The organism is Alcaligenes sp. DN25, assembly GCF_023674485.1.
Lineage (GTDB): Bacteria > Pseudomonadota > Gammaproteobacteria > Burkholderiales > Burkholderiaceae_B > Alcaligenes > Alcaligenes phenolicus.
On record NZ_CP098408.1, the window covers coordinates 3,364,049 to 3,421,719 of the forward strand.

53 protein-coding genes and 1 tRNA gene (2 of these 54 running past the window's edge) are annotated in these 57,671 nt (G+C 53.0%); 22 read left to right on the top strand and 32 right to left on the bottom strand.

Annotation, left to right across the window (positions count from 1 at the left end; genetic code table 11):
• Together NBV64_RS15600 and NBV64_RS15605 are read right to left on the bottom strand one after the other, a co-directional pair.
• Positions 1-639, bottom strand: the 5' portion of a protein-coding gene (locus NBV64_RS15600; RefSeq protein WP_250756098.1) for an amidohydrolase family protein. It extends 585 nt beyond the left edge of the window; the window shows 639 of its 1,224 coding nt (coding positions 1-639); its start codon is at positions 637-639; its stop codon lies beyond the left edge, outside the window.
• Positions 640-1,017: 378 nt separating this feature from the next.
• On the bottom strand, positions 1,018-1,635 hold the full coding sequence (locus NBV64_RS15605; protein WP_009460710.1) for a LysE family translocator: 618 nt from the start codon (positions 1,633-1,635) through the stop codon (positions 1,018-1,020).
• A 362-nt stretch (positions 1,636-1,997) separates the two neighbouring features.
• On the opposite strand from NBV64_RS15605, the gene NBV64_RS15610 reads away from it, so the two are divergent.
• From NBV64_RS15610 to NBV64_RS15645, 8 genes are all read left to right on the top strand, one after another.
• Positions 1,998-2,855, top strand: a complete 858-nt coding sequence (locus tag NBV64_RS15610; protein WP_250756099.1) for a LysR substrate-binding domain-containing protein — start codon at positions 1,998-2,000, stop codon at positions 2,853-2,855.
• Positions 2,856-3,012: 157 nt separating this feature from the next.
• Positions 3,013-3,336: an ArsR/SmtB family transcription factor gene (locus NBV64_RS15615; RefSeq protein WP_083054599.1), complete on the top strand. Its 324-nt coding sequence runs from the start codon at positions 3,013-3,015 to the stop codon at positions 3,334-3,336.
• Between the two features lie 89 nt (positions 3,337-3,425).
• On the top strand, positions 3,426-4,715 hold the full coding sequence (locus NBV64_RS15620; RefSeq protein WP_250756100.1) for an arsenic transporter: 1,290 nt from the start codon (positions 3,426-3,428) through the stop codon (positions 4,713-4,715).
• A gap of 22 nt (positions 4,716-4,737) precedes the next feature.
• Positions 4,738-5,169 carry an arsenate reductase (glutaredoxin) gene (gene arsC / locus NBV64_RS15625; RefSeq protein WP_250756101.1) on the top strand — a complete coding sequence of 144 codons (432 nt, stop codon included), beginning with the start codon at positions 4,738-4,740 and terminating at the stop codon, positions 5,167-5,169.
• Positions 5,156-5,872 (top strand): arsenical resistance protein ArsH, encoded by a 717-nt coding sequence (gene arsH / locus NBV64_RS15630; RefSeq protein ID WP_274984785.1) that lies wholly within the window; start codon positions 5,156-5,158, stop codon positions 5,870-5,872. The genes arsC and arsH overlap by 14 nt, the downstream gene beginning before the upstream one ends.
• 146 nt (positions 5,873-6,018) lie before the next feature.
• The gene (locus tag NBV64_RS15635; RefSeq protein ID WP_250756102.1) at positions 6,019-6,687 is read left to right on the top strand and encodes a response regulator transcription factor; all 669 of its coding nucleotides are present in this window, start codon (positions 6,019-6,021) and stop codon (positions 6,685-6,687) included.
• A complete protein-coding gene (locus tag NBV64_RS15640; RefSeq protein ID WP_250756103.1) occupies positions 6,684-8,075 on the top strand; it encodes an ATP-binding protein in 1,392 nt (463 codons plus the stop codon). Before NBV64_RS15635 ends, NBV64_RS15640 begins: the two co-directional genes overlap by 4 nt.
• 96 nt (positions 8,076-8,171) lie before the next feature.
• Complete coding sequence (locus NBV64_RS15645; protein WP_060186678.1) at positions 8,172-8,579, top strand: YgiW/YdeI family stress tolerance OB fold protein; 408 nt, start codon at positions 8,172-8,174, stop codon at positions 8,577-8,579.
• 85 nt (positions 8,580-8,664) lie between these two features.
• Here the strand turns inward: NBV64_RS15645 and NBV64_RS15650 are convergent, their stop codons facing one another.
• Genes NBV64_RS15650 through NBV64_RS15665 form a run of 4 tightly spaced genes read right to left on the bottom strand, consistent with a single transcriptional unit; the run spans position 8,665 to position 11,713 of the window.
• A complete protein-coding gene (locus NBV64_RS15650) occupies positions 8,665-8,862 on the bottom strand; it encodes a hypothetical protein (protein WP_203145455.1) in 198 nt (65 codons plus the stop codon).
• A 9-nt stretch (positions 8,863-8,871) separates the two neighbouring features.
• The gene (locus NBV64_RS15655) at positions 8,872-10,176 is read right to left on the bottom strand and encodes an aminotransferase class I/II-fold pyridoxal phosphate-dependent enzyme (RefSeq protein WP_250756104.1); all 1,305 of its coding nucleotides are present in this window, start codon (positions 10,174-10,176) and stop codon (positions 8,872-8,874) included.
• Entirely contained in the window at positions 10,109-11,323 is a 1,215-nt protein-coding gene (locus NBV64_RS15660; RefSeq protein WP_250756105.1) for an MFS transporter, read from the bottom strand. The genes NBV64_RS15655 and NBV64_RS15660 overlap by 68 nt, the downstream gene beginning before the upstream one ends.
• A gap of 39 nt (positions 11,324-11,362) precedes the next feature.
• Entirely contained in the window at positions 11,363-11,713 is a 351-nt protein-coding gene (locus NBV64_RS15665; RefSeq protein WP_250756106.1) for a hypothetical protein, read from the bottom strand.
• Between the two features lie 253 nt (positions 11,714-11,966).
• Between NBV64_RS15665 and NBV64_RS15670 the strand changes: the two genes are divergently transcribed.
• The 3 genes from NBV64_RS15670 (at position 11,967) to NBV64_RS15680 (ending at position 15,460) form a co-directional block, all read left to right on the top strand.
• Complete coding sequence (locus NBV64_RS15670) at positions 11,967-12,950, top strand: GlxA family transcriptional regulator (protein WP_250756107.1); 984 nt, start codon at positions 11,967-11,969, stop codon at positions 12,948-12,950.
• Positions 12,951-13,491: 541 nt separating this feature from the next.
• A protein-coding gene (locus NBV64_RS15675) for an IS3 family transposase (RefSeq protein ID WP_131111629.1) occupies positions 13,492-14,579 on the top strand; the annotation gives its coding sequence in 2 pieces (ribosomal slippage) (positions 13,492-13,753 and positions 13,753-14,579; 1,089 coding nt in all).
• 485 nt (positions 14,580-15,064) lie between these two features.
• Positions 15,065-15,460, top strand: a complete 396-nt coding sequence (locus NBV64_RS15680; RefSeq protein ID WP_250756108.1) for a hypothetical protein — start codon at positions 15,065-15,067, stop codon at positions 15,458-15,460.
• 78 nt (positions 15,461-15,538) lie between these two features.
• On the opposite strand, the gene NBV64_RS15685 is transcribed toward NBV64_RS15680, so the two are convergent.
• The 5 genes from NBV64_RS15685 to NBV64_RS15705 form a co-directional block, all read right to left on the bottom strand.
• Positions 15,539-16,693 carry a YagK/YfjJ domain-containing protein gene (locus NBV64_RS15685; RefSeq protein ID WP_250756109.1) on the bottom strand — a complete coding sequence of 385 codons (1,155 nt, stop codon included), beginning with the start codon at positions 16,691-16,693 and terminating at the stop codon, positions 15,539-15,541.
• Between the two features lie 283 nt (positions 16,694-16,976).
• Complete coding sequence (locus NBV64_RS15690; RefSeq protein WP_250756110.1) at positions 16,977-17,204, bottom strand: helix-turn-helix transcriptional regulator; 228 nt, start codon at positions 17,202-17,204, stop codon at positions 16,977-16,979.
• A 558-nt stretch (positions 17,205-17,762) separates the two neighbouring features.
• Positions 17,763-18,668, bottom strand: coding sequence for a recombination directionality factor (locus NBV64_RS15695; RefSeq protein ID WP_250756111.1), 906 nt, complete (start codon positions 18,666-18,668; stop codon positions 17,763-17,765).
• Positions 18,669-18,752: 84 nt separating this feature from the next.
• Entirely contained in the window at positions 18,753-19,757 is a 1,005-nt protein-coding gene (locus tag NBV64_RS15700) for a YqaJ viral recombinase family nuclease (RefSeq protein ID WP_250756112.1), read from the bottom strand.
• A 137-nt stretch (positions 19,758-19,894) separates the two neighbouring features.
• On the bottom strand, positions 19,895-20,707 hold the full coding sequence (locus NBV64_RS15705) for an FkbM family methyltransferase (protein WP_250756113.1): 813 nt from the start codon (positions 20,705-20,707) through the stop codon (positions 19,895-19,897).
• Positions 20,708-20,859: 152 nt separating this feature from the next.
• Between NBV64_RS15705 and NBV64_RS15710 the strand changes: the two genes are divergently transcribed.
• Positions 20,860-21,114 carry a helix-turn-helix domain-containing protein gene (locus NBV64_RS15710; RefSeq protein ID WP_250756114.1) on the top strand — a complete coding sequence of 85 codons (255 nt, stop codon included), beginning with the start codon at positions 20,860-20,862 and terminating at the stop codon, positions 21,112-21,114.
• Positions 21,115-21,194: 80 nt separating this feature from the next.
• Here the strand turns inward: NBV64_RS15710 and NBV64_RS15715 are convergent, their stop codons facing one another.
• Complete coding sequence (locus NBV64_RS15715) at positions 21,195-22,154, bottom strand: DUF932 domain-containing protein (protein ID WP_250756115.1); 960 nt, start codon at positions 22,152-22,154, stop codon at positions 21,195-21,197.
• Between the two features lie 746 nt (positions 22,155-22,900).
• Here NBV64_RS15715 and NBV64_RS15720 point away from each other — a divergent pair.
• The 3 genes from NBV64_RS15720 to NBV64_RS15730 are packed head-to-tail and all read left to right on the top strand — an operon-like array spanning position 22,901 to position 26,123.
• Positions 22,901-23,737, top strand: coding sequence for a vWA domain-containing protein (locus NBV64_RS15720; RefSeq protein WP_250756116.1), 837 nt, complete (start codon positions 22,901-22,903; stop codon positions 23,735-23,737).
• A 5-nt stretch (positions 23,738-23,742) separates the two neighbouring features.
• Complete coding sequence (locus NBV64_RS15725) at positions 23,743-24,465, top strand: PP2C family serine/threonine-protein phosphatase (protein ID WP_250756117.1); 723 nt, start codon at positions 23,743-23,745, stop codon at positions 24,463-24,465.
• A 5-nt stretch (positions 24,466-24,470) separates the two neighbouring features.
• Positions 24,471-26,123: a serine/threonine-protein kinase gene (locus NBV64_RS15730; protein ID WP_250756118.1), complete on the top strand. Its 1,653-nt coding sequence runs from the start codon at positions 24,471-24,473 to the stop codon at positions 26,121-26,123.
• A 460-nt stretch (positions 26,124-26,583) separates the two neighbouring features.
• On the opposite strand, the gene NBV64_RS15735 is transcribed toward NBV64_RS15730, so the two are convergent.
• From NBV64_RS15735 to NBV64_RS15750, 4 genes are read right to left on the bottom strand one after another with little or no spacing between them, the layout of a single operon-like run.
• Entirely contained in the window at positions 26,584-29,631 is a 3,048-nt protein-coding gene (locus NBV64_RS15735; RefSeq protein WP_250756119.1) for an AAA family ATPase, read from the bottom strand.
• Positions 29,628-30,191 carry an ABC-three component system middle component 1 gene (locus NBV64_RS15740; protein WP_250756120.1) on the bottom strand — a complete coding sequence of 188 codons (564 nt, stop codon included), beginning with the start codon at positions 30,189-30,191 and terminating at the stop codon, positions 29,628-29,630. The genes NBV64_RS15735 and NBV64_RS15740 overlap by 4 nt, the downstream gene beginning before the upstream one ends.
• On the bottom strand, positions 30,184-31,938 hold the full coding sequence (locus tag NBV64_RS15745; RefSeq protein ID WP_250756121.1) for an ABC-three component system protein: 1,755 nt from the start codon (positions 31,936-31,938) through the stop codon (positions 30,184-30,186). The genes NBV64_RS15740 and NBV64_RS15745 overlap by 8 nt, the downstream gene beginning before the upstream one ends.
• Entirely contained in the window at positions 31,935-33,386 is a 1,452-nt protein-coding gene (locus NBV64_RS15750; protein WP_250756122.1) for a metallophosphoesterase family protein, read from the bottom strand. The genes NBV64_RS15745 and NBV64_RS15750 overlap by 4 nt, the downstream gene beginning before the upstream one ends.
• Before the next feature lie 95 nt (positions 33,387-33,481).
• Between NBV64_RS15750 and NBV64_RS15755 the strand changes: the two genes are divergently transcribed.
• Positions 33,482-33,793 (top strand): transposase, encoded by a 312-nt coding sequence (locus NBV64_RS15755; protein ID WP_274984804.1) that lies wholly within the window; start codon positions 33,482-33,484, stop codon positions 33,791-33,793.
• Positions 33,794-34,321: 528 nt separating this feature from the next.
• Here the strand turns inward: NBV64_RS15755 and NBV64_RS15760 are convergent.
• From NBV64_RS15760 to tyrS, 7 genes are all read right to left on the bottom strand, one after another.
• Positions 34,322-35,539: a tyrosine-type recombinase/integrase gene (locus NBV64_RS15760; RefSeq protein WP_250756123.1), complete on the bottom strand. Its 1,218-nt coding sequence runs from the start codon at positions 35,537-35,539 to the stop codon at positions 34,322-34,324.
• Between the two features lie 181 nt (positions 35,540-35,720).
• Positions 35,721-35,811, bottom strand: a tRNA-Ser gene (locus tag NBV64_RS15765).
• A 140-nt stretch (positions 35,812-35,951) separates the two neighbouring features.
• Positions 35,952-37,100, bottom strand: a complete 1,149-nt coding sequence (gene ribD, locus NBV64_RS15770; RefSeq protein WP_009460683.1) for a bifunctional diaminohydroxyphosphoribosylaminopyrimidine deaminase/5-amino-6-(5-phosphoribosylamino)uracil reductase RibD — start codon at positions 37,098-37,100, stop codon at positions 35,952-35,954.
• A 4-nt stretch (positions 37,101-37,104) separates the two neighbouring features.
• Positions 37,105-37,566 carry a transcriptional regulator NrdR gene (gene nrdR / locus NBV64_RS15775; RefSeq protein WP_003801815.1) on the bottom strand — a complete coding sequence of 154 codons (462 nt, stop codon included), beginning with the start codon at positions 37,564-37,566 and terminating at the stop codon, positions 37,105-37,107.
• A 36-nt stretch (positions 37,567-37,602) separates the two neighbouring features.
• The gene (gene glyA, locus NBV64_RS15780; RefSeq protein WP_009460681.1) at positions 37,603-38,853 is read right to left on the bottom strand and encodes a serine hydroxymethyltransferase; all 1,251 of its coding nucleotides are present in this window, start codon (positions 38,851-38,853) and stop codon (positions 37,603-37,605) included.
• A 183-nt stretch (positions 38,854-39,036) separates the two neighbouring features.
• Positions 39,037-39,672 carry a YbhB/YbcL family Raf kinase inhibitor-like protein gene (locus tag NBV64_RS15785; protein ID WP_009460679.1) on the bottom strand — a complete coding sequence of 212 codons (636 nt, stop codon included), beginning with the start codon at positions 39,670-39,672 and terminating at the stop codon, positions 39,037-39,039.
• Positions 39,673-39,691: 19 nt separating this feature from the next.
• Positions 39,692-40,918 carry a tyrosine--tRNA ligase gene (gene tyrS / locus NBV64_RS15790; RefSeq protein ID WP_250756124.1) on the bottom strand — a complete coding sequence of 409 codons (1,227 nt, stop codon included), beginning with the start codon at positions 40,916-40,918 and terminating at the stop codon, positions 39,692-39,694.
• Between the two features lie 242 nt (positions 40,919-41,160).
• Between tyrS and NBV64_RS15795 the strand changes: the two genes are divergently transcribed.
• Together NBV64_RS15795 and NBV64_RS15800 are read left to right on the top strand one after the other, a co-directional pair.
• A complete protein-coding gene (locus NBV64_RS15795; RefSeq protein ID WP_009460675.1) occupies positions 41,161-42,528 on the top strand; it encodes a M23 family metallopeptidase in 1,368 nt (455 codons plus the stop codon).
• A 3-nt stretch (positions 42,529-42,531) separates the two neighbouring features.
• Positions 42,532-43,629, top strand: a complete 1,098-nt coding sequence (locus NBV64_RS15800; protein WP_250756125.1) for an anhydro-N-acetylmuramic acid kinase — start codon at positions 42,532-42,534, stop codon at positions 43,627-43,629.
• 388 nt (positions 43,630-44,017) lie between these two features.
• Here the strand turns inward: NBV64_RS15800 and erpA are convergent, their stop codons facing one another.
• The 7 genes from erpA to pmbA form a co-directional block, all read right to left on the bottom strand.
• A complete protein-coding gene (erpA, locus tag NBV64_RS15805) occupies positions 44,018-44,386 on the bottom strand; it encodes an iron-sulfur cluster insertion protein ErpA (protein ID WP_003801826.1) in 369 nt (122 codons plus the stop codon).
• Positions 44,387-44,466: 80 nt separating this feature from the next.
• Entirely contained in the window at positions 44,467-45,204 is a 738-nt protein-coding gene (locus tag NBV64_RS15810) for a DUF6776 family protein (RefSeq protein WP_143241235.1), read from the bottom strand.
• 35 nt (positions 45,205-45,239) lie between these two features.
• Positions 45,240-46,304 carry an N-acetyl-gamma-glutamyl-phosphate reductase gene (gene argC / locus NBV64_RS15815; RefSeq protein WP_026484384.1) on the bottom strand — a complete coding sequence of 355 codons (1,065 nt, stop codon included), beginning with the start codon at positions 46,302-46,304 and terminating at the stop codon, positions 45,240-45,242.
• 159 nt (positions 46,305-46,463) lie between these two features.
• Positions 46,464-46,856: a 30S ribosomal protein S9 gene (gene rpsI, locus NBV64_RS15820; protein ID WP_009460666.1), complete on the bottom strand. Its 393-nt coding sequence runs from the start codon at positions 46,854-46,856 to the stop codon at positions 46,464-46,466.
• Positions 46,857-46,865: 9 nt separating this feature from the next.
• A complete protein-coding gene (gene rplM / locus NBV64_RS15825) occupies positions 46,866-47,294 on the bottom strand; it encodes a 50S ribosomal protein L13 (protein ID WP_003801836.1) in 429 nt (142 codons plus the stop codon).
• 330 nt (positions 47,295-47,624) lie between these two features.
• Positions 47,625-48,728 carry a TRAP transporter substrate-binding protein gene (locus tag NBV64_RS15830; RefSeq protein ID WP_009460663.1) on the bottom strand — a complete coding sequence of 368 codons (1,104 nt, stop codon included), beginning with the start codon at positions 48,726-48,728 and terminating at the stop codon, positions 47,625-47,627.
• Between the two features lie 280 nt (positions 48,729-49,008).
• The gene (gene pmbA / locus NBV64_RS15835) at positions 49,009-50,376 is read right to left on the bottom strand and encodes a metalloprotease PmbA (RefSeq protein WP_009460662.1); all 1,368 of its coding nucleotides are present in this window, start codon (positions 50,374-50,376) and stop codon (positions 49,009-49,011) included.
• Positions 50,377-50,443: 67 nt separating this feature from the next.
• On the opposite strand from pmbA, the gene yjgA reads away from it, so the two are divergent.
• Positions 50,444-50,998 (top strand): ribosome biogenesis factor YjgA, encoded by a 555-nt coding sequence (gene yjgA / locus NBV64_RS15840; RefSeq protein WP_009460660.1) that lies wholly within the window; start codon positions 50,444-50,446, stop codon positions 50,996-50,998.
• On the top strand, positions 50,995-51,663 hold the full coding sequence (locus NBV64_RS15845) for an alpha/beta hydrolase (protein WP_022983590.1): 669 nt from the start codon (positions 50,995-50,997) through the stop codon (positions 51,661-51,663). The genes yjgA and NBV64_RS15845 overlap by 4 nt, the downstream gene beginning before the upstream one ends.
• A 59-nt stretch (positions 51,664-51,722) precedes the next feature.
• On the opposite strand, the gene NBV64_RS15850 is transcribed toward NBV64_RS15845, so the two are convergent.
• Together NBV64_RS15850 and NBV64_RS15855 are read right to left on the bottom strand one after the other, a co-directional pair.
• Positions 51,723-53,801, bottom strand: coding sequence for a CocE/NonD family hydrolase (locus NBV64_RS15850; protein ID WP_250756126.1), 2,079 nt, complete (start codon positions 53,799-53,801; stop codon positions 51,723-51,725).
• 187 nt (positions 53,802-53,988) lie between these two features.
• A complete protein-coding gene (locus tag NBV64_RS15855) occupies positions 53,989-56,460 on the bottom strand; it encodes a bifunctional acetate--CoA ligase family protein/GNAT family N-acetyltransferase (RefSeq protein WP_035270494.1) in 2,472 nt (823 codons plus the stop codon).
• A 392-nt stretch (positions 56,461-56,852) separates the two neighbouring features.
• Between NBV64_RS15855 and NBV64_RS15860 the strand changes: the two genes are divergently transcribed.
• Both NBV64_RS15860 and mgtA read left to right on the top strand, forming a co-directional pair.
• On the top strand, positions 56,853-57,071 hold the full coding sequence (locus tag NBV64_RS15860) for a hypothetical protein (RefSeq protein WP_250756127.1): 219 nt from the start codon (positions 56,853-56,855) through the stop codon (positions 57,069-57,071).
• Positions 57,072-57,205: 134 nt separating this feature from the next.
• Positions 57,206-57,671 carry the 5' portion of a magnesium-translocating P-type ATPase gene (gene mgtA / locus NBV64_RS15865; protein ID WP_250756128.1) on the top strand. 2,237 nt of this gene lie beyond the right edge of the window, so only the first 466 of its 2,703 coding nucleotides appear in the window; it begins with the start codon at positions 57,206-57,208; its stop codon lies off the right edge, out of view.

A 57,671-nucleotide genomic window follows, 5' to 3' on the forward strand; every position in this document is an offset into this window, starting at 1 on the left:
CCGGTACATATCATTGTGCAAGATCGCGACCAGACCAATCTCTTCAATGGTCTTGAACAAATACTCCAGCGACTCGGAATACAGCGATACCTTGCTGCCATCGCCCGCATCAGGCGGTAGCGGCACAGAGGGGGCCTTGGTTTGTTCTACCGTTTCACCAGCCAGCTTGCTGGACACCAGCTCCTTGTGAATGGTGAACTCTCCCACCCCGGCAAACACGCCTGGAAAACTGAGCACCGCACGCTTGATATGTTGCGAGGCATATACGTCCATGGGATTGAAGGCCGTAATCATGACATCCAGCTTTTCCTGATACTGGGGCGGCAAGCGCTCGTACTCGCGCGCAAACATGGCATCCACAAAAGAGTAGTAATACAAGTCTGCTTTGGGGCCTATGTAGTAGTTCGGGCCATACATCTGATTGCCAGACTGTGCCTGGTACTGTTCAAACCCATCCCAGCGTTGCTGCAAAGGAATCGGCATGATGGTGGAGCGCACAATTTGCTGGCGATTGGCGCTCATATAGCGCTCTGCATATTCCTTTAAGGAAATACCTTGCATGGCGTAATTGGAAGCGTGGAAATGCACGTCTGCATACAGCTGGCTGGTATCCAGCCGGGGCTCCGGGCTTTGAGCCATAACACCGCTCTGAACCGCTGCGAATAAAGCCAGGCCAGACGCAGCCAGCGCTTTTGCGTTTATATGATGGCAAGTCATTCTTGTCTCCCTCTCTACAAGTAGTGTGCGAAACCTGAAACGGCAACGTAACAACCATACCCAGAGCGCCGTCAATAAATGACAGAAGATAACAGATATTCTTTTAAAGAATTTAATTCATATTTTTTTCCATAATTTTATATTTTTATTATTAATAGCCATACAAATATAATTCAAAATCAAATTAAAAATAAAATACTCAATTAAATTCTGAATTTAATTCAAACCAATTTATTAATCACTTCAATAATCAGGCAGTACAAATCGCCTGTGCACAGCACCTGCTCCCGCATGGCCGCCCTAAGACACCGAGTTGGCAAATAGCAGCGAAGCGCCCAAGCTGAACAAGGCCACGCCTATCACCCTGTCCAGCAATCTTTGCCGGGCCAGCATGGCTGCCCGCAAGCGCTTGTTTGAGAACACCAGCGCCACAATGCTGAACCAGACCCAATGGGCAAAAGACATGAAAAATCCATAAGCGAAATTCAGCCAGAACGATGCATCCGGCTGCACCAGCTGCGTAAAGGTGGCCACCACAAACAACATGGTTTTGGGATTCAAGGCATTGGTCAAAAACCCCATGCCAAAAGCTTGCCAGGCGCTGGGCATATTTCCTGCCTCGCCGTCCGTATTCAAAACAGTGCGATTACGGAAAGACTGATAGCCCAGGTACATCAAGTACGCTGCCCCCACCACTTTCATCACCAGAAACAAGGTGGGAGACTGAGTAATCAGAATCGCAACGCCCAGCACCGTGTAGACCACGTGCACCTGCACCCCGGCAGCAATACCCAGAGCCGAAATCAGGCCAATCTTGCGGCCAAAGGAATAGCCATTACGAGTGACCATGGCAAAGTCGGGGCCTGGGCTGATCACGGCCAGGATAGTGATAGTGGCAACGGCCAACAGTTCATGCATTTTTAACAAGCCTAAGTTTGATGAAATCGGTGTGACAAGCTAGGTCAAAGGCAGCCAAACCGCAGAGCCAGTCCTACACTCTAGGAATGAGATCGTTCCTTCGCGAACGATCTACCAGTCTGCAAAGACCGCTCCAGTTGGAATGTGAAAACCCTTCCTGGTGAGCTATGTATTCATCCAATTTATATAGTTTTTGCGATTCTCAACGGGACCAATCCAGATTTTCAAAACCCAAGAAAAACCCTCCCAAACTTCTATCGTTTTCTTGTTTTAATATTCGCTCTCAGGATTTCATTATTGATAATCCTGTGCTAATTTAAAAACGATAATTCCTGCGCTATTTCTGTGAGTTTTCATCGACCATGCAAATCCCCAATCTCACGGCCTTCCGCTACTTCGACACGGCCGCCAAGGCAGGCAGCTTTGTGCAGGCAGCCCAGCTGCTGCATGTCACTCACGGCGCGGTCAGTCGCCAGATTCGGGCGCTGGAAGAATCTTTGGGGGTAGAACTGTTTGAACGGCGCAATCGAGCTGTATTTCTGACACAGGCAGGCCGCCAGCTTTTGCATGTGACCGCGCCCATGTTCGAGCGCTTGGAAGACGTGGTGTATCAGTTGCAGCAGACCCAGCGTGAACATGCGCTGGTCGTTTCCTGCGAGCCAACCATTGCAATGAAATGGTTGATACCCCGACTGGGGGATTTCCACACTCTGCACCCCAATATCACCGTGCATCTGATTACAGCCGGGGGACCAGTGAACTTTGCTCAAATGGGAGTGGATCTGGCCATACGCCGTGACGACTTTCATTGGGCAGACTCGGTCTGCGGCCTGAAGTTGTGCGAAGAAATGATAGGGCCGGTCTGCCAGCCCCACTATCCCCACACCCAGGACACGGCCAAACAGGTGCTGATACAAAGCAGCTCCCGTCCGCAAGCTTGGGCCACCTGGGCGCGACTTAGCGGCCAAGTCATACGCTCTGCCAACAAGCTGGAACTAGAGCATTTTTATTTATGTATCCAGGCCGCCTTGTCCGGACAAGGCATGAGTATTGTGTCGCATCTGATGGTGCAAGATGAACTGCAAAGCGGTCAGCTCATTGCCCCGCAAGGATTCATTGCGGACGGCTCGGCGTACTACCTGCTCTCTCCCCAGGCTCTGGATCAAAACCCGCGTGCGGAAGTATTTGCCGACTGGTTAAGTGAGCAGTTGGCGGCTTAAGCCTTGCGCTGGCGGCAAACAGAAAAATGGGCCATACGCGCTATACCAGAACATCATCGTGACTTTGTCTTTCAAATAGATAAGCAGTCTGCAAAAGTACTGCGCTTGGAAATCAATAATTTATTCAACAATTCTTGAATTGTTGTATTATTACCCCATGGAAGAATCTCAAGTTATCCGCTCCCTGGCCGCTTTGGCCCACGAAGCCCGCCTACGGGTTTTCCGCGCACTCGTTGTTGCCGGGCCCACCGGACTGACACCCGGCTCTCTGGCTGAGCAGCTAGGCATTGCCCCCAACGCCCTGTCCTTTCATTTAAAGGAGCTTAGCAACGCCGGGCTGATCCACGCCGAGCGGCAAGGTCGCAATCTGCTCTACAGCGCCACCTTTCCCGCCATGAACGATCTGCTTACTTATCTGACCGAGAATTGCTGTCAGGGTCAAACCTGCCTCCCAACGCAAGACCTGTGTCAGAACTGCTAGAGCGCCGGACACTTGATATCCACGTCCTGCAAAAACCACTCGAAACTTCACTGCCTTGCTGGCTATCCCCCTGATCAGAGCACTCCGTCATGCTTCTTGCTGTACTCATTTTCATCGCTACCTTAACCTTGGTGATCTGGCAGCCCAAAGGTTTGGGCATTGGTTGGAGTGCCTCTTTAGGCGCAGTTGCTGCCTTGCTGTCTGGCGTCGTGCAATGGACTGACCTGGCCCTGGTCTGGAATATCGTCTGGAACGCCACCGCCACATTTGTCGCCATTATCATCATCAGCCTGATATTGGACGAGGCAGGTTTTTTTGAATGGGCCGCCCTGCATGTCGCCCGTTGGGGAGCCGGCAACGGGCGCAAGCTCTTTGCCTTTATCGTGATTCTGGGCGCAGCAGTCTCTGCCCTGTTTGCCAATGACGGGGCCGCATTGATTCTGACGCCGATTGTCATGGCCATGTTGCTGGCCTTGGGCTTTTCACCGGCAGCAACTCTGGCTTTTGTCATGGCAGCCGGTTTTATTGCGGACACAGCCAGCTTGCCGCTGGTCGTCTCCAATTTGGTGAACATCGTCTCTGCCGACTACTTCAAACTGGGCTTCACGGACTACGCCGCCATCATGGCACCCGTCAACATCGTGTCTGCACTGGCCAGCCTGGTCGTTCTGATGCTGTACTTCCGTCGCGACATTCCCGCCCACTATCGCCTTGAACAATTAAGAGCGCCTGCTGAAGCTATCAAGGACATGGCCAGTTTCAAGGCTGGCTGGATGGTGCTGGCGTTATTGCTGACAGGCTTTTTTGCACTGGAACCCCTGGGTGTCCCTGTCAGTGCGGTTGCCGCAGCAGGCGCCATCATTTTGCTGGCGGTTGCCGCCCGTGGCACAGTCATCAGCACACGAAAAGTGCTGCGTGGCGCCCCCTGGCAAATCGTCGTGTTCTCGCTGGGCATGTATCTGGTGGTTTACGGCCTGCGCAATGCCGGGCTAACCGATTACCTGGGTTTATTGCTGGATCAGTTCGCCCAAGCTGGCGTGTGGGCGGCGGCCATGGGTACCGGCGTCCTGTCTGCGCTGCTGTCCTCGGTGATGAACAATATGCCCACGGTCCTTGTCACAGCCCTGTCCATTGACGCTTCCAGCGCCGAGGGCGTCGTCAAGGAAGCCATGATTTACGCCAACGTCATTGGCAGCGATCTGGGCCCGAAATTCACACCTATAGGCAGTCTGGCCACCTTGCTGTGGCTGCATGTCCTGGCCCAGAAAGGCACAAAAATCAGCTGGGGCTACTACTTCAAAGTAGGAGCCATCCTGACCACACCCGTCTTGCTGATCACCCTGGCAGCCTTGGCGCTGCGACTGGGTATCGCCCACTAAACCCTGATATCAAGATCGCGCCATGACAGACATCATCATCTATCACAACCCCGCCTGCGGCACTTCGCGCAACACCTTGGGCCTGATCCGCAATAGCGGGCAAGAACCCACCATCATCGAGTATCTGCAAACACCGCCGGACCGCAGCACGCTGACTAAGTTGATCGCAAACTGTGGCCTGAGCGTGCGTGAAGTCCTGCGACAAAAAGGTACGCCCTATGAAGAACTCCGGCTCGGCGACCCGAAATGGAGCGATGAACAGCTGATTGATTTCATGTTGCAACACCCGATTCTGATCAACCGCCCTATTGTTGTCACCCCATTGGGAACGCGCTTGTGTCGTCCCTCGGAACAGGTGCTGGAGATACTTCCCCAAGCACAACAAGGTGCCTTCCGGAAAGAAGACGGCCAAACCGTTATTGATGAAAAAGGACAAAGAATTGAGCAAGCCTGATTTACCCAATCTGGACGAGCACGCATTTAACACTCCAGATATGGCAGAACTGCTGCCTCAAGCACGCGCCACACACCCACCTCGAATTCTGCTTTTATATGGTTCCCTGAGAGAACGCTCCTACAGCCGCTTTCTGACACAAGAAGCAGCACGGCTGCTGGAAGCAATGGGTGCAGAAACCAGAATTTTCGACCCGCAAAGCCTGCCCTTGCCCGACGGTGCAGCAGAAGACCACCCGAAAGTGCAGGAGTTGCGCCAACTCGTGCAGTGGGCCGAAGGCATGGTCTGGACATCGCCCGAGCGCCACGGTGCCATGAGCAGCGTTCTGAAAGCACAAATTGACTGGATACCGTTAAGCATCGGTGCTGTACGCCCAACACAAGGCAAAACACTGGCCGTGATGCAAGTGTCAGGCGGCTCGCAATCCTTTAACGCCTTGAACCAGATGCGGGTTCTGGGCCGCTGGATGCGCCTGATCACTATCCCCAACCAGTCTTCGGTTGCCAAAGCCTTTCTGGAATTTGACGAAGAAGGCCGCATGAAACCTTCGTCCTACTACGAGCGCGTGGTGGATGTGATGGAGGAACTGATGAAGTTCACCTTGCTGACGCGTGACTGTGCGCAGTATCTGGTGGATCGATATAGCGAGCGCAAGGAGACGGCGCAGGAGCTGTCTGCACGGGTACAACAGCGCAGCATCTAGCGCGCCAAACAGAACGGAAAACACCTCGCTGCGCTTTTCAAAAACACACAGTCGCTATACAAACAAGGTAGGGGCTTGCCCCTGCTTTACCTCATACCCCGCAGCAACATCAGTTTCCCTTCATCTTTCCCTGCCAGGCTTTGCACATGCGTATTCTCTTAATCGAAGATGATCCTTCGCTGGGCAGTTCCTTGCAGTCCTGGCTGCATCTGGACGGCTACGCTGTGGACTGGTTGCAACGTGGCGACCAAGTGGCCACGGCCTTGGCCACTCACACCTATCAATGCATCTTGCTGGATCGGGGCTTGCCTGGTCTGGATGGCGACGCGGTCTTACGCAGTCTGCGAGGGGCCAATGGATCTCACGCACAGGTGCCCGTCATTGTGATCACTGCGCGCGATACCTTGGCTGACCGGGTACTGGGCCTGGATCTGGGCGCGGACGACTATCTGGTCAAACCATTTGATCTTGAAGAGCTGTCCGCGCGAGTACGTGCGGCCTTGCGCCGCAGTGCCGCCCAAGCCTCTCCCCAATGGCGTCACGGTCCCGTCGCCATTGACCCGACAGCCAAGCGCGTCACCTTGAACGACAAGCCTGTGGCCGTAACGGCACGCGAATTCGCTGTTCTGCAAGCCTTGATGCATCATCCCACCCATATTCTGAGTCGTGCCCAGCTTGAAGAAGCCCTTTATGGCTGGAGCGAAGAAGTGGAAAGCAACGCTATCGAAGTACACATCTACAATCTGCGCAAGAAATTGGGCAGTGACTTCATCGTCACCGTACGTAATCAAGGCTACGTTCTGGCACCCGCATGAAAAACCTGCTCCAGAAACTAACGCGTATCCGCTTTACCGCCAAGTCCCCGGTGTCACGCCCGAAAGGCTGGTCCTTACGACGTCGTCTGCTGCTTACCGTCATGGGCACCAGTATTGGGCTGTGGCTGGTCAGCCTGGCCATCGTAGTCGGAGTGGCCTGGCACGCAACCGGCGATGTGCTTGATGATGCCCTTGAAGAAGGGGCACGTCTGGTACTGATGCTGGACCCGCAAGAGGCGCAGGCTTCTGCCAATACAACAGACACACGACTGAACCGTGACGCGGCTCTCAAGCTGCGCATGTATTACCAGCTCGTGGCCGCAGATGGCCGGGTACTGCTACGCGGCGACGACACTCCCAAAACGGCTTTTATCCCCCAGGCGAAACGCAAGCAAATCACCACTGTCTGGGTTGATGACGAACTCTGGCGGGTTTACGTGCGCCCCGGAGCCGGAGGGGTCACAGCCCAGGTTGGCCAGCCTATGGAAGAACGCCTGGAGCTGCTTGAAGACATGGCCGAGAACCTGGTGTGGCCCGCAGTGGGGCTACTGGCGCTGCTGGGTCTGTCCAGCTGGTTCCTGATCCGACGCCTGATGCGTCCTTTGGAGGACACGGCTAAACGCATCAATTCCAAATCGTCTGATGACCTCACTCCTGTAGAAGGCGGAAATCCCCCACGCGAGCTGCAACCCATGCTGGATGCATTGAATGCGCTCATGGCACGCTTGTCTTCCGCACTGGAAAGTGAACGGCGCTTTACGTCCGATGCCGCACACGAACTGCGTACGCCCTTGGCCGGGCTGCGCATGCGCGTTCAACTAATTGAGCGCGAGCTGCAACTGCCTGACGCCCATCTGCAGCAATTACGCGCAGACCTGGACCGTTGTACCGCCCTGGTAGAAAGCCTGCTCGCCCTGACGCGACTGGAGCCGCAGGCCGAACCCTTGAAGCGTGAAACCGTAGACCTGAATCAGGTCCTGGACAGTCTGGTTCCATCACTGCCTTCGGCATCCATCAACATGGAAAGAGCCCTGGCCGTCACAAGCATACAGGCGGCGCCAGTGCTGTTAAACAGCGCTTTACGTAACCTGATTGGCAATGCCATTCGCTACGGCGGCGCAGGCATCCGAGTACGGGTCGAAACAACACGCAGACACGATGGCGGTGTACGCCTTGCGGTCCGAGACAATGGGCCTGGCGTCCCCCCCGAACAACGGCCCAGACTGGGAGAACGCTTCTTTCGCGTATTGGGAACCGGCCAAACAGGCAACGGACTGGGTTTGTCCATCGTGGCCCGCATCGCGGCCTTGCACGAGGCCACGCTGTCCTTTGAAGAAGGGCTGGACGGCCAGGGTCTGAGTGTCGTGCTGGATTTCCCACCTAATTAAGTATCTTAAGATTGCCTTCAGGTTCGGGGGGTCTAATAAAACTATTCCGCAATCGGCGGAACATTGACCCGATAACCCGATACAGGAAACCCAATCATGCGATTCACTTTACCCACTCTTGCCGCCGTACTTGCTCTGAGCGCCACCGCTGCCCTCGCGCAACCAGCCAACTACACAGGCCCAAGCAATGCACCTCAAGCCGCCACGGCTGCCGGCTCCTACTCTGGCCCTAACAATGTGCCGCTCATGACCGTCAAGCAGCTCCTGGAAACCGGCCGCGACGATCAAATCGCGCGTTTGCAAGGCCGTCTGGTGTCGTTTGAAGGTGATGAGCGCTATATTTTTGAAGATGCCACCGGCCGTATCACGGTAGAGATCGACAACAAGGACTTTCCGGCTGGTCAAACCATCAGCGCCGAACAGAAAGTGGAGCTGACGGGCGAGTTCGACAAAGGCCTGCGCAAAACTGAATTTGAAGTCGACCGCCTGAGCCTGCTGCCTTAATCCTGCCTGGTCTGATGTCCCAGTGGAATTGGTACCGGACAAGCTGAAACCAATGGGCTTATCCGGTACCAGGCCCCCTCAGCCATCAACCGCATAAGCCACCAAAGGCGAGGCCGTCAATCCGGCGGTCGCTCAGGGTGGCAAAATCAATCGGCAAGCTCAGCAACAGAGCCATCAAGCTGATAACAAGATACCGAAACCATTGCTTGGAGCGTCGCCCGCTATCTGACAGCACCAGCGCATGGAAAGTCAGTACGACAGAAAACAACAACGTCAAAAACATCTGTCCCCCTCATTCCAGCGTCTCAAGCAAGGAGTAGCCCCACACACTCTGATCCTTCTGAGCAAGGGCAATCTGGAGTGCCAGATCAATATCCTGCTGCAAGTCGGCAAGTGACTCCAAGCCCACAGACAAGCGCACGAGATTGTCCCCAATCCCGCAGTGCATGCGATCCTCCGGCGACCAGCGTCCATGTGTCGTTGATGCCGGGTGCGTGACCATGCTGCGTGTATCTCCAATATTGGTGGCAATTGAAATCAGCTGCAAAGCATCCATGAAAGCCCAAGCCTCTTTTTGGCTCGTGCCCACTTCAAAGCTGACCACCCCTCCAAAGCCGGCCTGCTGCGCGCAAGCGATTTCATGGCAGGGATGCGACTCCAGGCCCGAGTAAAACACCGAACCGACATTCGGATGCTTATCCAGCCAACGCGCTATCGACAGTGCGCTGGCACTGATGCGCTGCATACGTAACTCAAGCGTCTCAAGACTCTTGAGCAGTAACCAGGCATTCATAGGGCTCAGGCAGGCTCCTTGCGAACGCAACACCGCCCGCAGTGGCTGCATCAATGCCTCGGCCCCACCGACTACACCGGCTATGCACCGCCCTTGGCCATCCATATATTTACCGGCAGAGTGCAATACCAGATCCGCGCCGTGCCTCAATGGTCGCTGCAAAACTGGGGTCAGCATGGTGCTGTCTACCAGGAGCAATGCCCCATGGGCATGGGCCATGCGCGACAGCCGGGCAATATCGGCAACCTGCTGCATCGGATTTGCTGGAGTTTCAACAATAACCAAGCATGTAGCACTATCGATCGCCTTTTCCCAAGCGTCGTAATCCAACATGCCAACGACGCGCACCTCCACTCCATAAGGGGAAAAATGCTGACGCAACATCGTCAGAGTCGTGCCAAACACATCACGTGCGCACACGATATTGCGACCACTCGCGGCAAACGCCATCACCACCGCTGACAATGCGGCCATGCCGGATGCAAACGCTACCGCCGCTTCAGCCTCCTCCAGGAAAGCAACCCGCTGCTCGAAAGTCTTGACTGTTGGATTGGTAAATCGACTATAGACATTGCCCGGCTCCGTCCCGCCAAAACGAGCGGCTGCCTCACTGGCTGAACTGAAGCAATAGGCAGAGGTCAGTGCAAGCGGTTCGCAAAAGCTGTCAGAGACATCGATACCCTGTCCAATCCTGAGCATTTGAGTAGCACCTTGGTCATTGAACATCATAGAGATCTCAGTTGAATTCAGATTGAGTCCGTCGAAACGCAACAGACGACAGAAAGAGTGAAGAAATACCGGCAATCGCGGTCAGCATGGCCAGGACCATGACTGTGGCCTGATAGCTACCCAAACGGTCATAGCCGTAAGCACCTAATTGAGCAGACCCAAAAGCGCCGATCTGATGAACCAGAAAAAGCATGCCAAATACCTGTCCCTTGACGGCGCCTCCATAGCGATCCAGACAGATCGCTGAGGTCAATATGACTGTTCCGAGATAACTGGCCCCAAATACAGCCGCAAATACATAGGTCGTCACTATCCCGGAGGGAGCCAATAACAAGCTCATAGCCAGACAGCGTAGTACGTAGAATGCCGCCAGCAGCCGATGCTGGGAGAAGCGCAGCGCCAACCAGCCAGCCACTAAACCGCTAATCATTTCCAGCACGCCAAACAGGCTCAAACTCATCCCCATGCTTGCGCGGCTGACCCCGGCATCGCGCCATAAAGGCACCAGATGAACGTCAATGAACGCCATCGACGCCCCACAGCCGAAGAAACCAAAGGCAAGCACGTAAAAGCCAGGATCGCGCAACACGACAGGCCAAGTGCCAACGCGTTTCTCCTGAATATGTCCGACAGACTCTTTCGCAGGCAAAGGCACTCGTGCCCCCAGCCAGAACAGCAAGGCCAAAGGCCCCAGGAACAGCAGACCAACAACAAAAAAGACCTGCTGCCATTCGAAATGGGCTTGCAACCACAACCAGAATGGGGAAAGGACAATGAATCCAATTGCCGTGCCATTAGTGATCAAGGCATAAGCGAAGCTTTTATTTTTCTGGTCGAACAACCGGTCAACCAATATGCCCATGGGCACAAACGTCATCGCCGCCAGAGAAAACGCCGCCAAAAGTCCATACAAAATGACAAAAAGCCAGTACTGATGAGGTAGAAGGCCAAGCAAAAGGAATGCTCCCCCTCCAAGCACACTGCCGATCAAGACGGTCCAGATGGGCCCAAAGCGATCCGACAAGGCACCGACCATCGGCGATGCCAGCCCGGATACCAAAAGGAACACCCCGCCCACAAAACCGAAATCTGATCGGCCGCGCTCAAAAGACAGAGCCAGGTCATTGAAATAAACCTGGAAAACCCCTTTGAACGCGCTCGAGAGAAACATGGCCAGAAATCCCAGCCCGACCAGAGAGCGGACAACATTCTTGTTTTGCATGAAGCAACATCCACCTCAGATTTTCAATGGCGCAGCGAATCAACTCAGACGAACGGGGCTTGGCTGGCAGTACTCTCGATGCAAGTTGTCATACATGTTCCAGAACAAGGTGCAGGTATGGTCCACGGCCTCCAGCGCCTGTTTCGGTAAACCTTGTCCACGAAACCCCGGCGCCACGACCGCCTTGGCGAGTTCAGCACTGTGTCGGCAATTGGGCATGCCACTCAAATTCATCATCACAAAGAAAGCGGGTTGACCGGCATAGCTGGCATACAAGGCTTGCGTATCGCCGTCTGCCACTTTGCGGTTCAGGGCGTCCAGGAACAGACGCGCCTGCTCTCCCGACAGCTCAGAGGCAAACCCCAGCGTGCCCTTATCAGCGACCGTCATATTGATAAGCTCCAGCACCCCGGCCCCCGTTGCTCCCGTAAAAGCGGGATTCCAATGAAGCTCAATAACTCTTGATTCTTCCGCCACGAGGACAAGTCCTTTCGATGTAAAAATTTCTTGTTTATCGTAAGTTCTCGCCCCTCCAAGCTCCAGACCGTTTCAGGACATAAATAGAAAAGAAAACACCATTAAGAAAAAGGAATAAAAAGCGATAACATCGCTAAATCAAATCAATGACTCATCCGAATAACACATGAAACGGATTTTCTTTGTCGTCCTTCCCCAGATGCACATCCTGGATCTGGGAGGGCCTATGCAGATTTTTGCTTCTCTAACAGAACTGGATATAGCCGACATCAAGATCCAGTGTGTCGGGCCGGAGTCCCACATAAAAAGCTACCAGGGGATTTTTCTAAGCGCGATTGCCCCCCTCCCCAAGCGTCTGACTGCAGGAGATGTCGTTGTCGTAGTAGGAAGCAAAATCCAGGCCGAACTCCCCGCAACGCCGGCACAGCAACAAGTGACGCAATGGCTACGTGATATCGGGGGCAAGCTACCGTCGGGAATAGTGATCGCCAGCGTTTGCACAGGCGCTGTGCTGCTGGCACAAGCAGGACTGCTGGATGGTCGCCTCTGCACGACACATCACAATCACCTCAAAACCCTGCAACAACTTGCACCACAAGCACGGGTTATCAGCAAACGCATCCTTGTGCAGGATGGTCCTATCTATACCTCAGCTGGCGTTTCTGCAGGAATAGATCTGGCATTGCACCTGATCACCCAGTATTTCGGCAGCGCAATCAGCGCACGTATCGCGCGCGAAAATCTGATTCAGTTTCGTCGTCTGGAAGCAGACCCGCAGTTAACCGTCCATCTGAGTTATCGCAATCACCAACATCCCTTGATTCATGAAGTGCAAGACTGGTTGGCACAACAGACGGTTCAAACCCCGCTCAACGAATCCTTATCAGCACAATTTTCAGTCAGCTACAGGCATCTGAGCCGCCTGTTCATGAAAGAATGCGGTATCAGTCTGAAGCAGTACCAACAAACCATGCGGCTGGACAGATCGCGTCAATTATTCATGGATACCGACTGGTCTATTGAGCGAATTGCCGAGCATTGTGGTTTTGCCAGCCTGCAATCATTTCGCGCCGCCTGGCGGCAACACGAAACACTTCCTCCCTCAAAATGGCGAGAGAAACAAAGGCAAGACTCTCAAGGCCTGCGCTGATCTTGCGCGGTTCCCAGTCAGCGACCTTTTTTGCAACGACGACGCAGAGCCTGACTAAACATGAATTATTAATTTCACCGACTCTGTAAAACGCAGCCAAGAAAAAAGCCCCCACACATTGCTGTGCGAGGGCTTTTGAATTCTGGCGCAGAGGGTCATTCACATCAACAGCTGAAACCCGCATGAATAATGAAACATATCTATTTCCAACTCAATCGATACCAACAAAAATACCAACATACCAGTCGGCTGCAGCAAGATGGTATTGGACCGTTTTGGATCATTTAAGCAACAGCATACTATTTGCTCCACCGGTGATCATCTACTCTGCGCATTCACCCCATATAAGCTGAACAACCTACAATACTCTCGTCCCCTTTGCCATATCACCGTTATGCATGCCACTACAGGCTCCTTGTGCTAATCAGCCCTACATGGCCTAACCAGTAATGGATTTCGTCTTGAAAGAGAACGCCCCGGTAATCCCCCCGTAAAACAAACGTATTCAGAAGTAGAATTTTCTCGTTAGAGGGAGTTCTGCATGAAGAAATCGAAATTCAGTGACAGCCAGATCATCGAGACGTTGAAACGGGCTGAGCGTGGCGTTACGGTGCCGGAGTTGTGCCGTGAACTGGGGATCAGTTCGGCGACGTTTTATAAATGGCGATCGAAGTACGGTGGTATGGACGCCTCGCTCATGGCGCGGATGAAAGAGTTGGAGGCCGAGAATGCCCGGCTCAAGAAGATGTACATCGAAGAGAAGCTCAAAGCCGAAATCGTTGCGGAGGCCCTCGCAAAAAAATGGTGAAGCCATCTCGCCTGCGTGAGATGGCTAAAACCGCCGTGGATACACATGCTGTAAGCATTCGCCTGGCGTGTACCGCTTTTGGTATCAGCCAAACCTGCTATCGCTACCAGGCTGCTCTGTCAGCAGAGAATGAAGAGATTGCCGACCATCTGATTCGACTGACGCACAATCAGCGTAACTGGGGCTTTGGATTGTGCTTTCTGTATCTGCGCAATGTGAAGGGCTACCCATGGAACCACAAGCGGGTGTATCGGATTTACCGGGAGTTGGAACTTAACCTGCGCATCAAGCCGAAGAAGCGCATCGTGCGTGAGCGGCCAGAGCCCTTGGCCGTGCCCGGAGAAGTCAATGCCACGTGGTCGATGGATTTCATGCATGACCAATTGGCGGATGGGCGCAGCTACCGCCTGCTAAACGTGATCGACGACTTCAATCGCGAAGGACTGGCGATGGAGATTGATCTCTCGCTTCCTGCCGGGCGGGTGATCCGTACCCTGGAGCAGGTGATCGAGTGGCGGGGGCGACCCGCTGCCATTCGTTGCGACAACGGTCCGGAATATATCAGTGCAGCCTTGCTGAACTGGGCAGCACAGCAAGGGATTCGCATCGAGCATATCCAGCCCGGCAAGCCACAGCAGAATGCGTATGTTGAACGCTATAACCGGACGGTGCGCTACGACTGGCTTGGACAGTATCTGTTTGAATCCATACAGGAGGTGCAGGACTTCGCCACCCAATGGCTCTGGACTTACAATCACGAACGCCCAAACATGGCCTTGGGCGGATTCACACCCATTCAGCGGCTGGCCATGGCCGCTTAACCCCTACTTCTGACTCACGTTAAAAATGGGGGGATTACCCCCCCACTCACAGCCAGCTCAAAGCCCTTTTTGAGGACATTGCCAAGAATTTCCCCAAACATGCTATCTTCGAGAAAGATTACACCTCAATTAAAACAGAACTCTCTAAAGCACTTGAGAATAGCAACGGCTTAAGTGACAGCGAGTATTATGTAAGCGAAGACATAACTTACGTTCTGCGTATCGAAAGAGAAGATACTAAGAAGGCCTCAAAAATAGAGAACGCTCTGAAAAAAGGCATATGGAATGACGAGATAGAAGATGCTGCTTTAGGCAAGCTCCGTGTCTCTACCGCAAACACTCTAGCAGCAAGGCTCAACGAACTCATTAACGAAACAAACTACAACTATTTCCATTGCCCTAGCTCTATCCAAGAGGATGACTCGATTTGCGAGCATTATCTCTCTTTCGTTATACGGGCATGCATCTATCGCATTGGTGCTGATTTGAGGCTCCTACACGGCACTGCCGCTGGTGCCGAACAGTACGCAGCAGCAGCTTCTCAACACTACCTAGAGGCTCAAGAAAACGCTAAATCGTGTTACAACAAAGAGAAGCGCGCACTGCAACGCCGCGCAGTGGCTCAAGAAGGCGGCCGTGAAAAGGCAAAAAAATATATTGAGCCTTTGAAAAAAGAGCTGATGCGGTTACTCAAAGAAAAGCAACCAGAAGGCGGGTGGCCCACTCTGACCGCTGCGGTTACCGCCCTAGAGCCAGATATAAAGGCCTTGCGAGAGAAACTCGAGCCTGACCAGTCGTCAATCAATCTGACTCGTAGACTCCTTGAATGGCTCCGAGAGCCTGAAATTCGCGCAGTATTCAACGAAACAGCAAAAAAATAGTATCCCTATACCTGACTTGATCTGATGCCAGCGCGAGCATAGATTTTTACTTATGCGCCCAGAGTCCAGTTCTGATGCTCAAGAATGCCTGGTATTCAAATCGGACAAATGTAAGCGACGGCACTTAATACCCTTGCCCGCAGTAGCCCGGGGTCTGCCCCGGAGTTTACGTTTGGGGGCCACTCCTCGTCCAAAGGTACGACCCTTGTCAGGAGTCTGCACCTTGACGTAATAATCAGTTTTGGTCATGTAAACCACGGCTTTGCCCAACCCCTGTCGCATTTTCGTATTGCGATAGTCAATTAAGCCTATTCCACAACTCTTGTACTGCGTTTTATAAGCGTTGCAGTTGTAATACAATCCTTTCCCTTCCGCCACAGAGCTCCAGTACTCACCGATCAGCTTGGCAATGCCAATATCGTTTCTGGTGACTTGTCCATTGAGAAAAATCATTACATGGTAATGCCACGATTTTCTCAAACCGTACTCTAGCTTCCAAGCAAAGCCAACCATGCATTCCTTGGCAAGAGTCTTTGACAAGTACCCAGACAACGTTCTTATGAAGACTTCTCGGTGCCGTCTGGCCTCGCCATAGGTTACCTCTTTACCACCACCTTTCACCCCGTACTCCCCCATATAAGCCAAATCAAGTCTAAGTACATTCAGCTTGGAGTAGGTTTCAAATAAGGCATCAATGTACCCCTCAAGACTCTTGGTGTTCTTTTTGGCCGATCTCTCAAAATTACTTATTCTCTTTTTGAATTGCTCCGCCCTTGCCTCGCTACGTATTGCAGCAACAAACTTGTTCAGCCCTGTAACCAGCTTTAACGTCTCATTAGGCATTAGGTGTCTGCTATCCAAATGCATCCTTAACAACTCCAACCAATCCACTCGATCACTATGGTCAAAAAAAAGCTTCAAATACGGATTGAACTCACAGAGAGGAAAAAGCCTGGAAAACTCTCTTGAATCCAGCATAAGTAATTCCATCACATCGTTGCCAAGCCTGTTTGATTGAACCTTTTGATGCCTCTTGTTATTTCCGATTGATCTGACCTCGTATAAATTACGATCAGAATCCAAGACCTCTTTGGTAGCAATTTCTACTTCTCGTATAGCACCGAGCAAGCTCCTTTCCTCACAAAGGAGATAGACTACTATGTCATCATTATCACCAATGTAGGTAACGCCTGAAGCCTGCAGTGCTTTTCCTATTTCATCACGAATTTTCAAGTTCGAACCTCATACTTAAATCAGCTCTCTTGGCTGATAAAACCCTTCTTTTCTGAGCTGTACATAACTCATCATTGCTCTTATTGCTTTATCCATATCAACCACAAAGAACAATTAGCTATTAATCATAAAACATCAATAGAAAACTCTAATAACATAAATACCTAAATACTCTAAAAAAAATCCTTTATGTTTTCTTGAAGTATTTTTCGCTAGTCCAATGATTCATGAGTTTTTGCAACGATCTTTAGAACTGAAAGTTAGTGTCCAAAGGACACTTCCTTTACCCCTCTTTCCTACAAATGGATATTCTCAGATCAAGCCATCCATTAATTTCCTCTTCGAGCCATCCCACCGCTGATGCGCCAAGCTTGATAGGCTTTGGGAAAGTCGGATCATGCCTTGGGGATTTAGGGTCTAGGTAGTCATAAACAGTGGATTTACCCAGGCCAATGATGGCGCTGAGTTGTTTGAGGCGGACAATTCGCTTAGGGCCAGTACTTGGCGTCATATCTAACTCCTTTGAGTAGTTTCGATAGCCATCACTGTAGATTGTTGTGAGAATTTTCTATATCCAACCTGCTACATATCCATTTTTAAACTCGTAGCAGGCGGTATATCCCAGCAGAGAGCTTACTCAATGTTATCAATAAGTTAAAAAAATAGCCCCAGAAAAACCGTAGAAACCAGAGCTATTAGGATCTATGTATTAAGCAGAGAAATAGTTAGTTCCCATGGCGGCTACTGGCTCCTTGCAACTTAGTTCCCTCCTCCTATGGCTCTATGCTGTCTGTACCCATGCGCCATCCCTGGACTATTTCCCATCAAGGCCAGCCGCGCACAGAGGCACTCATGTCATTAAAGAGTGTCGTTTTTTTTTGCTTAATCCGCAGCAATCACGCTTTGTTTTACATAGAGTTCTTCCAATAGTGCCGCAACCAAGTATTCTCTGTTTTAAGTGAATGAACATAGCGAAAATGCAGATACACTTGGCGAACTGCCACGAGGAAGCCAAGCGTAGCCAATGCAATAATCATGGATATTCTCCTGGTGAAAAAGCCTGCTACAACTACAAACAGGCCTGTCGGTTGGTCGGTTCAGCATCAGCAACTTTCGTTTGAAGCTTGTCACTTAATGAGGGTTTGGCTGTAGAGATTGAGGTTCTGGGAGGCTGTTCCGAATAAAACTCAGCCACGACTTCTTGGGCTTCGTCTGGATCATCCTCAAAGGCACCATTCTCAAAGCCTTCACGAGCAATGTCGTCCAACGCTTGCTGGTCGTATCCTATTGCTGTTCGCCACTGATCGACTTGTCGAGCTTGCTCTAAGACCTCTTCAAGTGTCATCCCTTCACGTACTGTCAGATCAGCGTAGTAGATCGGCGTACCCCGAGACTGGATGGTGCTTTTCCCTCGTAGACGAAGCTCCAACGGCATGCACGACAATAAGTCACCTGATATTGCTTTGAAGTAATGTAGACGAGCAGCCAAGGTGCGAATGCTGTTGTAGCCAGTGGTACGAAAGATGAACGAGCCTAACTGATCATCCTCACCCAGCTTCACACTCAACCGTCCATAAGGCTTGCATGCCCCGCCTTTTGCCAGCTCACAACTATCAGTTGCAGGGCAAGGCAAACTTTGTATGCCTGAAGTTGTCACCCGTCTGCACGTTTCCCCATTGCCAACACACATGGGTCTGCCAGTGCTACGGTCAAACAGAGAATACTCAGCCCGAAGGTTAAGCCCTGGATCATTGAAGAGCAGCGAAACAGGGATAGACCGCAACTTTCCATTAGGACTGTTCTGGCGTAAGGCCTCGTCCAGCGGATGAGCTAGCCAGCCTTCTTTTGTTTGAATCTGGCTGGTGATTGTGAATTGATCATCCTTTTCAGGCAGGCGCTTGCCATTGCGCTCTACCACACGGCCGATAGAGATACGGCCAAGTACAGGTGGGGTAATTGATAGACCTTTAATCATGTCGAACTCCATAAAAAAAGCCCACTGAGGTAACAGTGGGCATGAAGGGGAAAGAGAGGAATATGGGAAAGGTGATTGGCAGCATCAGGCACTAACCAGAAAGCGACGACTACCAGATCGCGTCATGCTGTATTGCTGCTGCAATTCAGGCATATCAGCAAGGAGGCGTTTGGCGTCCAGGAGAGTACTGTCTTTGCTACGCTTCCAAGAGACCACTCCCGTTTCAAAGATGGCCTTACCTGCATCGCCCACAGCTTGCTGGATTTGCTGCTTGTATTGCTCTTCCAGCTTCTGATACTTGCCAGCATGAAATCGGGCATCTTGCAGATCAGCAAAGAGTGCAGACATTTGACAGTCCTGGCTGAAGTCCAGAGTCTGGCTCTTCTCTTGAGGATAGAGGTACTGCAAGGCAGTAGCTGCTGAGTTTGACCCATCTGCTGGCGGTGGTGTGTCGATTGTGACGTATTCCCAAAAGCGTTCTTCTAGGAGCATAAGCCTGGCAATCAAGCTATCGTCCCGAACGAGACGATGCACTTGCAGTTGTTGACCGCATATCAACACAGCAATATCTGCAGCTCGTTTCCCCGTTACGGCCAGTTGGTGCTGCACTTGTAGCTGTACATGCTCTGGCACACCATCGCGCCATAGACGAGATCCGAACTCACCTGCAGTCTTGCATTCCAGAATTTGAACATCACTAGCACCAATGACCTCCCGATCAAGGTTAGCCAGCATCCACGGTTTGTCGGGGTGCTGCAGTACCGCATTGACCTTGCGAACACGCCTGCCTGTTTGTTGGGTATAGCTAGCGGCCACAATGGGCTCCAGCAGCGTGCCCCAATAAACAGGCTCCGCCGTATCGCGTGGGTCAGGCTTAGGTAGGTCTGTACCTCTGCCTGTTTTCTCCATCCAGAGTTCGAGCTGGCTCTTGTAGGGACTTAGCCCTACCGCAGCAGCAGCGTCCGATCCCCCTATGCCGTGTTTACGGACAGCTAACCACTCGTCGCGAGACAAGGTATTGGTTTTAACTAGCCTCAATGCGGGGCGAGAGGCAGGCTTGTTTTGCCTGGTATGAATAGCAGGACTCATTATTTGGCTCCATAAAAGCATAAAGCCCAACAGGAATTAACCTGTTGGGCTTTATGGTGTTGAGATAACAGTCTGTGTCTTAACAGCTAAGCAATCACCCGCTATGTCTGACGGCTGCGCCTGCCATTTTGTCCAATTCAGGCAGGGATGCCAAAAATATCGTAGTTTCGCCATTTCATAGCGTCGGTCAGCGTCAGCTTAGGGCCTTGCATAGCTTCTTCGGTCACTTTGTAGATTTCGTAGCCACGCTCCAAAAAGAAGCTCATGAGTTGCTCTCGTTGATCCCGAGTCAGTTTTGTGTAGACCTCGGCTTTGATGTAAGGACGGTACTGATCAATGATTTCACTCAGAGACTTCAACACTTGAAGATCAAAGCCCTCAGTATCTACCTTAATAAACTTCAGGCGAGGCAGTTCCCTACTAAAGCATTGTTTAAGCTCATCAGTAAGATTGATGGTCACCACTTCCTGCTTAAAAGCATGACCGTGTCTGAATTTCGATATCCCTTCATGGCGGCCTCCATTGCAGAAGCCCGAGTCAGAATACTCAAACGTCATATAGCCGTCTGCATGTGCAGCAGCAGCCATGATCGGAAAAATGTTAAGGGTATCCCTGTTTAGGCGAGTCGTTTTTTCAAGTAGAAAATATACGTAGGGGTTTGGCTCTAAGGCCAGAACCATCCCCTCGTTGCCAACAGCGACGGCCATAGGTAAGACAGAATCACCCGAATGAGCACCAATGTCGACACAGAAGTCGCCCTTGCTTAAAAATTTCTTGTAGTCGCTCACTTCGGCAGCACTAATAGACTTGGCGGTTTCTTTTGGATGTAGCCACTGGGCGTAATGGATAGGATATGGAAGCCAGTCGAAATTGAAAGTTTTGACAATGGAACCATAACGCTTGGGTTTTCCGCGAAAGCCAAGGACTTGAAAAAAACTTCTCAATTTCATTAGACAACCTTTTCGGTAGGAGCATGGTGGATAGAGCATGGATAGCTCTGCAGGGCTTATCGTACCAAAAAAGGGATATATATGCCGTGTACTAATAATCCGTGTATAAATGTGCCGTGGTGATTCATCTTCCCATCTAGCAAGATGGAAAAATGACTACATCAAAACCATCTAAGAACAAGATACCGCTGCTCCTTGCCTTCGGTGCAGTAGTTCGACAGCGTAGGAAGAGCCTTGGTTACTCCCAAGAGGCTTTTGGCGATGCCTGTGGCATAGATAGAAGCTATATGGGGCGTATTGAGCGAGGTGAGCACAACCCCACTCTCATCAGCATTATGAAAATTGTTGAGACCTTGGGGCTTCAACCGTCCGAGTTCTTCCGGGAGTTAGATAAACCGAAGAAGTAATCATTTGGCCTCATAAGACGTCATAAGGCCCAACAGGAATGAACCTGTTGGGCCTTATGACGTTGACGCTCAAAAAGGACTCATGCCACCATCGCTAAAGAGCGATCCAATGCCTTTTGCTTGAGTGCTGCACCTAACCCGAACCAGGCAGAATCAAGCCTGTAGTCGGTATTGCGGGCGCGTTGTTCGTGGTCAACGAACTCAGTAACTGAATTGAGTAGCCCCAGCGCAGTACCATGAGCAGAACCTAGTTCAGCCCCACGGCCACTACCGTTATACAGTGCCAGCACTTTGGACATTGCCCACTCATTAGGCTTGCTGGTCGTATCCTGACGTGCATCAGTAAAGAGCAGTCGAACAAAGCCCTCTGCCTCAGAGTCTTTGACCTTACGTTCACTTAATACCTTCATGCGGTACATGAACGTATCCCAACTAGATACAGAGATACCAAGCTGACGCTTAACCGCTTCTGCATCAAATGCGGTGCTATGAGGTACTTTAACGGCTCCTTTACTGTCGTCGATGGATACAGCAAGGGTGTTGTTGCACACGACACGAACAGCGGTAAATTGCGCTGTTGTAGAGAGCGTGCCGTCACATGCCGTTGCTAACAAGACATAGGCGTTGGTGACATCATTGCCCTGAATAGTGGCTGAGTGTCCAGTCCGAGCCAACGCCCAGACCTTCTTACCGCCTTTAAGGACACCTGCCGTTTCCAATTGAAAGCCAGAAACTTCCGTCAGATCACGGTAGAACTCTAGGATGTCACGAGGTTGCACAACCTGATATCGTTGACTGACGACTGAAAGTGGTGCTTGCGTATCAGACCGGTACAAGACTCTGCTTTGGGGAAAGGTGATCAGACGGCTTTGAGTGTCATCAACCGTATCCAAAAACTGAACCGGTGAAGACTTGATGTGCCAGTCCATACCAGCTTGTTTTTGCCAAACCTCAATAGGCTGGTTAGCTGACAGTTTATTGCCTAGGCCATGCCAGGGTTCAAGGCCAACATAGGCCATTTGTTCAACATGATGTGCCATGATGAATACTCCTTAGAGAATGTTACAGAGATTGAAAGGAATAGCCACAACGCAAGCAGCGGTAGTTGTTTAGAAGGAATTGGTCAATGGCTTGACCCAAGGCTGCGCCAGTAATGCAGCCCACAGCGCCTCCCACCAATGCGCCAAGTACGGCAGTGGTGAGACGGCTAACAGGATTAGATGTGGGAAGGTGATAAGCGGCTGTTGCGCCAAGATACGCCCCCTTGCTCATGCCTGATAGCGACTGCATGACGCCAGTACAGATACTGATGACACCGCCTAAGCGACTGCCGTAGTTTTTATCGTGGATATGAGGAGAGCCACATCGAGGGCAAGGGAGTGGCGGCGTAGAGCCATGCCCTAGACCTGGAAATGGCCTAGGGGTATTAGGTTCAGACATAGAGATGCTCCTTGATGCGCTGAAATGACAGCAAAAAAGCAGGCATCGCTGCCTGCTTCATCAAAGTGATATAGGTCTGAAAAAATTTAGGATTCGGTTTTTTTTCTGGGCTTACCCTTTTAGCTACCCATAAACGACTGAGGAAATAAAATTAATTTCCTCGTTAAAGGTGTGAGGACTAGTAATGACTTCTCCAATGGTCTTAGTTTGAATGTAAGTAAGACGGGAACAAGTATTTTCTGGTTCACTGGTTATGGAAAACCTTCCGACCTCTGAACATCTCTACACTGCCACGGGCATTCTGTTACGATTCAATTGAAAAAAATTGGTACCTAAAGGAGATCTAATGCCCTACCAAGCACCTATCCAGCGCACGGACCCTACTGCGCTTTTGTTTATTGTGGACCAGTCAACCTCAATGGGCGATCGAATGGCTGATTCCGAACGAACAAAAGCTCAAATCGTTGCTGACGTTCTGAACAAAACCTTGATGCAGTTGATAACGCGTTGCGCAAAGGCAGATGGAGTGCGCGACTATTTTGACATTGGTGTAATCGGATACGGTGCTGGTGGTGCCCATAATGCTCTGCAGGGTGTACTCTCCCAGAGAGTTTTGAATCCAGTCTCGGCACTAGAAGCTAATCCAAAGCGTGTAGAGGAGCGTCGCCGCAAAATTGATGATGGTGCGGGAGGCATTGTGGAACAATCAATTAAGTTCCCTGTATGGTTTGAACCAGAAGCGAACGGCGGTACGCCCATGTGTGCTGCTATCACAATGGCAGCAGAAGAACTGGCTGCCTGGTGCGACAGCCACCCAAATAGTTATCCCCCCACGGTTCTTCATATCACTGATGGCGAGTCGACAGATGGTGATCCAGAACAACTTGCAGATGCTCTTCGTCAATTTCAAACTAATGACGGCAATGTTCTTCTGCTCAATTTACACGTCAGTTCGTTAGCGGCATCTCCGATTTCGTTTCCAGCCGGCGAGGCAGGGTTGCCTGACCGATACGCCCAGCTACTTTACAGGATGTCGAGCACCTTACCGCAGCATCTAGTTAAGCTTGCACAGGAAAAAGGGCGGATGGTTTCTAGCGAATCGCGCGGCTACGTCTTTAATGCCGATGCCGCAGAAATCGTAGATTTCTTCGATATCGGAACACGCCCGGCCCAGCTACGGTAATTAGAATGCGACTGCGAGTTGATTTGGCCTCCTCTGTCGCTAAAGACCTGCAGCGTGGCGATTTAAATGAAGATGCCTACGCGTTGAGTGACACCCGTATTGCTCTTGCAGATGGAGCTTCCGAGTCCTATGACTCTAAAACATGGGCGCAATTGTTAACCAGAGCTTATGTTCTCAATCAGGCTGTAAGTGTGCAATGGGTGGAGGATAAGATTAGAGAGTATCGTGAATCTTCGGACTTCTCATCACTTTCGTGGTCTAAGTATGCCGCTTTCGAACGAGGGAGTTTTGCCACGCTATTAGGCTTGGAGCTAGCACCTGATAAAGCTAGTGCTGAGGTGCTAGCGATTGGTGACAGCCTTGCCATTCACATGCGCAATGAACAAGTGCTAGCTTCATTTCCGTTTGAGCACGGCGATGAATTCGACGCACGCCCTCAGCTTTTATCAACGCTTCCAAGTGCTAATAAGTTTATAGGGGCATCTAACTTTTTCAAAACTAGCAGCAGGACTTGGTCGATACAACCAGGTGATCATATCCTGCTTGTCACTGATGCTGTGGGCCATTGGTTACTTACTAAAGACGATGCATTTTCAGCCCTCGCAGCCGTAAAGACTAGCGATGAGTTTGAACACCTGGTAATTGCACGACGCCAAGATAAGTCTATGCGTCTGGATGACTCAACTGTTCTACGCATCGCCGTAGATGCTGATGATGGGTTGGAGTAGTAGATATGGGTTATCCCACATTAGAACAATACCAAGAGGCTCTTCAGCATCCACAAACAGTTTTCCTTGATCCGGAACTGAAATCAGGACGCATTCGTACATCCGGGCTAGGATTGCCGGTCGTGGTTTCTGGCGGATTCGCATTAACCTACGCGGTAGAGGTTGGCTCGAGTAAAAATGCCGTTCGATGCTTCCATCGAGAAGCCAAGGGGCTAGAGGCGCGATATGCTGCTATTTCCAAGACGCTTAAAGCACTAGCTTCTCCATATTTTGTCGATTTCGAATTTCAACCGCAAGGAGTACTGCTTAATGGGCAATCTTATCCATTAGTCAAAATGGCGTGGGCATCCGGTGAAACACTTGGAGAGTTTATCGAAGCTAATTACGCGAATAAATCTGCGCTTACAAATCTGTTGAATTCATTATCACAATTGTCGGCGTATCTTGTGCAGCAAGGTATTGCGCACGGAGATATCCAAGAAGGCAACCTGATGGTGGCTGACGACGGCCGACGGATTCAGTTGATCGATTATGACGGAATGTTCGTGCCGGGAATTGCTGCACTCGGGAGCTCTGAAATTGGGCATCGTGATTATCAGCATCCTCGCCGTGATGCAAACCAGTTCGACGGCTCATTGGATCGATTTTCTTTCATAGCTCTGAACCTTGCACTGCGTGGATTGTGTGAAAACCCATCGTTATGGAGCGCAACAAATAGCGGTGCTGGCGTTATTTTGTTTCGTGCAAATGACTATGCCGACCCTGGAGCCTCGACAGTATTCTCAATGCTGGAGAAGATCTCTTCTCTGACTAGAGACAGCAAAAATTTTGCGGCTGTTTGTCGTGCAACATATCAACAGACTCCCTTGCTCACCGATTTTCTCGATGCGAAGAATATTCCGCAAGAGTTCACTCATCCAAAGAGTCAACCCCAGAGTTCGGTTAGCTATATTAGTCAGTATCCCGTTCTGGAGGCCACTGATTACTCAGCATTCGCGCAGCACATTGGCCAAATGGTAGAGCTAGTTGGCCGTATCGTAGACGTAAAACGTGCCATTGGGAGGCATGGTAGAGGAAAGGGAAAACCATATGTTTTTGTGAATTTTGCGCATTGGAATGGGCGCTGCGTGAAAATTAATATATGGAGTGATGCGCTAGACAAAGGAGGCACCGTGCCGACAGCAGCTTGGGTTGGAAAATGGGTGACCATCAAGGGGTTAGTTGAGCCAGTTTATCGAAACCCGAAATACAAATACGAACATATTGCTATTTCTGCAGCTGCGACCTCGCACATTGTTCGACTGACAGAGGCTGATGCGCAATATCGATTAAAAATTCTAAAAAATAATGCGGGCACGTTCACCAACAGGTCTAACAGCGATTTACTCCGCACTATTAAAGGTGCAAGCTCAAAAAAACATACAAAACCAGTGCTCCCTCCAGCTCCGAGTCTTACGCCAAATCAACAGATCCTCGCCAATATGCGTCAACAGTCTTCCGGGAGTACGGCAACGGGGCCAAGTCCTTCAAGTCATAACCGTTTATCTGCTAGCCCAACGCAATACAAGCAAGGAAATAGCAAGAACAATTCTAAATGGATCATTCCGTGGTGGATTTGGTTCGTAGGGGCATTTATCTTGTTCTCAGTTTTTAACTGACTAGCTCACTATCAAGACCTCATGATGAGCCGTAAATGTGCTGGCTACTTCGTGTTTGAATCCTCTTAAGTTGAAAAAACACAAGGCTAGTATGGGCCAACGGCTATTTTGATTTCGATAGCTGGTAGAGGTTGAGTGCAAAAATTCATCAACGGCTTCTCTGCGACTGTTTATCTACCATACCTCGGTCAACGGCGCTTAGTATTTCGTCCCCTCTCATCTTGTGTGAACGCATAGAGGCGCGAGCAGCCTTGCGGAGTGTCGAGATCCTTCCATCACGGTACAGCCGTGGACCATCACGCACGCGCTGATGAGTAAAAGACAGTGAGCGATGCCATCCAACAGCCGCCGCATCGCGTCTAAACCGAGCGCCCCCCTGATAGGTTAAGGGAGTGTGCGCAGGATTGGACCTAGCACATCGGCTGTCGTTGAGCAGCAGTTTAGCCAATCTGCACCAGCGCTATGCGCTATGCACAAGTGCCGTGCCATCTTCGGCACGGCCATATAAGTGAAGGTATCGAGCATTAATACCCGCATTACGGCACTTCCGAAGGAAGTATCCTGCCTGCTCCATATCGTGTGTTGAAACGATAATTTGATAGTCTCGGGAGCTGATGAGATTGCGGACGACATCGATAAACGCAGCGGCATGAATACTGTCGTTATGATGCAATGGGTCATCCATTAAGAGACCTTTCCACCTGCTCCACGGATAAGTTGCAGAAGCTCCAAATAGGAGACAAAGGCTTGTTGCAGCGAGTTGCCCTTCGCTCATATATAGCAATGGATTTTTGGCCTTGCCGCTCTCATCCGGTTGGAAGCTCAGGAGCGCTTGAGCCGTAGTCGCACTGGCAACCGCATTCAAATTAACAGGGTAGTTGCGATCCGACATCAGGGCCGCGCAGAATTTTTCGGTGTTTAAATTGAGCGGCTTACTGACCGAGTTGCGAATGTCTTCTGCCTTTTGGGTCAATTGGCTGAGCAGGTAAGTCCGCTTTTGCTGAATATCTGATAACGAGTCCTGCTGTTTTTTTAGGGCGGCCAGTTCGGCATTTATCTTCAAAATTGCGCCGTCAATATCTTTCACCTCGTTTTTCTCGCACAGAGCTTCCAAACTCGCTTCAATTCTCTGAAGATCCACGTGTGCTAAGTAGCGGCGCCGTCCTTCTAATAACGTGCTGTGCTCTTGCAAAATACGCTGAAGACGAATGTCGCTATCTGAATGAGACTCATCGATACGTTGCACAGTTAATGGCATCGGAAGACCTGTGTACCCTTGTCTAGTCCAGCGCTCAGCCAATTCTTTTTCGTATTGAAGCTGCGCGGATATTTTTTCTTCTATTTCAGCCACCAGCTTTTTCTTTGCGGCTAAGGCTGCCTTCAATACTGCTTCACTCCCATTTACCTCATCGAGTTTTTCCTGGGATTCTAAGAGGCTTTCAGAACTCCTAATTAGAGCGGAATCATGCTCAAGCACGGCAGCCTGTAATTGCTCTTCAGTCTTCCCAGATGATGCGATATTTCGAAGCTGCTTGAGCTCTCGTTCCAAATCCGCGATAGCTGCAGCCGTTTTCTCTTGCTCAGAAGTCATCTCAATTTGTAAATTGCTAAGCCATTGGATATCAGCACGAACCGCACTAGCCTCCGGGTTCAAAGCGATAGATGCGATCAACGCTTTGGCCGCATCCTGATTTTTCTCCAGCGATGTGGTCAACGTAGGAATAAACTCTTCAATTTCCAGGTCAGACAAAAGAGGTATGCCACGCAGCGTGCTTTCCAATCGGTCAGCCTCGAGAACCAATGTGGTAAGGTCTTTATGCCTCTGCTTCAGTTGAATAACGTTGGCGTTTAGATCAAAGAGCTTCTGCTTAGTTGTTTGAATTTTTTCGGCTTGCTGCGATATTCTCTCCTCGATACCTGCTAGCCTTTGATCCGCTTCGTTTGCTTGTCGCGCTGCGAGTTCCTTTAGACGGCCAGTGGCTGTGAACGTTGTTTGGCAAACAGGACAAACGCAGTCTTCCTCGCGGAGTACTGATGCAATCTGCGCTACACCAGCTGCAATAGCGTTACTAACAGCTAGTGCTGCATCTTTCTCTAGATTCAAAGACTTTTCGTCGGCCTCAAGTCGCGCCAGCACCTGACGCTCGTCATTTATCGACGTTGCTAGGGTTGATAGGGACGAAGGAAGCGAAACAAGTTCAAGCCGTGCGACGCGTCGGGTAGCATTTTCGTTCAGCAATCTTTCGGCTTTTGTAAGACTAGCTTTCAGCGACGTGACTTGCTCGGTTAATGCGGTTTGCCTGCTGCGTTGAAGTTCGACTGCTTCTAATAGAGCCCGGTTAGTTGCAAGTAACTGGGTTAGCTCACTGTGTTTTTTTGCTAGACTGATCGAAATTTGTCTTGCGGTTTCAAGTCTCACATCCGCTGCTGAGATTTGACGCATTCGCTCGATTTCGGAAACGATGGTATTACGAGCTGTTTGCTGCGCGGAATTTTCATCAACAAGCAACTGATGTTTGGCGCGGATTGCTGTAGCTTGGATTATCACCATCGATACTTTAGCATCCGCTGCCTCAAACTCTCTTGTTGCCAAGTCCTTTTCTTGACTTAGTGACGCTTGTTTTACTATCGTGTCCGCATAATTCCGCGCCAGGTTTGGCCATTGTGCCAGTTGCGCACGTTGGTTCGCTAGGTTCTGCTGGGCCAACTCAAGATTCATGCGCATACGCTGCAAAAATCCATCAACGTCATTGCCGCTTATATCGGAATCTGGTTGAGAGGGCGCTACTGCTCTCAGCTCTGCTATTAGCTCTTCGCTTATGCTCCGACCGCGCGCTAATATCTCTTCAGGTGCCAAAATATCATCGGCTCGCTCCAATTCGCGTTTCGAGCGTAACTGCTCCTGGAGGCCTTCGATGAAGCTCAATTCTTCTTCAAGCTTGGCTTGCTCACGAGCAAACCCCTCCCGCACTCGATCAAAACCTATGTCGGTCTGTTTTCTACCTAAAGTACTTTGAACTTTCCAGAGCGACTGCAGGCCGGCAGGTCCTTCTAATAGTCCCCATCGCTGCTTTCCGTCGAGGTGAACAAACATCTGGCGCGATGATTGTCCTAAAAAGTGAGTGAGTTGCAAGCAGTCTGCAATGCTACTTACGCCTCGCCACTGTTCTGCGGTGAGCCAATCTTCAATTTTTGTTGCTCCAACATTCTTAATCGTGCCCATGGTTAGACTTCGATAGACGTGTGCAGAGTCACTGAACCACAGCTGCACTTCAGGTTTCTCACCGAGCGCGGCTTTTTTTTCAGCTACCTTTGCATCCATTCCATTAAGGCGGCGCAGTTCCCCTGTAAGTCCCCACTCTATGGCATCGAATAAAGTGCTTTTTCCGAGGCCATTCGGCCCGACGATAACTGTAAGCCCAGGACCGGCTGAGAAAGTGAGGTCTGTTTCGCTCTTGTACGAACGAAAGCCTTTGATTTTTAGTTTTTCAAGATAGACGCCACTCATGATGCCTGTCCCATTTCTATGCTCAATAATTTTCGAACTAAGTCTTCGCCCTGTAGATCGTCGTCTAGCAAAACATCTTGCCATCCCGCTGGAATTGACACTTGCTTTGTAAGCAGATGCAAAGCGTCCGCTCGGGCTTGCTCGTTACCTTCGACTGTCCATGGACGTGCGAGGAATGTGGTTTCAATGAAAGCATCAAAATTTTTGCCCGCGTCATCAGGAAGCCACACGTGCTTTCGGGCCAATCTGTCATCCCGTTCAATTTCGGCAGCTAATGTGTTCCATTCCGAATTGTCTGCGCTTCCATATGGTGCGACCAACATGACATATAGGTCGCTCGACGGTGTAGCCTTCAAGGATTTACGCATCTCAAGCACATTGTTTAGCAACGCATCGACGGCATCTAATACCTGTTGGCGCTTACACTCTGTAGGTAGAGCGCTAGTCCAAACCGCGTGAAAATCTAGCCAGATTGTTGGCGTGCTCGCCTCTTTAACAACCCTAGTGCAGCCTGCTGCCTTCGCAGCGTTCATGATGAGACGATCGAATGATTCAAGCATTTAGCGGCTCCGTTCTGCTTGGCAGCACCAGGGCTGACAAACGCGAATCTCTTTCTGCGCGTTGTTGCTCATAGAAATCGCGTACGCCCTTAGCCCCTAGCACAAGTGCGTCCAAAAAGGCGTCCTCAGCAGTGAAGGCAATAGGAAGTGTTTGGGTGACAGAATGATCCTCTGTCCCCTCTGTTCGAGTCATGGATATGGATCTCATGTAGAGGTGGAGCAGGGACGACTGAAGATATGGAAGGAATACTACGTCAGACTTCCAATCAAGTGAGGTAGCAAATCGCCGAAGATCTTGTTGGCTGCGCTTCGAAATGCCACATGTGTGACCAGATTGTGCTGCAACATCAAGATTTCCGATATCCCGAGCTTTTGGGGAAGTAGAAATGCCTGCAGCATCCAGCGCTAAAGCAAAGAGAGTAGCGAGTAACAGTTGTTTGCGCACGCTTTCGCAGAACCCGATGCTTACGAAATTTGAATTGGCAATAGGCGCGTTTGCATCAACATCAAATACTCTGCTTAGAAAATGCCTGAGCAATTCAGTGTCGTTATCAAGCGCTGCTTGCCAGTTTATCCAACGACTCCACATCGCATTACTAAGATTATGCTCGATCACGTCGCCAATGTCCGTGGCTCCACCATTCCTAAGGCATTCGTATAATTCGTCGCTCAGCCAATCCAATAGCTTCCGATCAAGCTGCTGATGAATCAGGTTAGATAATTGATCCTTATCAAAGTCTTGCCAGGCGCTCGGGCAATCTTCCTCATTGGAACTGGTGTCGAATGTAATTGATTTATCCGGCCCTCGATGTGAGTCTATTAACAACTGCAGTCGGCGCAACCAAGCATCTTGATCTGGTACTCTAAGCGATTTCAGATTTGCGTACGCGCTAAGCCGAACCAGGGCATCGTCTAGCGATCCGAGGTCGCGCAATTTTGCCATGACCAAGATTCGCAAGACGCCTTGCTTCGATACATCTATATCCCAGAGCGTACTAATCTCTGTAGGAGCGAGTGAGCCGGACCATTGGACTCGTCCCAACTCTCCTACACGCAGAAGGATGCGAGGGGACCTACGGTCTACATGAGAGGATCTTTCGAGTGCGGCCTGAACCTGCGGAAAACATCTAGCGATTTCGACAATTGGTACTGCGTGGAGAGCATTTCCACTCAGTGAATCCTCAATTAGAAGGCCGATTGCACTTTCGGAGTCGTCACCAGACCTTCTTGCGACAACACCTCCTGACGCTCCCTTTAAGCCGCTTGTTGGTTGACCACATGACAACGCTGGCGTCGTGCTTTCAGAGCACATCAAAATTGTGTTGACGTTTAGAGTACCTTTCGATCCCAAATAGGGATGAATTGGATCGGTAACGGTGCAAAATACGCTAATTCCCTGTGATGAGGACGCTGCTGCTGCTGGATGACCGTGCAGTGCCAGTTCATCACTTGATTCGACGGCTCCGCGCGATAGGTTTATGACGTTGCCGAGGTCGGTGATCGGCGTCTTCAGTTTGAGAAGCGCGACATCAATACACTCTGCCTTCTCTAGGATTTCGACCTTTAGGTGAAGCGACTGAAACTGTGACGAGCCATGAAAAACGAGAGATAAGTCAGCACGAGCTAACCCGTCGTCACTTTGCACACAGTGAAGGGCAGTCAATGCATACTCTCCACAGATTAACCAAGCCGAGCCCTGGTGCTCGGCACCCGCCATTAAGCGAGCGACTTTGCGTGCCAACATCATTCTGGGATCTCATAGTGTTTGAGTTCTGCGCTTACGACGCGATCATTATCAAGCGTGATGTCCGCATAAGACAATCGACGCTCAAGGTATTTTTCTAATCGATTCTCTTTAAGGTCGCTTAAGAAACTACGAAAATCAGCGCTAGCAGTTGCGCCAGGCTCCAATAAACTCAATGGAACCTGCATTGTGTCTGTCCAGGTTCCAGTATTTATATAGATAGCGGAACGTCCCTCTAAGGGAATAACTTCCCTTTTGGGTAAGTGAGTGTGGCCAAACACTACGCAGCTGAATTTACCTTTGGTGACGAGTTCCATCGCAGCGTCGCGATATGGCGAAACCTCTCGTTCTTCATCGCGAGACAGTTCACCTCGCCAAGCATTTAGCCCAATACGAAGAAGTTCATCGCGTACACCTGCAGTTTGATCAGAAAAAAGACCGGCCTCTCCGCCAATGAATTGTTTTATATTTGCACCGAGCTCTCGCAAGTTACTCAATAAATCTGCAGCACTGAGCTCTCCACCGTTCGTGGTCTGCACAGCGTATTTCACAGCGGCTTCAGCGCCAACTACCCTTTGTAGGGTTGTCGCAAGCGTAGGCATCGCAATTTGATTTTGAGCCGATAGTTGGCCAGCATTGGATGGCTCAGCAGAAGTGATGAATTTGTTTGTCCATTTGTAGCCAGCCTGCAATGCAGCTTGCAGTGCGTGCTGAAGCTTGGGATGCAACGCTAACAAGATGGGAAGTACAGCCTCTGTCTCCGGCTTGAGAAGATCGACGAATCGATATTTTCGTTTGATCTCGTTGATGACCTTGATCACCATAAACGATCCAGGTGGGGGCGTAAATGAGCCCGATGTGCGCTGCTGCATTCGCCCTCCCAGTCCACGTGAAAGCATGGAACGCTCTTGCCGCAATGCGCTGTGGTCTATGATGTTCCAACTGTCATAGCGATTGCCGTGTTCGATAAGCAAATCGCCCTTCACGTACGCTTCTCCGTCATAGATAAACTTAAAACGCCCAGCTCCGCCTAATTCGTATTCCAAATAACGTCGCACTGCCGGCAGAGATAATTCGATATCGTGATTACCTAACAGAAACGTCAGATTTTGACCTGCGGCTAGTAGGGCTGCCATGGCATCGAAAGGTCCATATTCCGTATCACTTTTAGTTCGATTAATTATGAGCTTTAGTTTTTTGAGAACAAGTGACTCGTCTGGCGTCCAAGGTGACGCCGCTTCCGAATCGTCGCAATCATCTTCCATCAGAAAGTCGACGATGTCTCCATTGATAACCAACTCGACAGATCCTGCCCCCTGCGCCTGTTCGCGAACCCAGTCAATGAAACTGGTCAGCTCAAGGTACGCTTGGCAAATTTGTGACCCCATGGCAGCGGAGTCGGTATGTGGACGCCCACCAAGATGCAAGTCAGAAATGACGAATAGTCGCATTTTTCAGATACTATTTGTAAATTCTTCATCTTAACACTTTGCTTGTCTGGGGCGCTGTTGCACAAACCACCGCGTACTAGCAGTCGGCCTGGGAGATAGGCGAGCAGTTTCGTCCCAAGTCCCGCTACCGAACAACGAATAGGAAGAGCTACAGTGCTGCACTAAAAACCCGGGGTTCACTGACTTTCTGGCTTGACATGTATGTGCAGTCCTTTGGTGACTCCAACGGCAAACGCGGACGCAGCTTGAGTTTCTTCAATGCAGCCAGCCAGTTTTATCTAACAAACAAGAGCTTGTTCGCTCTAGCGCTGCGTCAGGCCATGCGCTCTGTAGAGTCCCTTTTGTACTTATCAAGGCTGGACTGTCAGTGCTCAACTTCAGCGCAGCCTTGCTGCAGTAACTCGTAGTCTGAGCCTAAGCAAGCATGACATCGTCGATCAACGACAGCATTGGTGCCCCATCGGGCAAGCCAACACCCGCGATGTAAAAGATGAGCAGCGCCCACCGAGCTCAACGACTGAGGCTATTCGAGTTCGTCCGGAATCTTTCCGCTCCTCCCTAACCACTCAGTGTCGCCCCACCTTGAAAGTTGAACAACCTCTTCTGGGCAATGAGTTCAGCGATGTAAAAGACGACAACCGCTGCGGGGCAGCCATCGGGCTTTCCAAATCGAACGTCCGCTCTGCGTCGTTTTTTGCCCGATAGATCTGGCAGCGTCTGTCAGATCAAATCTAAGTCGACACATCTACATATTTCCTAATACGAGCCTGTTCGTTCAGTGCCGACCGATAAAAAAACCTGGACTGGGAAGCCTTGGGTAGTCATTCTTATATTGGCAGATCCAATTACTAGGAAAATCGATCGTCAATAAGGCAACTCGGGAAGGCTCGATCTGAGGTGGGCCTTCTTTCTGTTACCTAAAATGTCGCAGTGTTCTACGCTACTTTCCTCATCAACTTACTTACAGGTTCTTCTGCATTACACTTTTCTAGATAATCTGACCACCATTGCATCATCTCGGCTCGTTGTTTGAGGTACTGCGCGTGGTTATAGGCAGCACTCGTATCATCACGCTCTTGGTGTGCCAGTTGCATTTCAATGTGTTCATGAGGCCAACCATGCTCATGCAGCACAGTTGAAGCAATACCCCGAAATCCGTGACCGGTCATTCGCCCCTTGTACCCCATTCTCTCCAATGCTTTCAGAATGGTGTTATTCGACATGGGCTTTTGATGTTTCCTCTCACCAGGAAACAACAGTTCACGATGCCCCGTCAGCGTGTGCAAAGTACGAAGTAACTGGACAGCTTGGCGTGACAACAGCACAACATGAGGCATTTTCATCTTCATACGCTCAGCGGGAATATCCCAACGCGCCGTATCCAAATCAAACTCTTCCCAACGAGCACTAATTAGCTCACTGGTACGCACAAAGGTCATTGCCATCAACTTCATGGCCAAGCGAGTCACGCTACTGCCTTGGTAGACCTCAATATGCCTCAACAAGCCTGGCAGTTCCTTTGCATCCACACGTGCATAGTTCTGTTTCTTGCGTGTCGTAAGGACATCACCCGGGCGAATATCCGTAGCGGGGTTACGGATTGCGTATCCGTGTGCAATGGCATATCGAAAAATCTGACCACAGGTCTGCAATGATCGCTTTGCTATGTCGAGAGCACCGCGTTCTTCGATGGTTTTGATCATCTTCACCACTTCGGGTGCCTGTATTTCATTGACAGGGCGACCACCTAAAAGAGGGAACACATCCGCTTCAAGACGCCGAATGACATATTCTGCATGTCGAGCACTACGGGCAGGTGACCAGTGCTGCCACCATTGCCGAGCAATAATCTCAAACGTGTTCTCAACCGTCTTTTCTGGATTGTTCTTATCCGCTTTACGCTGCTCCATCGGGTCAATGCCCGAGGCCAACAACTTACGTGCTTCATCAGCAGCCTGGCGCGCTTGAGCCAGCGATACATCAGGATAGATGCCCAGGGCCATCAGTTTCTGCTTGCTATCGTAGCGATAAGCCCAGCGCCAGAGCTTGGAACCTGCAGTGGTGATGTGCAATTGCAGGCCACGACCATCAGAGAGCTTCTGTAGACGAGAGTTTGGCTTTGCATTGCGAACGGTCAAATCAGTCAGGGACATAGCTGAAATTGTTGGTATTTTGGTCGATACCAGCAAGATAGCATCAAAATACCAACAAGAATACCAACAAACGTGTTGGCTCTAGCTGGATAGCCTTGGACTGATTCGGAACGAAAAAAGCCCGTAGATTCTTGTTTCTACGGGCTTTTTAGACTTTTTTGAACTGCTTTGGAAGTATTCTTGGCGGACAGAGGGGGATTCGAACCCCCGATACGCTATAAACGTATACACGCTTTCCAGGCGTGCGCCTTCAACCACTCGGCCACCTGTCCTAACTGTTCTTTTGGCCAAGCAATTTGAAGCTGCTAACGCCAAGTCCATAATAATAGCAGCACTTATCCTTGTAACGCAAGTGCTCAAATTCTTTCTTCGGCTAATTAGTAGCAACTAAACAGTAAAGCGGACAAACAGCTTATTCCGAGTCCGGCGGATAAGCTCCACCCACCGCTCGCAGCAAGGCTTCCCAATGATCGCGCTGGCGCGCCAGGACGCGCAGGTCGGCACCCAGCAAGCGCACATCGGTAAACTCAAACGGCTCTACATCGTCCAGCCCGGCCAGTTCGGTAATATCGGCCACGCCTCGCCCCTGCCCCAGGATTTTGGGGGCCAGGTACATCAGTAATTGGTCCACTACACCCGCATCAATCAAGGCACCGGAAAGGCGAGCACCGGCTTCTGCATGGACTTCATTGATCTGTTGATCTGTCATCCAGTCCAGAACGGCACGCACATCCACCTGACCTTCGTGCAAGGGCATGGGAATAACCTGTGCATTTCGATCTGCCAGCTCCGCCTCCAGCTCGGGATCACGACGGTGACTGAATACCCAGCACGGCGTGCCGTCCAGCAAGGCGGCTTTCGGGTCCATGCGTAAATGCGTGTCCAGCACCGCCTTGATCGGGGGACGCGGCGTAGAAACCGCACGCACATTCATCAAGGGATTATCGGCATGCACGGTTCCGATGCCTGTCAGCACGACGCAACTGCGGGCACGCCAGTGGTGGCCATCGTCACGAGCCTGCGGCCCGGTAATCCATTGAGAGCGACCGTCCGGCAAGGCACTGCGGCCATCCAGCGAAGCGGCCATCTTCATCCACAGCCAGGGACGTCCACGTGTCATGCGGGCAAAGAAACCGGCGTTGATCGCCAGCGCCTGCTCTACGCACAAGGGGCCATCTACGGTAATACCCGCCTGACGCAAGCGTGAAACGCCGTTGCCAGCCACCAAGGGGTTGGGGTCGTACATGGAAAAGACAACACGCCCAGCGCCTGCTTTAATCAGCGCATCGGCACAAGGAGGGGTTCGCCCGTGATGACTGCAAGGCTCCAGGGTGACGTAGAAGGTCGCACCGGCCACACTGACGCCGCGCTCTTTGGCTTGGCGCAAGGCCATAACTTCTGCGTGAGGGCCACCCGCTTGCTGTGTTGAACCCGAAGCCAATAATTGGCCATCGCGCACGATCAGGCAGGCGACTCGCGGGTTGGGGGCACTGATATAAAGGGATTTCTCGGCCAGCTCCAGGGCTTGCCGCATCCAGATGACGTCTTCTTGCTCGACCATAGCCTTAGCCGCGGTCGGGATCGTTCATTTCGTCGATCGCCTCTACGAACTCGCGGATGTCTTTAAAGCTCTTGTAGACCGAGGCAAAGCGCACATAGGCCACCTGGTCCAACTGCTTGAGCTCGGCCATGACCAGCTCGCCTATGGTCTCGGAGGAGACTTCGCGCTCGCCAGTCAGTTGAAGTTTTTCTTCGATGCGCTGCACAGCGGCATCGACCTGAGCCATGGGGATGGAACGCTTGCGCAGCGCAACGCCCATGCTCGCCCGCAAACGTGCGGGGTCAAAATCCATACGAGTGCCATTGCGCTTGGCCACAACAGGCAGGCTCAGCTCGGCACGCTCGTAAGTCGTGAAGCGCCGTTCACAGGCCGAGCATTTACGACGTCGCCGTATGGCGTCGCCTTCTTCGGTGATTCGAGAGTCGATCACCTGGGTATCGGCATGGTGGCAGAACGGACACTTCATTCAAGATCGCGGGCCTCACGGCCCGCTCCGGCTGGATTACTTGGAGGAGTAAACGGGCAACTTGGCAGTCAGCTCGTGTACACGGCGACGAACGTCCGCCAAAACGGCTTCGTCGTGAGGGTTGTCCAGTACATCAGCAATCAGGTGCGCCGTCAATTCCGCTTCGGCTTCTTTAAAGCCGCGAGTGGTCATGGCAGGAGTACCCAAACGCACGCCGCTGGTGACAAATGGCTTTTCTGGGTCATTAGGAATGGCGTTCTTGTTGACCGTGATGTGAGCCTTGCCCAGTGCCTCTTCAGCCACTTTACCGGTGATGCCCTTGGGACGCAGGTCTACCAGCATGACGTGGCTTTCGGTGCGACCGGACACGATACGCAGACCGCGCTCAACCAGAGTGCGGGCCAGAACGTCAGCGTTCTTCACAACTTGAGCAGCGTAGGTCTTGAACTCGGGAGCCAGAGCTTCCTTGAACGCAACAGCCTTACCAGCGATCACGTGGATCAGTGGACCGCCTTGAATGCCGGGGAAAATAGCCGAGTTGATGGCTTTTTCGTGTTCGGCCTTCATCATGATGACGCCACCACGAGGACCGCGCAGGGACTTGTGAGTGGTAGACGTCACAAAGTCAGCGTGAGGCACGGGGTTGGGGTAAGCACCACCAGCAACCAGACCGGCGTAGTGGGCAATGTCGATCATCAGCAAGGCGCCGTTTTCATGAGCAATACGAGCCATGCGTTCGAAGTCGATGCGCAGGGCGTAAGCCGAAGCACCACCCACGATCAGCTTGGGCTTGTGCTCTTTGGCCAGGCGCTCCAGCTCGTCGTAGTCCAGCTCTTCGTTCTCGTCCAGACCGTAGGATACGAAGTTGTACAGCTTGCCCGATGCGTTCACGGGGGAACCGTGGGTCAAGTGACCACCTTCTGCCAGGCTCATGCCCAGAACGGTATCACCGGGCTTGAGCACAGCCATGTACACGCCCTGGTTGGCTTGCGAACCGGAGTTGGGCTGCACGTTGGCGGCTTCCGCACCGAACAGCTCTTTCAGACGGTCAATAGCCAGTTGCTCGACCACGTCCACGAACTCGCAACCGCCGTAGTAGCGCTTGCCAGGATAACCTTCCGCGTATTTGTTGGTCAGTTGTGTGCCCTGGGCCTGCATCACGGCGGGGCTGGTGTAGTTTTCCGAGGCGATCAGCTCGATGTGCTGCTCCTGGCGCACATCTTCGCTTTGAATCGCAGCCCAAAGATCGGGATCAACTTTGTCAAGAGTCGCAGAACGGTCAAACATGAGGGTTCCTAAGGATAAAGTGGTAGCAAACTAAGAAAGCAACATTTTAGCGCGGAAGCGCGTCAAACCACCGAGACAAACGTCTCTGGTGGCAGAAACCCCAAAAAACATGGAAATAAGTAAGGCGGCGGCAGGCGGACTCAAGAGAATATGAAAAAAACTCAAACAGTCCGCCCTGGGGAATCAGGATTGCTGGATCAAACGGGGATTCAGGGTATACATGCCGGTCAGGGATGCACGACCCAGAATATGACCTTCCATGGCGCGCAACACGTCCTGGCCATTGAAGCGACCCTCCAAAGGCAGCTCGGCAATATCCAGGGCATAAACCGTAAAGACATAACGGTGCGGCAAAGCATCGTTCCACGGAGGGCACGGGCCGTCGTAGCCGAAGTAATCACCGTTCATGTCGCGGTCGCTGGCAAACCAGTTGGTAAAGTCGTTCACGCCCTGGCGCGTATCGTCCAGAGCCAGTGGACCGGCTTTACCGCGTGGCGTGATGCCCTTGGAATAAGAGCCTTCTGCCAGGCTACGCAGCTCGGGCGAGATGTTGATCAAGACCCAATGAAAGAAATCCACCCGAGGCAAATCCGCCGGTACCTCGCGCCCATCCTGGTTCACATCGTCCGGTTTACTGGGGACATCGGGGTCGTGGCAAATGACCACAAAGGATTGGGTCTGCTCGGGAACATCGGACCATTCCAGATGCGGATTGGCGTTACCGGCCAAGGCGACTCTCGATTGCGCGTCGTAACGGCAAAACGCCAGACGCTCGGGAATCACGCTCTGATCTTGAAAAGAATCACTACGCAGTTTCATTGCAGACCTCCACAATCAATCAGCCGGTCAAAGTGACTCGCGCAAACTTGCGCTTGCCCACTTGCAGCACATAGCTGCCCGGCTCCAGTTGCAAACCTTTATCGTCCACACGTTCGCCGTTGATGCGCACGCCGCCCTGCTCCACATTGCGCTGGGCTTCGCTGCCGGAGGCAACCAGACCTGCTTCGCGCAAGACACGCAGCAAGGCCAGTTCACCCGCCACGGTTACCTCGGGCATGTCCTCGGGCATTTCGCCACGACGGAAACGGGCATCGAAAGCTTCCAGCGCCTGCTCGGCGGCCTGGGCGCTGTGGAAACGTGTGACGATCTCCTGTGCCAGCTCCACTTTGACTTCACGTGGGTTACGGCCTTCTTCAATCTGCTTTTGCAGACCGGCGATGTCTTCCAGACTACGGAACGACAACAGCTCGAAGTAACGCCACATCAAGGTATCGGAGATGGACATCAACTTGCCGAACATGGAGTCCGGCGTTTCACTGATACCAATGTAATTGCCTTTGGATTTGGACATTTTTTCTACGCCGTCCAAACCCACCAGCAATGGCATGGTCAAAATACATTGCTGTTCCTGACCATATTCTTTTTGCAATTCACGACCCACCAGCAAATTAAATTTCTGGTCGGTACCGCCCAATTCCACGTCCGCTTTCAATTGAACCGAATCGTAGCCTTGCAGCAAAGGATACAAAAACTCGTGCACCGAAATAGGCTGATTCGCCTTGAAGCGCTTGGTGAAATCATCACGCTCCATCATGCGGGCCACGGTGTAACGCGAAGCCAGTTGAATCATGCCGCGCGAACCGAGCTTGTCGCACCACTCCGAGTTGTAGCGAACTTCGGTACGGGCCGGGTCCAGAACCAGCGCAGCCTGATCGTAGTAGGTCTTGGCGTTGGCAATGACCTGCTCGGGCGTCAGGGGCGGACGAGTCGTGTTGCGGCCGCTGGGATCACCAATGGTGGAGGTGAAGTCGCCAATCAAAAAGATGACGGTATGCCCCAAATCCTGCAGCTGGCGCATCTTGTTGAGCACCACTGTGTGCCCCAGGTGAATGTCGGGAGCCGTGGGGTCCAGACCCAGCTTGATACGCAGCGGCTGTCCTGTTGCATGGCTGCGCGCCAGTTTGCGGGCAAACTCGGATTCGACGAGCAATTCGTCGCAGCCGCGTTTGACGATGGCTAAATCAGCCAGGACTTCTGGAGAAAGGGGCTCTGAGGGGGATGACATAACAAATCTGGTGACAAACTAATGAGTAAAAATGCTCGAAAAATTAAGCCTAATGCGCTAGGATAGCCTGCTATTGCGAGACGTGCTTAAGAATTGAGCAAGGTTTCGTAAACCAAATTATTTTATCATTCCCGCGCAGGTCAGATCGCCAGGGCTGGAATGTTCTGTCCGCCCAGTACAACTGACCTCCGCCTGCCAGCCGGGTGGACGGTAAACCGTACGTCCAACAAGGTTCTGGTTTTATGTTCAGCAAAGGGAAACGCTCCTCCTCCCACCTCAACATCCACCAGCCTCGGTCCGCCCGAGCCCTTTTTATCCGTGCCGGTTTGATCACGCTTGCCCTTGGCTCTTTTGTAGCCGCCGGTGCACTTGCCGTGGTGATGCCCAGCAGCCCGGAACCCCAGATTTACCAAGCCCGCACCGCCTTGACCCTGCCATCGGACCTGACCGTGCTGCAGGCCCAGGACCAGCAAGCCTACATTACTGAAACCCGCATCCGCCGTGGCGACACCTTGTCCGCCCTGCTCCAGCGCATGGAAGTCAGTGAAGAGGGCCTGCTGCAATTTCTGACGCATGACAAGAAAGCGCGCTCCATCTACAAGCTTTACCCTGGCCGTACCGTACAAGCCGCATTGGATGCCAATGGCAATTTGCAGTGGCTGCGCTACCGTCATACTCCCTACTCCGATCAGTCCGGCCAAGGTCTGGCAAGCTGGCTGGAAGTACGCCCGGATGGTAACAATGGCTTTATCGCCCAGGAACAAACCGACCTGACCCAGACCCGAGTGCGCGTGGCTCAAGCCACCATCAACAGCTCGCTGTTTGGCGCCAGCGATCAGGCCGGCATCCCCGACAACATCACGCTGCAAATGGCGGATGTGATGGGCAGCAAGATCGACTTTCTGAAAGATCTGCGCAAAGGCGACAGTTTCCGCGTGGTCTACGAGTCCTACGGTCATGAAGGCCAGGACGTGGGTTCGGGCCGCTTGCTGGCAGTGGAATTCATCAATCAGGGCAAAATCCATGAGGCCGCCTGGTTCCAGCCTGAAAATGGCTCCGGCGGTTATTACGATTTCAGCGGCCAAAGTCTGAAAGGCGCTTTCCTGCGCACCGCCCTGAAGTTCACCCGCATCAGCTCCACCTTTGGCGGTCGCCGCCATCCGGTACATGGTGGCTGGCGCGACCACAAGGGTGTGGACTATGCCGCCCCATCCGGCACCCCCATCCACGCTACCGCGGATGGCACGGTCGAGTTTATTGGCCGCCAGAACGGCTACGGCAACACGATCATCCTGAAGCATCACGGTCAGTTCACCACCTTGTACGCTCACCAGAGCCGCTTTGCCGCTGGACTGCGCAAAGGCGACCGCGTAGAACAGGGTCAGTTGATTGGCTATGTGGGTTCGACGGGCTGGGCAACAGGCCCACATCTGCATTACGAATTCCGTATCGCCCAGAAAGCCGTTGATCCCCTGTCGGTAGACCTGCCAGTAGCACGCGTTCTGGATGCCCCGCAGCGCAAGCAGTTCCAGCAAACCCTGGCTTCCTACCAGAACAGCTTTGCCTTGCTGCACACAGATGCTGAGCCCGTAAAGCTGGCCAGCCGCTAAACCATGAAAGCCCCCCTGTTTATCGGACTGATGTCTGGTACCAGCATGGACGGTGTGGATGCCGTGCTGGCATCCTTCGGCCCACAGGGGGCACAGATACACCAAACCCATAGCCTGCCCATGCCAGCCGCTCTGCGAGACGAGCTGCTGGCTTTGCAGCATCCAGGGCACAACGAACTGGCCCGCGCCAGCATCGCCGCCCAGCAGTTGACCGAGCTCTATGCTCGGGCTTGCACGCCCTGGACTCAAGGCCCCGAGAAAGACCTGATCCGTGCGATTGGCGTACACGGTCAGACTATCCGCCATGCGCCTGACCAGGGCTATACCCTGCAATTGAATGCCCCTGCTCTTCTGGCCGAACGCTGTGGAGTGGACGTGATTGCGGATTTCCGCAGCCGGGATATAGCGGCGGGCGGCCAAGGTGCACCTTTGGTGCCCATCGTCCATGAAGCCCTGTTCCGTCACGAACATGGCCGCGTCATTCTGAACCTGGGTGGAATTGCGAATATCTCCCTGCTGCTGCCTGGACGCGATGTTTTTGGCTTCGATACTGGCCCGGCGAACATGCTGCTGGATGCCTGGGTGAACAAGCATCAAGGCCAGTCCTACGACAAGGGCGGACAATGGGCTGATAGCGCGGCATCTGATCCTGCCTTGCTTGCCAGCCTATTGAGCGAACCCTGGTTTGCTCTGCCTGCTCCTAAATCTACAGGTCGTGATCTGTTCAATTTGGGGTGGCTGCAGGAGCATCTGGATCGTGTTGATCCGAAAGGCGAGCTTCAGCCTGCTACGGTGCAATCCACTCTGATGGACTTGACCGTACATAGCGTTGCACAGGCCATCCAGCCTTACGCAGATCAGATTCAAGAGCTGATTGTGTGTGGCGGTGGCGCTGCCAATCCTGCCATGCTGAAACGCCTGGGCGATCTGGTGGCTATGCCTATCCGCTCCAGCGCCGAGCTGGGCATGGATCCGCAATCCATCGAAGCCCTTGCCTTTGCCTGGCTGGCTTACGCGCATATCGAACGTATTCCTGCGGGACTGCCCGCTGTGACAGGCGCACGGCGCGCTACGGTGCTGGGCGCTTGTTATCCGGCCTGAGAACTGCTTTTAACGTTTAGCTTCGCAAAACTTTAAAATACAGCGGCGGACTCATAATCCGTTAGCCAAGCACCTGCCAAAAAAGCAGAACATGACAAGGCAGCGCCCCTCCTGTTCAAAACAAATAGAAGCAAGCCGTTCTTTTCTTTGAGCCGTGCCATTAACAGCATTGAGCTGCTTCGCCGCCCTACCCAGGCTCCGAACGAGCACCCCAAGTTGAACCGCCAAGTGTCCAACAACGGATTAGCCCTGAAACCTGACGCGGCACGGCCTTCAACAAAACCCCATAAACAAAACACCCCAGACTCTGAACTCAGAGTCTGGGGTGTACTTTGTAGCAACCTGCCAAGGCCAGAAACGCTAAGCAATCAGCGCCAGCCTTGCCTTCTTACATCGTGAAGGAAGAACCGCAGCCGCAGGTAGTTGTGGCATTCGGGTTACGAATCACGAACTGAGCGCCGTCCAGGTCGTCCTTGTAATCAATTTCAGCGCCCACCAGGTATTGGAAGCTCATGGCGTCAACCAGCAGTTGCACGCCATCCTTATCAATAATGGTGTCGTCGTCGTTAACCAGTTCGTCAAAGGTGAAGCCGTACTGGAAGCCGGAACAGCCGCCACCTTGCACGAAGACGCGCAGCTTCAGTTCGGGGCTGCCTTCTTCAATCAGGAGCTCACGGACCTTCTCAACCGCTGAATCGGTAAAGATCAGTGGGGAAGGAGGGGCTTGCAGATCAACGGATTCGGTAAGAGTGCTCATGTGGTTCTCCTGCCGGCCCCCGCCGGCATGAATAATTATCATGTGATCGCCTTGCACATGACCACCCGCGGGTAAGGTGATTAGTCTGGCTGGGCGATTTTTTCCTGGCGAGAGGCGCGGATAACGCTTCCTTCCAGGACGTTCAGCGTCAAGGCGGTGGGTTCAAAGCCTGGCGGCAAAGCCAGCCAACCCATGGCGCGCTGAAACTGGTTGAAGTTTAAAACCAAGGGATCGATCTGTTCTACAGACGACTCTGCCAGTACCGAGTCCGGCCCGGAACTGGGTGATAGATCGATTTTAACGTTTTTTCCGTCTTGCCGCCCAGTCAGCTGAAACTGGAGGCGCCCGGAAAAAGCCTTTCCTTCTGGTGCGTTACGTTGCAGCAGTACCTTGTACTCCAGCAAATCACCCCTTTTCGCAACGTCCAGGGCTCGGACAGTAACAGAACCACTGGGACCGGGTGGGAGCAACTGTTCGTAAAAGGCCAACTGTTCGCGCGTCTGCGCCAGTTCGGCCTGGGTAGACGACAAGGACTTTTCCAAACCCTTGCGCGTGCTCTCTTCCAGAACCAGTTGCCCGCGCAGCCCTTCAAATTCACTTTGAATTTGCTGCAGAGATTGCTGGCTACGCGCCAGATTTTGCATGGCCAGCTGTATTTGTTCGGACTGATCGGCCGGTTGAGTCAGGCTGCGGTAAAGCCACAGGCCTCCACCGCCCAACAACACTCCCAACAATACGGCCAGCCCAATCGTAGTCGCCCCGCCCCGCGAACGGGAAGGAGCGACAGTAGAAGAATTGGTTTGCGGTGATTCAGCCATAAACATTTGACCTGTTCACCAAGACCAAGTTCCCTTTAAGGCAAAATTGCAACGTGATTCAAGCCGGTTTGTTCTGGCAGACCGAACAAGATATTCATGTTCTGCACAGCCTGACCCGAAGCACCCTTAACCAGATTATCCTGCACCACCAGAATAATTAGCTGATCGCCATTGCCAGGACGCTGCACGGAAATACGCAGCTGGTTGGAAGCGCGTACCGAGCGGGTTTCTGGCAGAGTACCGGCAGGCAGCACATCCACAAAGGTTTCCTGGGCATAGCGCTGCTCGTACAAGGCCTGGAAGTCTGTATCCATAGCCTCTGGCTTGATACGTGCGTAGATCGTGGAGAACATGCCACGAATCATGGGCACCAAATGGGGCACAAAGGTCAGACCCACCGGGCCACCAGCCAATCGCTGCAGCTGTTCCACAATTTCCGGATGGTGGCGGTGACCCGACACGCCATATGCCTTGAAGTTGTCGCTAGCTTCAGCAAACAGATTGGGAACCGAAGCACCCTTACCGGCACCGGACACACCGGATTTGCAGTCTGCAATCAGATGCTGGGTATCAACCAGCGCCTTGCCGCCTTCCAGCAAGGGAGCCAGGCCCAACAAGACGGTGGTGGGGTAGCAACCAGGGTTACCAATAACCTTGGCTTGAGCAATCTTGTCGCGCAGCAGCTCTGGCAGGCCATAAGCCGATTGGCTCAGGATGTCCGGGCAACTGTGCTCCATCTTGTACCACTTCTGGAATACGTCCGTATCTTGCAGGCGGAAGTCTGCGGCCAGGTCAATAACGCGCACGCCCGCTTCCAGCAGACGTTCGACCTGGCTCATGGCCACGCCATGTGGAGTGGCAAAAAAGACCACGTCACACTGTTCCAGATTGGCATTTTCCGGCGTGGAGAACTTCAGGTCCACATGACCACGCAGGTTCGGATACATATCCGATACCGGCACGCCGTCCTCTTTACGCGAGGTAATGGCAACCAGTTCTACCTGGGGGTGCTGACTTAACAGACGCAGCAACTCGACCCCGGTGTAACCTGTACCGCCAACAATCCCTACCTTGATCCGGGTATCGCTATGTGTAGCCATGAACTTTCCTGAAAGAGAGACGAGCAAAAATTCTATCTTAACGTAGTCCTGCCTGTTCTCAAGTACCAGAGCGGGCAAAGCAGGACAAATGTAGCCAGCAAACAAAAACCCCGGACACGTCCGGGGTTTTTGAGCACCATAAACAGGTCGCGAAGCGAATTAACGCTTGCTGAACTGTTTGCGGCGACGTGCTTTGTGCAGACCGACTTTCTTACGCTCAACAGCACGAGCGTCACGAGTCACCAAGCCAGCTTGTTTCAGTTCTGTCTTCAGTGTTGCGTCGTAGTCGATCAGAGCGCGGGTGATGCCGTGACGGGCAGCACCGGCCTGGCCGCTTTCGCCGCCGCCATGCACGTTGATCTTGATGTCAAACGATTCAACATGGTTGGTCAGCACCAGGGGCTGACGCACAATCATGCGACCCGTTTCACGAGCAAAGTATTCGTCAACAGGCTTGCCGTTGACTACGATTTGACCCGTACCCTTCTTGATGAAGACACGAGCAACGGAGGTCTTGCGACGGCCCGTACCGTAATTCCAGTTACCAATCATGACCTATCCTTAGATGTCCAGAGTTTTAGGCTGTTGAGCACTGTGAGGATGCTCGGCACCAGCGTAAACCTTCAGTTTCTTGGCCATGGCGTAGCCCAGAGGGCCTTTTGGCAACATACCCTTGACGGCCTTTTCGATGGCACGGCCTGGGAAGCGCTCTTGCATGGTTTGGAAGTTGGTTTCGTAAATACCGCCTGGGTAGTTCGAGTGACGATAGTACTTCTTATCCTGCGCCTTGTTACCGGTCACGGCAATGTCAGCAGCGTTGATGATAATGATGTAATCGCCGGTATCAACGTGAGGGGTATATTCGGGTTTGTGCTTACCACGCAAACGGCGTGCGACTTCGCTGGCCACACGACCAAGGACTTTGCCTTTAGCGTCAATCACAAACCAGTCACGTTTGACTTCAAGCGGCTTGGCCACGAAGGTCTTCATGATGGTTCCTAAATATTAAAATTCTGGGTCAAAGCAACATGCTCGGCCCATACAATCTACCCGCTGTTTCAAGCCGGGCAGCTCTATTTGACCCTGCCAAGGCGTTATATTCCGCCCGTGCATTTCTGCCAAATAGCTCGCCATAATAACATAAATAGTGGATAACACTAGGGTTTTGCACAAAAACACAGATTTTTTGCCACAACCAGGCGCTCTCTCATAAAGGGAAGGCGCATTAAAAACCCCTGCTTTCCAAAGGAAAAACAGGGGTTAACAAGACTGGTTAGTCGAACCGGAGCAGACTGCCCTGCCCGGTCCCAACTACGGGGATCAGCCTTTTTTCTGGTTTGCCAGAGCAATGCCCAGGTAGTTGTCGTAAGAGCCTTCGGCCACACGGAACCAAGGCACAATCGCGTCACGAAAGCCCATGTAGTCGTCGTGAATCTTCTTGAACATGGGATCCTTGTCGCAGAACTCCTTGTACAGAATATTGGCGGTCTTGAAGGACTCGTCCATCACGTCTCGCGGGAAGGCTTTCAGTACCGCACCGCTGGCGATCAGGCGACGCAGGGCGCCTGGGCTTTGGGCGTCGTACTGACAGATCATGCGCTCGCCCGCAGCACGCGAAGCAATTTCAATCAGGGACTGGTATTGCTTGGGCAGTGCATTGAAAGCAGCGTCGTTCACGTACAGCGAAACCTGGGCCGACCCCTCCCACCAACCGGGATAGTAGTAATACTTGGCCACTTTCTGGAAGCCCAGTTTCTCGTCATCCACAGGACCGACGAATTCCACGGCGTCCAGTGTGCCTTTTTCCAGCGATGGGTAAATATCGCCTGGTGGCACTTGCTGAGGCACCACGCCCATGCGGGCCAGCACTTCGCCAGCAAAACCGGCCGTACGCATCTTCAGACCTTTCAGGTCTTCCAGAGAGTTGATTTCCTTGCGGTACCAACCACCCATCTGGGTGCCGGTGTTACCGAAAGCGAAGTTGATGATGTTGCGAGTGGCAAACAGTTCACGCAGCAGCTTGGTACCGTTGCCTTCCTGCATCCAGGCGTTCATTTGACGGGCATTCAGGCCAAAAGGCACGGCCGTGTCAAAGCTGAACGAGGGGTCTTTACCGTAGTAGTAATAAGAAGCTGTCTGACCGCACTCCACCGTGCCATTGCTGACTGCATCCATCACACCAAAACCGGGGACAATTTCACCGGCTGGGTACAGACGGATGTTGAAGTTGCCGTCCGAGGCCTCTTCCACCATCTTGCAAAACGACTGGGCTGTCGAAAACAGAGCCGGGGTAGCGGGACCGTAAGTCGATGTCAGCTTCCAATTAACCTTGGGATTGCTTTGGGCAATAGCAGGAGCAGCAATAGCGGCGGTACTGGCTACGGCGCCAAGACCTGCCTTTTTCAGAAACGAGCGACGCTGCATGAATAACCTCCTTGTGGGTATTCGATAACTGGGAAATATTTTTATGCTATGGATAGTACACTGGCGCGCCCCGAATGGGGGGCTGGGAAAGCCCGGATTATCCCGCAAATCCGGCCCTATATTGTCGGGTCTTTGACCTGAAACACCTGAACGGCGCTCCATAGAGAACGGCCTGAGTCGGAAGCGACTCCGAACTCAGGCCGTAAACATCTGTTTATTGAGCGCCCTCTTGCCCGTGGCAAGGTATAAGGGGCCAAGCCAGTTTTCCAGGTAGCAGAAATCAGGAACCGGCCACCGACATCTGCTCGATCAGGATGGAACCCGTACGCTTGGAGCCAGCCGCAAAGGTATCAGCACCCACGGCCACAATCTGCACAAACATCTCGGCCAGATTGCCTGCAATCGTCACTTCTTCCACGGCATGCTGAATGCGACCATTTTCCACCCAGTAGCCAAAGGCACCACGCGAGTAGTCGCCGGTCAGGTAATTGATACCCTGGCCGATCAGCTCGGTTACCAGCAGACCACGGTCCATTTTCTTCAACATGGCATCCAGGTCGTCCTCGGGACGAGTCAGGCGCGAGCTCAGCAGCAAATTGTGCGAACCACCGGCATTCCCCGTAGAAGGCATGCCCAGTTTGCGGCCTGCGTAGGAAGACAGAAAATAGCCTTTCAGCTCGCCGCCACGCACTACATCACGGTCGCAGGTACGCACCCCTTCCGAGTCAAACGGTGCACTGCCCATGGCGGCAGCCAGATGCGGACGCTCCAGCACGTCAATGTGCTTGGCCATGACAGACTTGCCCAAAGAATCCAGCAGGAAGCTGGTTTTGCGATACAGGGCCGAGCCACTGGTGGCCTGCACCAGAGAGCCGATCAAGCCCACAGCCAGCGGGGCTTCAAACAACACCGGATAGCGGCCGGTCGGAATACGGCGGGCCGACAGGCGCGACAAAGTGCGCTCGGCCGCATAACGCCCAACCGACTCGGGGCTGGCCAGGCGGGAAGGGTCACGCGAGCTGCTGTACCAGTAGTCGCGGTGCATATTGTCGCCCTTGCCGGCAATGGGGCTGACGCTGAGCGAGTGACGGCTATAGGGGTAGCCCCCAAGAAAGCCGCGGCTGTTACCCATCACAAAATGCCCTTCCAGCGTATCGACCGACGCGCCTTCGGAATTACTGATCAGAGGACTCAACTCCAGCGCAGCCTGCTCGGCACGAATCGCCAGTTTGACGGCCTGATCCGCGTCCAGCAGCCAGGGATGGTGCAGGTGCAGATCGGGATAGCTTTGCGCCAGCATGTCTTTTTCAGGCAGCCCAGCAAAAGGATCTTCAGCGGTGTAGCGGGCAATATGCCAGGCGGCTTCCACCGTTTCACGCAGCGCCTTGATCGAAAAGTCCGACGTGGAGGCCGAACCACTGCGCTGGCCTGCAAACACGGTCACACCCAAGGAGCGGTCTTGCGTCTGCTCTACCGTTTCCAGTTCCATCTGGCGCACAGAGACGGCCAGACCTTTGTTTTCTGAAATATCGACGGCAGCATCACTGGCGCCCAGTTTTTTGGCATGCCGCAGCGCTTCATCCACCAATTCACAAAACTGGAACTGATTGGCACTGATCGACAATTGGGAAATAGTTGGATGACTCATTGCTACTCTTTGAGGGTTAGGCGGTTATCATAGCCAATTGGCGACAATCTTTGCTATTTCACTTCTTATGGCCCGTCCACGCACTGAAATCGATGAAAACGGTTACGACCGCCCCAGCAAATCGCAGGTAAAACGCGAAATGCACGCTCTGCTCGACCTGGGCAAACGCCTGATTGAGCTCTCGGACGACCGACTCAAACAACTTGATCTGGGCGAGCCCTTGATGGCTGCCATCAAGGATGCCAAGCGCATCAGCCCGACGGCCCGCGAAGGACGCCGCCGTCAAATCCACTACGTGGGCAAGCTGATGCGCAATGTGGAGCCCGAACCGATCCTGAAACAACTGGACGTCTGGGAAAACGGCTCCAAGGAAGACACCCGTGCCATGCACAGGCTGGAAGCGCTACGCGACCTGTTGTTGCGTGATGACGACGCTCTGACCGAATTCATGAATGAATTTTCCGGCGCCGATATCCAGCAATTGCGCACCCTGATTCGTGCCGCACGCAAAGAAGCCGAGAAAAATTCCACACTGGTACAAGGCCAGGACCCACAGCGCAAGCACTACCGCGCCCTGTACCAGTACATCAAGACCTTGGTAGATCTTTCGGAGTCCGCATGAACCCTCTGCTTGAGTCGATTGAGATTGAAACCGGTGCCAACCCTCAGCACGCCGTTATCTGGCTGCATGGCTTAGGCGCTGACGGCCACGATTTCGCCCCTATCGTGCCAGAGCTGGGCCTGCAAAACGCCCCCGCTATTCGTTTCATTTTCCCGCACGCCCCCATCCAGCCCGTCACCATCAATGGCGGCATGGCCATGCGTTCCTGGTACGACATTTATGTGGCGGACCTGGTGCGCCACGAGGACGAAAGCGGCCTGCGCCAATCGCAGATCGAAGTGCAGAACCTGATTGCCCGCGAAAACGCTCGCGGCATTCCCACGGAAAATATTGTTCTGGCCGGTTTCTCGCAAGGCTGTGCCATGACGCTGCAAACCGGCTTGCGCTTGCCAGAGCGTCTGGCTGGCATGCTCTGCCTGTCCGGTTACCTGCCTTTGGCGACAGCGGTGGAAAAAGAACGTCATCAGGCCAATCAGAACACGCCTATTTTCATGGCGCATGGCAGCATGGATCCGGTCGTGCCTCTGACACGTGCCGAAGCCAGCCGTCAGCAACTGGAAGCCATGGGCTATCAGGTGCAATGGAATGTCTACCCCATGCCCCACGCTGTTTGCCCGGAAGAAATCAGCGCGATTGGCCACTTCCTGAAACAGGTACTGCGCTAATCAGAGCACAAGACAAAAAAACGCCGCTGCAATCACAGCGGCGTTTCTTATTCAGCTTTTCATTGATAGATCCGAGCAATACGCTCTTGCCAGGTCTTTTCCCGAACCTGCACCCCATCCTCTTTCAGCACCCGCGTGAAAGTCAGGTAGAAATACGACTCGTCGGACTCGATCCGAGCCTGGGCTGACATATCAATCTCCCGCCCCTTGATCGTAAAGACATTGCGCCGATCACCCTGATAGCGCGCCTTGGCAGGCGTAGCATCATTGACCTCCCAGCGATACATCTCCTCGGAGCGGTACAAATTGTCATGCAGCACCCAGCTAAGCTCATTGCTGGTGGTGAACGTCGAATCGCCCGTAGCTTCATTACGAACACTGCTGAACATGGGGCCATCCCCGTCAATAGTGCGGCCGAAAGGAGCCGCTTCACTCGCCTGGGGTGGCGACATGACGCAAGCCTGCGTACCCTGCTCCCGCACAGGCACCACGGGCAGGTCTACCCAGGTATCCGCACCCGGAAACAGACTGGTGACACCCGGCGTCGGGCTGGGCCAGACCATAGGGAACTGAGCATTGCTCACCGCCAGGCGGATACGATGGCCCGGCTTGAAACGCCACGTAGTGAAGTGAATGGATGTTTCCAAATTGGTGGCCTTACCCGGCACCAAGGGCTGTGGTTCCAGACGCGAGATACGCTGGGAAGGGTTGATGATTGCCCCGCTGACCAAAGAAACCTGCCCATTCGGGGCCACATCCTCCAGTCGCACTATCCATTGATAGAAAGGCGCATCAGCCGCGACCTTCAGACGTACCTTAGGCATACCCATGATTTCCATGGCATCGCTCAAGGGCGCGGAGTCATACACCAGGCTATGTGCATCATCGGCAGCCATATCGCCCGTTTGCTCACCCCACCAGCCACCACCCGCCAAACCCGCTCCAGCCTTGTAACGCAAGGTCTGAGCCAAACCGGAGGCAGGAGAAATAGCAGCCAGCTGGTGTCCGGCCTGAGGATGCAGACGTTGAGTCCGCGCGCCTTCCACCGGCCATTGCGGATCACAGCGCCAATAACCGGGCACGCTGGTCCGATCGGTAGCGGGAGCATGGCCGGTACGCATGAAGGCCATCCGACGCGGTTCATCCAGAATTCCGGTATCTATGTCTTTAAGCCAGTAGTCCCACCAGCGCACCGCCTTCTCGCGCCACTCATAATTCGGGCCAGGCACGCCATATTCTGGCCAGGCGTGGTTCCAGGGCCCCATTTCCACAATTACAGGCGCTTTCGAGGTTCGACTGACATTCAGCGCAAAATCACGATAGCCATCCAGCAAGCCACCAATCAAATAGGCCGGGACTTCCAAAGGCTGCTTTTTGAAGGCCAGGGACTGGGCACGCCAGAAATCGCCGTCCTGTTGTTGACGCAGCCAGGTAAAAATCCAGGGCTCGCGGTCAAAACGGTTCTTGAAATACTCCTGGTCAATCCGATAATCCGGGCTTTGCGGCATGGCGTTATCGGTATCAATCTGGTGCGCATAGGAGTCAATATGCAAGGCACCATCAATATAGTGAACGTCGTTGTAAAACAGATCGGTAGAACCGTGCGCCGCGATAATGGCCTTGAGTGCTGGCGGTTTTCTGTGAGCCGTCATCAAGGAGTTGAAAGCGCTCCAGGACAGGCCGTACATACCCACCTTGCCATTGGACCAGCTCTTGCGAGACAACTGATCGATCAGCTCCTCGGCATCGGCAATCTCGGCAGCGGAATACTCGCTGACAGGGACAGGGCCAGAGCTGCCACCTGTGCCACGCACATCAACCCGCGCCAGCACATAGCCCCGCTTGGCAAAATAAGAGCCGTACTCGTAGTCACCCAGCGCGAAGAAATCGTCCTTGCGATAAGGCAGCATCTCCAGAATGACCGGGAAGGTTTCACCCGGTGTTTTAGCCGATGGCCGATAATACGTCACCGCCAAGCGCACACCATCGCGCATTTCCAGGCTGTCGTTCTCCATGGAGAACTCGTAATGGTTTTTTTCAGGTGGCATCACTGTCTGCCCGGAGCAAGCCAGCAGGCCGCCTATCAAGAACAAGCCCAGCACCCAGCGCTGCAAAGCAGCCAGATTCAATCGCATCATTGTGTCCCCGGTATGTGGCGCCGTCGGTGGTAGGCACCATCCATTGATGCGGCGGCAGCCAGCACTCCAGCGCTGTACTGCCTGCCATCACGAGTGCATCATAGTCCCGCCACCGTTGAGTGAATCGGGACATCAGGGGAACAATTAAACGGGTATTTACCTGACAAGCAGACAGGCCTGCCTGTGCCTAATCCGAGCGACGGGTCTCACCCAGATCCAGCCAGACACGACGCATGCTGGGATCTTCCGGGTCCGCATCGTTCTGAAAGCCCAGACGCTTCATCAGAGCTTGCATAGGCGCATTGGAGGCCAGCACATAGCCGTCGATGTAGGTCAGCCCCTGCTCGGCGGCAGCCTGTATCAGCGCCTCCATCAGGATGACTCCCAGACCACGCCGCTGCCAGGCATCCCCGATAACCAGGGCGTACTCTGCCCCCCGGCCATCACCATTACGAAGATAGTGGGCAAACCCAATAATCTCGTCACGCGGATGGTTACGGTTATCTGGATTGGGCGAACGCACGGTCGCGATCAGCGCCAGCTCCCGGTCGTAGTCGATGCGGGTGTAGCGCGACAACATGCGTGGAGTCAGTTCTCGCAGCATGGACACAAAGCGCATGTAGCGACTTTCATCCGACAGGCCACGCATAAAGGTCTGCAAGGCCTCGGCGTCCTCGGGACGTATAGGGCGCAAGGTCCAGCGCTGCCCATCCTTGAACTGACGCCGCTCAATCATGTGACGCGGATAGGGATGAATCGCCATGTGGCGATAGCCAGCCGTTTCAGGCAGTACCAGCATGGACTGCTTGCTCAGGGAAATGGAAATGCTCTTGATGTACAGACTGTTCTCGCCCGCCATGATGGGGTCCAGCACCACACGGCGCACGCCGGGCAACTCGCTCATCAAATCCGAAAGACGCTCCAGCACCTGCAACAGCTGCGTCAACACCAAAGGCGTCAATTGCGAGGACAGGCTCTTGCGCCACAAGGGACTACGCTCCACCAACTGGCGCGCCAGATAGCGGTTCAGCGGTGGCAGTTCTACCGCCGGATAGGATGAGGAAAGCCAATCCGCGTGATCGGCCCCACCAAAGACGGCGTAAGGGCCCAACTTGTCGTCGGTCTCAAAACGCAGACCCATGGGCGGGACATCAGGATCAGGCTCACCCTGATCGTGCGTCACACGCAAGTCGACAACAGGCACGTGGAAGTAGCGCAGCAGATCGCGGCACTCCTGCTCGCTAGCCTCGCGGCGCTCGCTTTGAATCTGGCGTACCAGTTCTCGGGCAGGCTCTACCTCTGGCAAGGTGCCCAGCGGCAAAGGCGGCAAGGTCTGCTGCGACAAATGCTGGTTGTAGTGATAGCGGGCCAGCAGATCGAAGGCGTTGGCAGCCGTATCCGGGGTACGGAAAGCCGGCGTCCCCACACCATCGAGCAAATGACGCAGGGGACGCATATCCGCATCCCCAATCAAGCACGTAATAATGGGTTTGCGAGCACTGGCCGACAGCATGGCCAGCTCACGCGATACCGCCGGCATATCGGCCAAGGGGTCTGGTGTCAGCAAGACCAGCACCCCGTCAATTTCCTTGTCATCCAGCAAGGTGGAAATAACCGAGTCGATACGCATGGGCGTCAGTGGCACATAAGTGACCACCGGGTTCTGAACCTGGTCGCCAGGAGCCAGCAGATTATCCAGCGCCCGCTGGGTCGAGGGCGACAGCTCCGGGCAGGTTACTGCGGCATCCGAACCCAGTACATCCAAAGCCATCTGCGCGGCCCCATTCCCATTGGAGAACAAGGCAATACGCCGCCCTTTGGGACGGCGGGTGTAAACCAGCACTTTCAGGGCCGAGAACAGCTGCACAAAATAACGAATGCGCACCGCCCCCACACGCCGCATCAAGGCATTGAAGACCGCCTCGTGGGCCTCGCCCTGCTGACGCTGACCGCCTACTTTCAGGACCACCACAGGTTTGACGGCCGCCACGGCGTGCAAGGCACTGGTGAAACGACGAGAAGCAGGTGTGTGCTCCAGATACAGCGCAATACTGTCCGTGCGCGGGTCCATGGCCAGATATTCAAGCACCTCGGGCACGTCGATAACGGCCTCGTCCCCGACCGACACAATGGCAGAGAAACCCAGGCTGACATCCTCAGCCCAGTCCATCAAGGCCGAGGTAATGGAGCGTGACTGAGACACCAAGGCCACACGGCCCGCCAGAGCCATTTGCGGCTCGTGACTTAAATTGATGCCCAGATGCGGCCGTTGTATCCCGAAGGCACGCGGCCCCAGCACCAGACAATTATTGATACGGGCCCAGGAGCGCGCATACACCATGTCTTCCATAGGATCGCGGGAGGCCAGATTGGAGGGCAGCAACAGAACCACACGTGGCTTATGCACCCGGATGGCATCCAGGGCCTGTGGCAAACGCACCGGCTCGATACACACCAGCGCCAGATCCAGGCGCTGTGTATCGGTCAGTCCTTCCAGACGATCGGGCACCAGCACTTGCGTGGCTGTAATCCGTGCCTGCGTGATCCGCCCAGCCAATCGGGCTGGCATCTCGTTTATCAGGGGCAAAGGCAAGGTGGACACGACCAACACCGAACGGGGCTCAAACAATGCTGTCAGACGATGCCTTAGGGCTGCCATGATTGTTCCGCCATAAGAAAACCACACACCAAAATAATGAATTCTCCCATCTTAAGCACAGCCGCCTACAAATAAAAGAGACTTGGCTGGCTATCTCTGTCTTGCATCATGCAGCCGGTTTTTATCCCGTGGCGGGCCATTCATATACTTTCGTATAGCAACCATACGCCAATGCCTGGGCGAAACGGGCGCAAAGCCAGTCGCAAAGCGGCTTGCAGGTCGTAAAATAACACCTGTTCGGAAAGCAGGACCTTTCGTTCTCTCTGACAGGAAAAAACACACTATGTCCAGCGACGACAGTCGAAGAAAGATGCTGCACAGGCCCCTCAGACGCTACTGACCCACCGGGTTGTCTGCTGATGTGGCTTGCGCAGCACGATCAGGAGTCAACCATGCACCGCATTATTCAGACTGGACCGATCCGGGCCCTGACCTCGTCGGGTTCGCATCTTGCCACACCTTGCCCTCGCGAGCGTGCTGTTCCCGGCCGCCGCCCCGCTATTGCCTGGCGTATCAACACGGCCAGTCGCAAACCAGAAATTCACTGGATTGCAGACAGTGACAAACCACCCTCAGCGCGAGTGTGGCGCTGCACCTTGCCCAGCCACTAAACGCTGGCCTGACGCTTACTAAATCCGCTTGTTCTTATCTTTAGTTTGCCGACCCTCACACCGGTCGGCAGGACCTGCTGTGTCCATCTCTTGGGATGGACAGCACCGTCACGCCTGTACACCAGGAGCATTACATGAGCATTCAACAACATCGTCCGCCACTGCGCTCAGTGGACTACGACGCCAAGCTGCGCACGGCCACCGAAACCGGACTTAGCCTGGAGACAACCCTGGCCTCTGTACAAGCCAATCTGAATGGCCTGACCGACGCCGAAGCCTTGAGCCGCCTGACCGAATACGGCCCTAACGAGGTCGCCCGGGACAAGCCCGCCCACGCCCTGATTCAATTGGCGCTGGCCTTTAAAAATCCCTTTATTGTGGTCCTGATGGTGCTGGCCGCCGTCAGCGCTGTCACCGACATTATTTTGCCCATGCGCTCGGGCGAAGAAGTGGACTACACCGGCGTGCTGATTATTGTGGTCATGGTCACCTTGAGCGGCCTGCTGCGTTTCTGGCAGGAGTACCGTTCCGGCAAAGCTGCCCAGGCTCTGAAAGCCATGGTTCGTACCACCGCCAGCGTACAACGACGCTCTACCGTGT

Coding starts and splice junctions, on each gene's coding strand:
- NBV64_RS15605 (WP_009460710.1), bottom strand. CDS start 1,635: ATGCATGAACTGTTGGCCGTTGCCACTATCACTATCCTGGCCGTGATC.
- NBV64_RS15610 (WP_250756099.1), top strand. CDS start 1,998: ATGCAAATCCCCAATCTCACGGCCTTCCGCTACTTCGACACGGCCGCC.
- NBV64_RS15615 (WP_083054599.1), top strand. CDS start 3,013: ATGGAAGAATCTCAAGTTATCCGCTCCCTGGCCGCTTTGGCCCACGAA.
- NBV64_RS15620 (WP_250756100.1), top strand. CDS start 3,426: ATGCTTCTTGCTGTACTCATTTTCATCGCTACCTTAACCTTGGTGATC.
- arsC (WP_250756101.1), top strand. CDS start 4,738: ATGACAGACATCATCATCTATCACAACCCCGCCTGCGGCACTTCGCGC.
- NBV64_RS15635 (WP_250756102.1), top strand. CDS start 6,019: ATGCGTATTCTCTTAATCGAAGATGATCCTTCGCTGGGCAGTTCCTTG.
- NBV64_RS15640 (WP_250756103.1), top strand. CDS start 6,684: ATGAAAAACCTGCTCCAGAAACTAACGCGTATCCGCTTTACCGCCAAG.
- NBV64_RS15645 (WP_060186678.1), top strand. CDS start 8,172: ATGCGATTCACTTTACCCACTCTTGCCGCCGTACTTGCTCTGAGCGCC.
- NBV64_RS15650 (WP_203145455.1), bottom strand. CDS start 8,862: ATGTTTTTGACGTTGTTGTTTTCTGTCGTACTGACTTTCCATGCGCTG.
- NBV64_RS15660 (WP_250756105.1), bottom strand. CDS start 11,323: ATGCAAAACAAGAATGTTGTCCGCTCTCTGGTCGGGCTGGGATTTCTG.
- NBV64_RS15665 (WP_250756106.1), bottom strand. CDS start 11,713: ATGACGGTCGCTGATAAGGGCACGCTGGGGTTTGCCTCTGAGCTGTCG.
- NBV64_RS15670 (WP_250756107.1), top strand. CDS start 11,967: ATGAAACGGATTTTCTTTGTCGTCCTTCCCCAGATGCACATCCTGGAT.
- NBV64_RS15690 (WP_250756110.1), bottom strand. CDS start 17,204: ATGACGCCAAGTACTGGCCCTAAGCGAATTGTCCGCCTCAAACAACTC.
- NBV64_RS15695 (WP_250756111.1), bottom strand. CDS start 18,668: ATGATTAAAGGTCTATCAATTACCCCACCTGTACTTGGCCGTATCTCT.
- NBV64_RS15700 (WP_250756112.1), bottom strand. CDS start 19,757: ATGAGTCCTGCTATTCATACCAGGCAAAACAAGCCTGCCTCTCGCCCC.
- NBV64_RS15705 (WP_250756113.1), bottom strand. CDS start 20,707: ATGAAATTGAGAAGTTTTTTTCAAGTCCTTGGCTTTCGCGGAAAACCC.
- NBV64_RS15710 (WP_250756114.1), top strand. CDS start 20,860: ATGACTACATCAAAACCATCTAAGAACAAGATACCGCTGCTCCTTGCC.
- NBV64_RS15715 (WP_250756115.1), bottom strand. CDS start 22,154: ATGGCACATCATGTTGAACAAATGGCCTATGTTGGCCTTGAACCCTGG.
- NBV64_RS15720 (WP_250756116.1), top strand. CDS start 22,901: ATGCCCTACCAAGCACCTATCCAGCGCACGGACCCTACTGCGCTTTTG.
- NBV64_RS15725 (WP_250756117.1), top strand. CDS start 23,743: ATGCGACTGCGAGTTGATTTGGCCTCCTCTGTCGCTAAAGACCTGCAG.
- NBV64_RS15730 (WP_250756118.1), top strand. CDS start 24,471: ATGGGTTATCCCACATTAGAACAATACCAAGAGGCTCTTCAGCATCCA.
- NBV64_RS15735 (WP_250756119.1), bottom strand. CDS start 29,631: ATGAGTGGCGTCTATCTTGAAAAACTAAAAATCAAAGGCTTTCGTTCG.
- NBV64_RS15740 (WP_250756120.1), bottom strand. CDS start 30,191: ATGCTTGAATCATTCGATCGTCTCATCATGAACGCTGCGAAGGCAGCA.
- NBV64_RS15745 (WP_250756121.1), bottom strand. CDS start 31,938: ATGATGTTGGCACGCAAAGTCGCTCGCTTAATGGCGGGTGCCGAGCAC.
- NBV64_RS15750 (WP_250756122.1), bottom strand. CDS start 33,386: ATGCGACTATTCGTCATTTCTGACTTGCATCTTGGTGGGCGTCCACAT.
- NBV64_RS15760 (WP_250756123.1), bottom strand. CDS start 35,539: ATGTCCCTGACTGATTTGACCGTTCGCAATGCAAAGCCAAACTCTCGT.
- ribD (WP_009460683.1), bottom strand. CDS start 37,100: ATGGTCGAGCAAGAAGACGTCATCTGGATGCGGCAAGCCCTGGAGCTG.
- nrdR (WP_003801815.1), bottom strand. CDS start 37,566: ATGAAGTGTCCGTTCTGCCACCATGCCGATACCCAGGTGATCGACTCT.
- glyA (WP_009460681.1), bottom strand. CDS start 38,853: ATGTTTGACCGTTCTGCGACTCTTGACAAAGTTGATCCCGATCTTTGG.
- NBV64_RS15785 (WP_009460679.1), bottom strand. CDS start 39,672: ATGAAACTGCGTAGTGATTCTTTTCAAGATCAGAGCGTGATTCCCGAG.
- tyrS (WP_250756124.1), bottom strand. CDS start 40,918: ATGTCATCCCCCTCAGAGCCCCTTTCTCCAGAAGTCCTGGCTGATTTA.
- NBV64_RS15795 (WP_009460675.1), top strand. CDS start 41,161: ATGTTCAGCAAAGGGAAACGCTCCTCCTCCCACCTCAACATCCACCAG.
- NBV64_RS15800 (WP_250756125.1), top strand. CDS start 42,532: ATGAAAGCCCCCCTGTTTATCGGACTGATGTCTGGTACCAGCATGGAC.
- erpA (WP_003801826.1), bottom strand. CDS start 44,386: ATGAGCACTCTTACCGAATCCGTTGATCTGCAAGCCCCTCCTTCCCCA.
- NBV64_RS15810 (WP_143241235.1), bottom strand. CDS start 45,204: ATGGCTGAATCACCGCAAACCAATTCTTCTACTGTCGCTCCTTCCCGT.
- argC (WP_026484384.1), bottom strand. CDS start 46,304: ATGGCTACACATAGCGATACCCGGATCAAGGTAGGGATTGTTGGCGGT.
- rpsI (WP_009460666.1), bottom strand. CDS start 46,856: ATGATTGGTAACTGGAATTACGGTACGGGCCGTCGCAAGACCTCCGTT.
- rplM (WP_003801836.1), bottom strand. CDS start 47,294: ATGAAGACCTTCGTGGCCAAGCCGCTTGAAGTCAAACGTGACTGGTTT.
- NBV64_RS15830 (WP_009460663.1), bottom strand. CDS start 48,728: ATGCAGCGTCGCTCGTTTCTGAAAAAGGCAGGTCTTGGCGCCGTAGCC.
- pmbA (WP_009460662.1), bottom strand. CDS start 50,376: ATGAGTCATCCAACTATTTCCCAATTGTCGATCAGTGCCAATCAGTTC.
- yjgA (WP_009460660.1), top strand. CDS start 50,444: ATGGCCCGTCCACGCACTGAAATCGATGAAAACGGTTACGACCGCCCC.
- NBV64_RS15845 (WP_022983590.1), top strand. CDS start 50,995: ATGAACCCTCTGCTTGAGTCGATTGAGATTGAAACCGGTGCCAACCCT.
- NBV64_RS15850 (WP_250756126.1), bottom strand. CDS start 53,801: ATGATGCGATTGAATCTGGCTGCTTTGCAGCGCTGGGTGCTGGGCTTG.
- NBV64_RS15855 (WP_035270494.1), bottom strand. CDS start 56,460: ATGGCAGCCCTAAGGCATCGTCTGACAGCATTGTTTGAGCCCCGTTCG.
- NBV64_RS15860 (WP_250756127.1), top strand. CDS start 56,853: ATGCACCGCATTATTCAGACTGGACCGATCCGGGCCCTGACCTCGTCG.